Genomic DNA, 45,495 nt, shown 5'->3' with positions numbered 1-45,495 from the left:
TGTGGCTGATCCGCAACCGGTCAGCGATGGCCTGATCGAGTTTGGCGCCGAGTTCTTGAATGCTGGCCTGGCGGGCCAGGTGATTGATCAACGCATGCTCGGGCACGGGCAGCCGGCGGCGCACGCTTTCGCAGCGCTCCAACAGCGCCACACACTCCCGAGGGGCCAGCGCATCAAAACTCAGCCCTGCCACGCCCTCGAGGGCGGCGTCGAGCGCGTCGAAGGCCTCGACGATCTCCTCACGCGTACTCGAACCCATGCCGCAGACATTACGAAGACCCACCGACAGAAAACCCCGAATTGTGACCACAGAAAACACAGTGACACAAGGGAATTCAATATACGTTCCCGATATCCGAAACCGCACCCGCGTGCACGCAACGAGCGGCGACACAGGGCGAAACGACCGCCGCCACAACTACTCGGCGTCGCGCTTTGCCTGGACCTGCTTTTCGATTTCGCGCCAATACCCCGGCGTGGGACGCGGCTTGCCGAACCCGCCCTTCTCGGCCTTCTTCAGGACGGCGTCGGCCTCGTCGATGTCCTTCATGAGCTCCAGGGCGAACTCACGCTCGGCGGCGTAGTACTTCGCGGCCCAGCGCAACGCGATCACCGAATACGCCCACGCCGGTTCGCCTTCGGCGCCGTCGGCGTCTTCCACCGCCTTGCGATGACGGGCATCGGCGAACGCCACATGTTCTTGCAGCAGTTCCTTGAGCCGAGCCGGATTGGTGAGGTGACCGAACGTAACCCTAAGCAGCACACTGTGTTTGAGCACCGGCGGGTCCACCGGCGCGTCGTTGACCCACTCGATGGCAGCCGCCATGCCGGCTTCGGTGATCTTGTAGAGCCGGCGGGTGCGGGTGCCCTCGTCGCGCTCGACGCGCGACGTGACCAGCCCCATGCCCTCCAACTTCTTCAGCTCCGTATAGATCTGGCTGTAGGACGGGCTCCAGTAGTAGAGATCGACGCTCCAGTCGATCCACTTCTTGAGGTCGTAGCCGGAGATCTCCTCCTCATAGGACATCATGCACAGCAACGCCCGACTGGTGGCCGCCAAGGCGGCGTTCGTCGGCTTTTTGCTGGCAGGGTCCGTTTCGGAGTCCACGTGGCCAGGTTAACAACACGCACCCTAGATTGGGGGACATGGACCGCTGGCTGGGATGCCCGTGAAATTCGCCTTCCCCGTTCCGCACATGCTGCGCCTCAAGGCGATTTCGCAACCCTGGGAAGCGGCCGTCACCGGCCCCGAACAGCGGCGCATGATGCGGTGCGCCGACCAGTGGGGCTACGACATGATCGCGGTGCCCGAACATCTCGTCATCCCGACCGACCACGTCGACTTGTCCGGGGCGCACTACCTGCATTCGACGGTCGCCCAGGCCTTCATCGCCGGCGCCACCGAACGGGTCGTCGTCAATTCCTGCATCACCATCCTGCCGCTGCAACATCCGATCGTGCTGGCCAAAGCGTTGGCCACCGCCGACTGGATGAGTGGCGGCCGGATGATGGTCACGTTCGGCGTCGGGTGGCTGGCGCGGGAGTTCGAGCTCGTCGGCGTGCCGTTCGGGGAACGCGGGCGGATCGCCGACGAGTACCTGGCGGCCATCGTCGAACTGTGGACCAGTGACGCGCCGCGATTCGAGGGCCGCTACGTGTCGTTCGCCGACATCGCCTTCGAGCCGAAACCCGTTCAAAAGCCCCACCTCCCGATCTGGATCGGCGGCGACGCCGACGCCGCGTTGCGCAGGGCCGCCGCCTTCGGTTCGGGTTGGTGGCCGTTCCTTACCAAGCCCGAGCAGATCGCCGAAAAGCTGGACTACATCAAGGCCCAACCTTCCTACGACGGCCGCCCTTTCGAGGTGATGCACGGGTTGGGCACCAACCGAGTGGGCGAAGGGCACGTCGCCCGGCGCGACGCCAGCGATCGGCCGGGCATGAGCGCGGCGCAGATCGTCGACCGGCTGGGCTGGCTCGCCGAGCAGGGCGTGACGATGACCGCGGTTCCCGTTCCGGCCGTCGGTGGCGTGGACGAGTACCTCGACTACGCGCAGTGGGTCATCGAAGAGATCAAGCCGCAGCTCACCTGATCTGCAGCCCGCGCCGGCGCACCCATCCGACCGCTGCGACGCTGCACGCGATCCACACACTGACCGCGATGGCGACGTGGACAACGCTTTTGGTGTCCCGGCCGAACACCGGCCAGATGAGGGCGGGCAATCGCTGCCACAAGACACGGTGCTCCACACCGTTCATCGGATCGGCGACGTGGTACAACGCGTACGGCAGCGCCAGCGCCAAAAGCCAGCTGCGCATGCGGCGCAGATCGCCGCGCTGGCGCCACCGCCGGATCAACGGCTCGACACTGACCGGGTAGAGCACCGACATCAGGTTCCCCACGCCCAGCCACGACACGATCGGCACCGCGACGGTGGGGACCGTAATAGCCAGGCGCGCAGGCGATTCCAGCAACAACGTCAGCACCGTCGCGGCGGCCATGGTCGGCAGCCCGACGATCGCGAGCAGGGCGAGGTTCTTGATCAACAGGATGCGCCCGAACGGCACGCCCGCGGACAGCCCCCGAAGGATGCGGTAATGATCGGCGCCCAGGAAATTGGTGGTGGTGACGTCGGCGAGCACCCACGAAGAGAAGTAGGTGCCAACCAGGATCACCCAATCGTGGTGCCGGCCCACCGGGGTCAGCGGCTGCACCACCAGCCAGGCGGCGGCGATGACCACGTTGGCCACCACACCCATCAGCCAGGTGCGCGGCGGGGTGAACGCCCACCGGACCTCGGCGACGACCGCCGGGACGAGGTCCTTCGCGAAGTCCATGGCGGCGCGCTGTGCCGCGGCGGGACGGGGGGGCCGAGGCTCGCACGAGGGCGCGCAGAAGGGCGTCCAATGACGTGGCCTCCTCGCAATCGGATCGTCGACGTTCGTCCGCACCGTACGCACGGCAGGATAGCCCCATGAACCGAAAGCGCGTCGTCGTCGCGGGACTCGGGGACGCGGGCGTCCTCGCTGCGATCCGGCTGTCCCGGCACGCCGACGTCGTCGGGATCTCGGCCAAACCCGCGCTGGTGAGCGGCCAGGAACTCGGCGTCCGGCTCTCCCGCCCGCACGACTGGGCCCGCGATTACTGGATCCCGTTCGACCGGTTCCGTCGCCTGGACCGCGTCCGCACGGTGCAGGCGACGCTGACCGGAGTGGACCTGGAGGCCCAGACCGTGTTCGGCCGAGGCGACGACGGCGCGACCATCACCGAGGCCTACGACGCGCTGGTCATCTCGACCGGGGTCAGCAATGGGTTCTGGCGCCGGCCGACACTGCAGACCGCCGCCGAGATCGGCGCCGAGTTGCGCGCGGCGCACGACCGGCTCGCCGCCGCCGCGTCGGTGATCGTGGTGGGCGGCGGCGCGGCGGCGGTCAGCAGCGCCCTCAACATGGCGACCACCTGGCCGGACAAGCGGATCGACCTGTACTTCCCCGGCGCGTCCGCGCTTCAGGAGTATCACCCGCGGACGTGGCAGCGGATCCGCACCCGACTGGGCGAGCTGGGCGTCGGCGTGCATCCGGGCCACCGCGCGGTGCTCGGCGAAGGCTTCGTGGGCGACGAACTCACCGACGAACCGGTGCGCTGGAGCACCGGACAACCCCCGGCCAACGCGGACGCCGTGCTGTGGGCGATCGGGCGGGTGCGGCCCAACACCGATTGGCTGCCACCGGAGTTGCTCGACGAGTTCGGGTTCGTGCGCGTCACACCGGAGCTGCGGGTGCCCGGACAGCGGCGCGTCTTCGCGCTCGGCGACGTCGCGGCCACCGACCCCCTGCGCAGCTCCGCCCGCAACCGCGGCGACGCCCTGGTGGCGCGAAACCTCCTCGCGGAGTTCGCCGGCCGCCCGCTGCGCACCTACCGCGCGCCGACGCGGCGATGGGGTTCGTTGGTCGGCATCCAGCCCAACGGGCTGGAGGTCTTCCTGCCCACCGGCCACGCCTTCCGCTTCCCGTCCTGGTCCGTCGAACGCGTGGTGATGCCGTGGTTCGTCCGCTGGGGCATGTATCGCGGAGTGCGCCAGAACGACCCACTCGGGTGAGCGCTCCATCCGGCGACGACGAGCTTCGCCGAAGCCTCGGGGTCGTCGACGCGGTGGTGATCGGGCTGGGGTCGATGATGGGCGCCGGGATTTTCGCCGCGCTGGGTCCCGCGGCGCGCGCCGCCGGTTCGGGACTGCTGCTGGGCCTGGCGCTCGCGGCGGTGGTGGCCTACTGCAACGCCACTTCCTCCGCGCGGCTCGCGGCGCGCTATCCCGCGTCGGGCGGCACCTATGTCTACGGGCGACAGCGGCTGGGCGATTTCTGGGGATACCTGGCGGGTTGGGGCTTCGTCGTCGGCAAGACCGCCTCGTGCGCGGCGATGGCCCTGACCGTCGGCGCCTACGTCTGGCCCGCGCAGGCGCATGCGGTGGCCGTCGCGGTGGTGGTCGCGCTCACCGCGGTCAACTACGCCGGAGTGCGGAAGTCGGCCTGGCTGACCCGCTTCATCGTCGCTCTGGTGCTGGGCGTGCTGGCGGCGGTGATCGTCGCCGCGTTCAGCTCGGGAAGGGCCGACATCGATCCGTTCCGCCTGGCCGGCGCGACCGTCGGCGGTGTGGTGCAAGCCGCGGGGCTGCTGTTTTTCGCCTTTGCCGGGTATGCGCGCATCGCGACGCTGGGCGAGGAGGTGCGCGACCCGGCCCGCACCATTCCGCGAGCGATACCGCTGGCGCTGACCATCGCCCTGGCCGTCTACGCCCTGGTGGCGGTCGCGGCGCTGTCCGTGCTGGGGCCGGCCCGCCTGGCCCAGAGCGCCGCCCCGCTGGTCGAAACGGCCCGCGCGGCGGGCGCGGCCCGGCTGGTTCCCCTCGTCCAGGCGGGGGCCGCGGTCGCCGCGGTGGGTTCGCTGCTGGCGCTGATCCTCGGCGTCTCGCGCACCACCTTGGCCATGGCGCGAGATCGCCATCTCCCCCACGCGCTGGCCGCCGTGCACCCGCGGTTTCGCGTGCCCCACCGCGCGGAACTGCTGATCGGCGTCGTCGTCGCGGTCCTGGCGGCCACCACCGACCTTCGCGACGCCATCGGCTTCTCCTCGTTCGCCGTGCTGATCTACTACGCCATCGCCAACGCCTCCGCGCTCACCCTCGGGCGCGATGAGGGCCGCCCGCCCCGGGTCGTCCCGGTGGTCGGCCTGCTCGGATGCGTGGTGCTGGCTTTCGCAACGCCACGGTGGTCGGTGCTGTCCGGTGTGACGGTGTTGGGCATCGGTGTCGCCGCCTACGCGATCCGGCGGATCGTCTCCCCAATGATGTTGCGTCGCGGCGCAAATCGCGGGAACACGATTCCCCCGGGGTCTGACGGGGAAGACTGACCGGATGGCCGACCCCGAAACCGACCCGGAGACCGAGGCATTCGACAAGCTGGTGGCGGTGCTGAACTATCCGATGTTCGTCGTCACCACGCAGGCCAATGGCACCCCGGCCGGCTGCCTGGTGGGGTTCGCCAGCCAGGCCAGCATTCATCCGCCCCGATTTCTGGTCGGCCTGTCGCGGCGCAACCACACGTTCCGCACGGCCCGCGACGCCACCCACCTGGCCGTGCACGTCTTCGATCACGACCACCTCGACGTCGTCGAGCTCTTCGGCAGCCAGACCAGTGACAAGATCGACAAGTTCGACCGCTGCTCCTGGCACTCGGGCCCCGACGGGATGCCCATCCTCGATGACGCGGCCGCATGGTTCGTCGGCGAGATCCTGGAACGCTTCCCGCTGGGCGACCACGTCGGGCACCTGCTGGCACCGGTCGGCGGCAGCGCGCCACGGGAGCTGGAAAGCTGGGTGTCGTTCGGCGACGTCCGCCAACTCGAACCCGGCCACGAGGCGTGAGGGTGGACCAGACTCCCCGGGTCAGCATCGTCCCCAGCATCGTCGAACTCGCGCCCTTCTACGCCGATCCCCCGGATGGCCTGCGCGCCAACATGATCTTCAGCGCCGACGGAGCCGCCGCGTTCGGCGGGCGCGCCGGCCCGCTGTCGTGTCCCACCGATCAACGGCTGTTACGAATCCTGCGCGGGCTTACCGACGTCGTCCTGGTCGGAGCCGGCACCGCCCGCGCCGAAAACTATGGCCCGGTGAAGCTGACCGACGCGGCGCGGGCCAGGCGGCACCACGAGGGCCGGTTCGCGCCCCCGCCGATCGCGGTCGTCAGCCGCAGCGGCGAACTGCCCGCCCGGCTGTTCAGCAATCCGGAACAACCACCGATCCTGGTGACCTGCGCGCGAACCGCGGCGCGCCTCGACAATGACGACCGCCTGCGCCTGCTGGTCGCTGGTGAGGACACCGTGGACGTGGCCCGCGCCGTCGCGATGCTGCGTGAGCACGGCATGCACCGCATCCTGTGCGAGGGTGGGCCGACCCTGCTCGACGAGCTGGTGGAGGCCGACGTCGTGACCGAACTGTGCGTCACGCTCGCTCCCCGACTCGCCGCGAGCCAGCCGGTGGGTTACCGCGTGCACCCGGCGCGGTTGACCGCGCCGGTCACGATGCGCCTGGCGCACGCGTTGGTCTGCGAGGACTACCTGTTCCTGAAGTACAGCCGCTGACACCGGTGCGCAAAAGCGCTCGACATGCAGCGGGCGGCTTCCCTTCCTATGATGAGAATGCCCGGCTTGTCGCCTCCCGCGCGCTGCACACAGAAAAGGATCACCGGCCAGGTGAGCAGTTCCGACCACGAGCATGACTATCGAAATCTGGCGGTGAATCGATTGCGCCCCAGCGAAATTCAATGGGCGCTGAACCACGATGCCGTGCACGGGATTGCGTACGCGTTCAGGAATCCCGTCGCGGTCGCCGAGTCCCTCGAGGACCCGGACGACGACCGCAGGACATACCTGGTCCGGGTCAAGCGCGACGACCTGGCCAACGCGCTGGAAAAGATCAACGCGTGGATTTTCGACAATCCCGGCCCGGCCGGCATGCAGGCCTACGGATTCGTCCGGGCGCTGTCTCGCGAAGGGCTCACCGACCGCGCCGCCGGTGACGACGACGTCCGTTAGTCGCGTCCCACGCCCCCGCCCGCGCGGATGCTGTACTTTTCCTGCGGTGAGATCGACGGCCCACCCGCCGGTCTTGATTGGAGTCAGCGATGGGCGACGCGCAGGGCTCGCGGTCGGGGACGATGTTCGGGCCCTACCGCCTGAAGCGATTGCTCGGCCGCGGCGGGATGGGCGAGGTCTACGAGGCCGAGCACACCGTCAAACAGTGGACCGTGGCGCTGAAGCTGATGTCGCACACGTTCAGTCAGGATCCGGTGTTCCGCAAGCGCCTGGAGCGCGAGGCCCGCATCACCGGCAGGCTGCTGGAACCGCACGTGGTGCCCGTTCACGACTACGGCGAAATCGATGGGCAGCTGTACTTGGAGATGCGCCTCATCGAGGGCGTCGACCTCGACCGCCTGCTGGAACGGGAAGGACCGCTGGCCGCGCCGCGCGCGGTGGCCATCATCCACCAGGTCGCGTCGGCACTCGACGCCGCGCACACCGCCGGGGTCACACACCGCGACGTCAAACCGCAGAACATCCTGATCACCGGCGATGACTTCGCCTATCTCGTCGACTTCGGCATCGCCAGCGCCAAGACCGACGAGAAACTCACCCAGCTGGGCACCGCGGTGGGGACCTTGAAATACATGGCGCCCGAACGCTTTTCGAGCGACGCTGCAAGCGACCCTGCATCAAACGATGTGACCTCCCGCGCCGACGTGTACGCACTGGCCTGCGTGCTGTACGAAGCCCTGACGGGGACGCCGCCCTACGGCGCCGACAGCACCGGCGCGCTGGTCAACGCCCACCTGACGGCGCCCATCCCCCAACCCAGCGCGCACGGCGTGAGCCCGGCATTCGACACGGTGATCGCGGGTGGAATGGCCAAGGAACCGAGCGAGCGCTACCCCTCCGCCGGTGCCCTGGCGGCCGCCGCGCACACCGCGCTGAGCAGTCCCGAACGAGAGCGCGCCGAGACGATTCTGCAGCGCGGCGACGCCCCGGCGATCAGCCCGGCGGGCCCGCCGCGCACGCGCTCCCGGCGGCCGATCCTGGCCGCAGCGGCCGCCGCGGCCGTCGTCGCCGCCGCCATCTGCGCCGTCGGCGTCTGGCTCGTGCTGAAGCCGACCAGCGAGCCCTCGCACCGGGCCGGCATCGGGAAAACCGCGCCGCCGAGCACCGCCGCCGGAAGCGGTGACCAGGCCCGCCTGATCAGTCTGCTGCCGCCGGGCTACCTGCCCGGAACGTGCACGCCCGCCACCCCAGAGTCGGGCAGCGTCTGGACGCACGCGGTGGCCATGGTCACCTGCGGGCAGAACACCCAGCCCGGCGGCCCGAGCCGCGCCACCTACGGGCTGTTCGGGACGCCCGACCGGCTGAAGAAGGCGTTCGACGACGACATCGGCAACGTCAGCCTGGTGAACTGCCCGGGCGAGGGACGCTCACCGGTCGGCTGGCACTACGACGAAACCCCGAACGACATGGCCGGCCTGATCGCGTGCGGCAGCTACAACAACCACCCGAACGTGATCTGGTCCAACGACGCGAGGCTCATGCTCAGCGACGTGACCGGCGACCCGGCCACCGTCGAAGACCTGCACACGTGGTGGGACGCGTACGGCTGATCCATCCGGACCGTCAGTCCGGTAGCGCCGAATCCTCTTGGCTTTCGGCGTCTTCGGCGTCTTCCACAGTCAACGGCAACGCCAGCTCTTCCAGCGGGCGCCGCTCGGCGGCGACGCCGAGCCACAGTTCGACCACCCCGGCCGCCGCCATCACCAGCGCTCCGATCAAGAACGACCAGACGACCTCGTTGCGATGCCCCGAGTTGATGAGCTGACCGAACAGCAACGGGCCGGTGATGCCGCCGATCGCCGTCCCCATCGCGTAGAAGAACGCGATCGCCAGCGCCCGCGTCTCCATCGGGAAGATCTCGCTGACCGTCAGGTACGCCGCGCTGGCACCCGCCGAGGCCAGGAAGAACGCAACGATCAGCACCCCGATGAAGGCCCAGACGCCGCCGGCCTGGGTGACGAACACCAACGCCAGCACCACCACCGCGACACCGGAACCGATGTAGGTCAGCGTGATCATCGGTTTGCGGCCGACGGTGTCGAACAGGTGCCCGAGCACCAGCGGGCCGGCGAAATTGCTGAGGGCCCACAACACGAAGAACACCGGCACCATGCCCGACGGCACGGCGTAGAACTGGCTGAGCAGCGTGCCTAGGTTGAACGTGACGCCGTTGTAGAGGAACGCCTGCCCGATGAACAGCGCCAGCCCGAGCACCGCGCGCCGCGGGTAGAGCTTGAAGGCCACCCCGGCGATCTCCCGGAACGAAATCGCCTTGCGCTGACGTATCCGCAGCGGCTTGCCCTGCGGTTCGGGCAGCGCTTCGCCCGTCTCCCGCTGAACCTCGTCTTCGATCTCGCCGACGATGCGCTCGGCTTCCTCCTCGCGGCCGTGAATGAACAGCCAGCGCGGGCTTTCCGGGACGTTGCGCCGCACGAGCAGGACGAAGATACCGAGGATCGCGCCGATGCCGAAGGCGAGCCGCCACCCGAGGTTGGGCGGAAAGTTCGCGGTGTTCAACAGGATCAGCGCGCCGCCGGCGCCGGCGGCCGAACCCAGCCAATAGGTTCCGTTGATCACCAGGTCGACACGGCCGCGCACCCGCGCCGGGATCAACTCGTCGATGGCCGAGTTGATGGCGGCGTATTCGCCGCCGATGCCGGAGCCGGTGAAGAAGCGGGTCAAGAAGAAATACCAGGGGGCGAACGCGAACGCGGTCGCCACGGTGGCGACCAAATAGATCGCGAGGGTGAGGATGAACAGGTTTCGTCGCCCGAACCGGTCGGTGAGGTGACCGAAGAACAACGCCCCCGAACACGCCCCGGCGATGTAGATCGCGGCCGCCATGCCGATCTGCGCGGGGTTCAGCGCGATGCCGCTGTTGTGCTCCATCAGCCGCGCCGAGACGTTGCCGACCATGGTGACCTCGAGCCCGTCGAGCACCCACACCCCGCCCAGGCCGACCACGACGCGCCAATGAAACCGTGACCACGGCAGCCGGTCCAGCCGGGCGGGCACCTGCGTCGCGATGGACTTCGTTTGCGCGCTCGCACTCATGGGCGTCTCAGTCGTTTTCGTCGTCGGGGTACAGCAGGTCACCGAGCATGAGCCGGTCCTGCTCGCGGTCCAGGGGCATCTCATCGCCGCCACAAACGTAGCGCCCCATGATCTCGGCGATGGTGTGAACTTTGATGTTCGTACGTTGCGAAAGGTCCCGTAGGACGTTCCAGGCGGTGGCCGAATCGCAGTGTTGCGCGTGCATGATCATGCCGACGGCCCGGTCGGTGTCGGCTCGAGAACTCAGAACGGCTTGAACGCTGGCTTCCTGATTGCGCACCGTCTGCTGGGTTGCCAGCCACAACTCGAGTTGCTCCATCACCACCCCGGCCAGCAGTTGGAGGCCAGCAGTTTGCTTGGGGGTGACCTGGCCCGGGTGGGTGTCGAGCACGTTGACCGTGCCCAGGCGGTGCCCGTCCGGGGTGATGATCGGTGCGGCCGCATAAAATCGGATCCCCAACTCGCCGCGCACCAGCGGATTATCGAGAGCCTTGGGGTCGCGCAGGGTATCCGGAATCACATACGGCTCGTCCTGCAGGATCGCCGACGCGCACAGACCCGGATCTCGGCCGATCTGCGTGGTCTCCTCCGGCAAACCCTCAATGGCCTTGAACCAGATGCGGTCCTCATCCACGATCGTCACGGAGGCGAACGGTGCGTTGAACATGCGGGCCGCAATCGCCGCGACACGATCGAAGACTCCGTCTCGTGGAGTGTCGAGGATCGCGAAGCGGCGGACCGCGGCCAGGCGCTGCGATTCCACATCAGCGGCAGTGCCGTCGGGCCGAGTCTTTGCACCGGTCATGGTCGGTGGCTCCTCTCGCGGGTCGGCGTTTTCGGGTGGCAATGGGCCGACCGGATATCGGACCGGCACCGCAGGCGCGGCGTCAGCCACGATCGGAGCGGGACTCCTCGGGCGTCCAGGCCTGCGGCTGCCCGGGGTGGCCGGGGAAGAGGAAATCGATGAAAGCCGCTGCGGTGGGCTGAGGTTCGTGGTTGGCCAGCCCCGGTCGTTCGTTGGCTTCGATGAACGCGTAGTCGGCGCCGGTGACGTCGGGCACCAGCAGGTCGATGCCGGTCACCGGGATGCCGATCGCGTCGGCCGCGGTCACCGCGACCCGGCACAATTCGCTGTTCACCTGCGCGGTGACGTCGTGGATGGTGCCGCCCTGATGCAGGTTCGCGGTGCGACGCACCCGAAGGCGGGTGCCCTGGGGCAGCACATCGTCGAGCTCCCAACCGGCTTCGGCGACGGTCGATTCCGTGAGGTCATCGAGCGGGATGCGGGACTCGCCCCCGGTGGCCGCCGAACGGCGCCGGCTTTCGGCCGCGATCAAGTCCCGCACGCTGTGCTCCCCCGTGCCGATGATCTCCGGGGGCATGCGCAGCGCGGCGGCGACGACGCGGCCGTCGATCACCACGAGCCGAAGGTCGTCGCCGGCCACCCGCTGCTCGATGAGCACGTCCGGGTATTGCTTGCGGGCGCGCGCGAGCGCGGCGGACAGATCGTCGGGCCCGTTGTCGGCGACGACCCCGACCGTGATGCCCTTGCCCTGCTCACCCCGCGTCGGTTTGACGACGACCTCGCCGACCTCCTTGAGGAAGGCGAAGTCGCTCTCGTCGAAGGTGGCCAGGCGGGCGCGCGGCACGGTGATCCCGGCCTCGGAGACCAGGCGCCGGGTCAACCGCTTGTCGTCGCAGCGGCACATCGCCACCGCCGAGGTGTATTCGGACAGCGATTCGCGGGTGATGACGCTGCGGCCGCCGTGGGTGAGCCGCATCTCGCCGGTCTCGGCGTCGAGCACCTCGACCCAGATCCCGCGGCGCAGCGCCTCGTCGGCGATGATGCGGGCGTAGGGGTTGAGGTCGTCGACCGTCTCCGGCGGCGGGCTGAACAACGGCTCGTTGATCGCGTTCTTGCGCTTGATCGCCAGCACCGGGACGCGGCGGAAACCCAACTTCTCGTACAGGCCGATGGCGGCGGCGTTGTCGTGCGCCACCGACAGATCCATGTAGGCGCGGCCCGCGTCGCGGAAGTGCTCGGCCAGGGCCCGGGTGAGGGCCGCGCCGACGCCCGGGAGCCCCGCGGCCGGATCGACGGCCAGCGTCCACAGGCTCGACCCTTCCTCCGGGTCGTTGAACAGCAACTCGTGATCAACCCCGGTGACGGTGCCCACGACGGCGCCGTCCTCGTCGCGCACCGCCAGCAGGTACTTCACCGCCGGCACATGCTGATGGTTGTCCCAGATCACGTCGACCCCGGCCGGGACCATTCCGCAGCGCACGTACACGCGGTTCATAGCGTCGGCGTCGATCGGATCGTTGAGCGTGCGCACCGTCACGCCCAGCGGCGCCGGCGGCGAGGTCTTCTTCTTGCCGGTGAAGCGCAGCCGGTAGGTGTGGCTGGGATCGATGAACAGCTCGGTCGGCGCCTCGGCGACCACGACGTGGGATTCGCGGGCGTAGATGCAGATGTCGCGCCGCCCGGGCCCTTCGCGCCGCAGCGCCTCGACCAGGTGCTGGGAGTCGGCGAAGGTCTGGCCGAAAATGAGTCGGCCCCAACCTAATTCGAGCTCGACATCCTTGGCCATCGCATCGACCAGCTCCGGCGGCGAGGCGTCGTGCAGGCCGAGCGTGATCGCTTCGGTGTGGTCGCCGGATGGATCGACCACGGTCATGCAACCGGCCCCGTGACGCCGTGCCGCTGCAACCACAGCTCGAGAAGGGCGATCTGCCAGAGCTCGTTACCGCGCAGCGGGGTCAGCTTGCCATTGGGATTCTCCAGCAGGCTGTCGACCGCTTCCGCGCGAAACAGGCCGCGCTCCTTGGCAACCGGCGCGTAGAGGGCGTCGCGCACCATGTCGAGGTAGGGCCCTTCGAGATGGGTCAGCGCCGGAACCGGGAAATAGCCCTTCGGCCGGTCGATGACCTCTGACGGAACGACCCGCCGCGCAGCCTGTTTCAGGACGCCCTTGCCCTCGTGCGCGATCTTCAACTCCGGCGGGCAGGTGGCGGCCAGTTCCACCAACTCGTGGTCGAGGAACGGAACCCGGCCCTCCAGCCCCCACGCCATCGTCATGTTGTCGACCCGCTTGACCGGGTCGTCGATCAGCATGACGGTGGTGTCGAGCCGCAACGCGCGATCGACGCCCGTCTCGGCGCCGGCCTGAGCGAAGTGCTCGGTGACAAACCGGCCGCTGGGGTCGCCGGGCGCCATGATGCCTGGTCCCAGCAGGCCCGCCAGCTCGGCCGAATCACGGTCGAAGAAGGCGCCGCGGTACTCGGCGACCGCACCCTGCAGCGACGCGGCGGCCGGTGAGCCCATCGGCGGGTACCAGTGGTAGCCGGCGAACACCTCGTCGGCGCCCTGGCCGGACTGCACGACCTTCACGTGGCGCGCCACTTCCTGACTGAGCAGGTAGAAGGCGACGCAGTCGTGGCTGACCATCGGCTCGCTCATCGCGCCGATGGCCCCGTCGAGGGCGGGCAGCATCCGGTCGGTCTCGATGCGGATCTGGTGGTGGTCGGTCTCGAAGCGCTGGGCCACGATGTCGGAGTACTGGAACTCGTCGCCCTTGACGCCGCCGGCCGACTCGAAGCCGATCGAGAAGGTGGACAGCCCATGCTGGCCGGCTTCGGCGAGCAGGCCCACGATCAGGCTGGAGTCGACACCGCCGGACAGCAGGCAGCCGACCGGCACGTCGGCGACCAGGCGGCGCTTCACCGCCAGGCGCAGCGTGGACAGCACGGCGTCTTCCCAGTCGCGCTCCGACCAGTCCGCGCGGTCGGCGTGCCGGGTGAAATCGGGCGCCCAGTACGTGGTGACGGTGCGCCTGCCGTCGGGCTCAATCGCGACCAGCGAGGCGGGCGGCACCTTGCGCACCCCGCGCAGGATGGTCGCCGGGGCGGGCACCACCGAGTGGAAGCTCATGTAGTGGTGCAGGGCGACGGGGTCGATGCGGGTGTCCACGCCGCCGCCGGCCAGCAGGGCCGGCAGGGTCGACGCGAACCGGACCCGGTGGCTGTCCTCGGTCAGGTAGAGGGGTTTGATGCCGAGCCGGTCGCGCCCGAGCAGCACCCGCCCGCTGTCGCGCTCGACGATGGCGAAGGCAAACATGCCGAACAGGTGGCTGACGAAGTCGTCGCCCCACCGGTGGTAGGCCTTGATCAGAACTTCGGTGTCGCTGTGCGAGAAGAAGCGGTAGCCGTACCCGCTGAGTTCGCTGCGCAGTTCCTTGTAGTTGTAGATGCAGCCGTTCCAGGCGATGGACAGACCCAGCTCGGAGTCGACCATCGGCTGCGAGCCGGCCTCGGTCAGGTCGATGATCTTGAGGCGACGATGACCGAGCGCGACCCGGCCCTGTGACCAGGCGCCGCCACTATCCGGGCCCCTCGGCGTCAGCACGGCGGCCATCGCTGAGACCGCCGCTACCTCGGGCGCCCGCCCGTCGAGTCGTACCTCCCCGGTGACTCCGCACACCTCTTCGACCCTACCGGGGCCCGATTCGACGCGCGCGTGACGTCCGCCAAAAGCGCTGCAACGGCCCATCAACGCCCATGATCAACGCGTGGTGATCACCGCGATCGGCGCGAGTGTGAGGTGGCTCGCACCGCCGCGCGGAGAAGGTGGCGGAGTCGTTCGCCGTACATCGCGACCGATTCGGCGGTCAGCATCTCGTGGTGCGTGCAGTCGATCGGGTGCACCCGGATGTCGCCGGACGCGTAGGGCGCCCACGATCGCGACAGCTGCGCGCCGCGATCGCCGCCGTCGCGGGCCGCGGAAAACACGGTGACCTCCCCCTCGAAGCGCCCGGGCTCGTGGCGGCGATAGAGCTCGATGTTGTCGTTGAGGTTCCCCAGCAGCAGCTCGAAGAGCGGTTTGCTGCGCGGCCGGCCATCTGCGCCCTGTCCGTCTTCATTGCCGCGGTCAATGTTGTTGGCCCGCAACACTTCTTCGAGCACCCGCTGCTCGCCCAGGGCGTGCTCGCCCAGGGCGGCGCCGCCGTCGAGGTTGGGTTGGGCGTCGAGCAGGATCAGGCACCCGATCTCGCATCCGCGCCGCTGCAGCTCGATGGCGATCTCGTGCGCCACGACCCCACCGAACGACCAGCCCAGGATGTTGTAGGGCCCGCCGGGATAGGCGTCCTGGATCCGGTCGGCGTAGGTCTGCGCCATCGCCCGGATCGACCGCGGGCCGGCGTCGCCGTTGCGCGGGAGCTGCTGAATCCCGACGATCGGGCAGTCGAGGTGGTTTCCGAGAACCTGATACGGCCAGCTCACCCCGCCGGCGGGGTGCACGCAGAACAGCGGAACACCGCCGGCCCCCTGCTTCAGGGTCTGCACCGGGACCACCTCTTCGGCGTCCGTCGCGGGCGTGCGCAGTCGCTGACTCAACGCCCTCACCGTGGGCGCGTCGAACAGCGTCCGCACCCGCAGCTCGGCGCCCAGCCCGGTGTTGATCGCAGCGATCAGGCGCATCGCGGAGATGCTGTCGCCGCCCAGGTCGAAGAACGAGTCGTCGACCCCGACCCGCTCCACGCCGAGCACGTGGGCGTAGGCCGCGGCCAGCGCCTCCTCGAGGGCGCTCGACGGGGCCCGGTACCCGCTGCCGGTGTACTCCGGCGCGGGCAGGGCGCGGGCATCGAGTTTGCCGTTGGGTGTCAACGGCATCGCGTCGAGCCCGACCACGGCCGCGGGCACCATGTAGCCCGGCAGGCGTTGGGCCAGCGCGGTGCGCGCCTCGCCGGGGTCGGCGGTTCCGGTGATGTAACCCACCAGGCGTTTGTCGCCGGCGCGGTCCTCGCGGGCGATCACCACCGCCTGGTCGACGTCATCCAGCGCGGCCAGCGCGGTCTGGACTTCGCCGAGCTCGATGCGGTAGCCGCGGATCTTGACCTGCTCGTCGGCGCGGCCCAGGTATTGCAGCTGCCCGTCCGTTCCCCAGCACACCAGGTCCCCGGTGCGATACATGCGCGACCCGGGCGCCCCGAACGGGCAGGCCACGAACCGCGACGCGGTCAGCCCGGACCGGCCGACATATCCCGCGGCGACCCCGTCACCGGCGACGTACAGCTCCCCCACGACGCCCGCGGGCACCGGACGCAACCACGCGTCGAGCACGAACAGTGCCGCGCCGTCCACCGGCGAACCGATCGGTGGCGTCCCGGATCCCGCCGTCAGGGGCGCGCTGATCGCCACGCACATCGTCGTCTCGGTCGGGCCGTAGGCGTTGACCATCACCCGCCCCGGCGCCCAGCGGTCCACCACCTCGGGCGGGCAGGCCTCGCCGGCCATCACCAGCGACACCGAGTCGAGGCCCTCGTGGGACAGCATCGCCACCGCGGACGGGGTCTGGGTCAGCACGCTGACCCGTTCGGCGGCCAGCAGATCGTGGAAGTCGTGCGGGGAGCGCGCCACCGACTCGGGCACGACCACCACCCGCCCGCCGCGCAGCAGCGCGCCGAAGATCTCCCACACCGAGACGTCGAACGCGTACGAGTGGCTTTGCGTCCACACGCCGGCGCGCGGCAGGCCCGCGTCCAGCGTCTCCAGCAGCTGCGTCACGTTGCGATGAGTCACCGCAACGCCTTTGGGGACTCCGGTGGTGCCCGAGGTGTAGATGATGTAGGCGACGCCGTCGGGCGGGGGCGCCGGCAACGGCGTGCCCACTGCGGTGTCGGTCTGTGCGTCCTCGATGTCGATGACGGTGACGTCGCACCCGTCCAGCCGCGAGCGCAGGCCCGTGGTGGTGACGGCCGCGACCGGCGCGGAATCCTCGAGCATGAACCTGATCCGGGTGGCGGGTGCCGCCGGGTCGATCGGCAGGTACGCCGCTCCGGTCTTGAGCACCGCCAGGATCGCGACGATCGCCTGCGGCGAGCGTGAAAACAGCAGCGCCACAGCCTGTCCCGGGCCCGCGCCATGGCCGGTCAGCAGGTGCGCCAGCCGGGTGGCGGCGTCGTCGAGTTCGCGGTAGGTCATCGACAGGTCGCCCCAGCGGACCGCCACCGCGTCCGGCGTCCGGGCGACGTGCGCGTCGAACAACGCCGGAATCGACGGGAATTCGAGTGGCGCCCGGCCCAAGACCGCCCGGTTGCCGACCTCGTCGAGGCGCGCGTGTTCGGACGCGTCGAGCAGGTCCACCGACGAGAGCGGCCGGGCCGGATCGGCGGTCATCGCGACCAGCAGCCGCTCGAGCCGCTCGCTCACCGCCGCGATGGTCTGCGCGTCGAAGACGTCGGCGTCGTATTCGACCCGAAGGCCGAGTTCCTCGCCGGACAGCGCGGCCTGCATCGTCAACGGGTAGTGGTTGCGCTCGAACATGTTGACGTCGGTGATGCCCAGTTCGTGGTCGACGGCCATCGCCGAGGTGTCCAGCGGGTAGTTCTCGTAGGCGAACAGGGTGTCGAACAGCTTGTCCTGACCGGTGATTCGGTGGATCTCGCTCAGCGCGAGGTGCTGGTGATCGAGCGTCTCGGTGTGCGCGCTTTGCAGCTGGGCGAGCAGGTCGGCCGTCGTGGTCGCCGCCGTGATGCGCGCGCGCACCGGGACGGTGTTGATCATCAGGCCGACCATCGAGTCGGCGCCGGGCACCTCGGCGGGCCTGCCGGAGACGGTGGTGCCGAAGGCGACGTCGTGCTGGCCGGTCAGCCACGACAGCAGCTGCGCCCACGCGGCGTGGAGCACGGTGCTGACGGTGGTGCGGCTGGAGCGGGCCAGCTCGCTGAGCGCGGCGGTGATCTCGGCGGAGACCGCGAACGACTGGACGCCGCGGGCGCCGGGCACGAGCTGTTGCGGCGGCCCGACGAGCGTCGGGGTGTCGAAGCCGGCGAGCACCCCGGCCCAGGCCGCGCGCGCGGCGTCGAGGTCGCGCTCGGCCAGCCAGCTCACGAACCTGCGGTAGGGCGGGGCCGCGGGGAGGCGCTGCCCGGTGTAGCAGGCGAACGTCTCGTTCAGCAGGATCGGGACCGACCAGCCGTCGAGCACGATGTGATGGATGGTGAGCACCAGCCGGTGCCGGTTGTGCGCCGCGCGGATCAGCACCGCACGCACGGCGGGCTCGTCGGCCAGGTCGTAGACGGCTTCGCGTTCGGCCGCGCACAGGCGTTGGATCCGCTCCTCGGGCTCGGATCCGTTGGCCGCGACCTCGAGGTAGCGCCAGGCCATCGCCGGGTCGGCGGGGATGATCTGCACCGGCTCGTCGAACTGGTCGCAGAACCGGGCGACGAGGTGCGGGTGCCGGCCGATGACCGTGTGCATCGCGTCGCGCAGCCGGTCGCGCTCGATCGGACCGGCCAGGCTGAGGTCCAGCTGGACCACGTAGAGGTGGTCGTCACCGCGGGTGGTGTTGGCGTGGAAGAGCAGCCCCTCCTGCAACGGGGTCAGCGGCAGGATGTCGGCGATCCGGTGGCGCCGCTCGAGCTGGTCGATCTGCGGCTGGTCCAGCCGGGCCGGCAAGACGTCCGTCGGGGTCAATCCGCCGCCGCCGTCGCGCACGTGCGCGCAGATGCCGGCCAGCGCCTCGAACCACAGCGTGCTCAACCGGGCCACCTGCTCGCGGTCGAGCGCGGAGGGCGCCCACGTCCAGGTGGCGTGTAGCTGGGGGCCGTCCTCGGTGTCCATGGTGCCGGCGTTGAGGTCCACGGTGTGCATCAGCGGCATGGGCACCGCGGTGCTGGCGGCGGTGGCCGACGAACCGTCCCGGCTGACCCGCCACAGCTCGTCGGTGAGCTCGGCCGCTGCTCCGCCGAGCCGGCCGAGGTAGTTGAACCCGATCGTCGGGTCGGAGCCGTCCAGGTTGACGTCGTCGTTGAGGTAGCGCAGCAACCCGTAGGTCAGCGGGTCGGGCAGGGCGCGCAGCTGCTCCTTGGCGTCTTTGAGCAGCCCGCCCAGGATCGGCGCGCCGGCCACGACGTCCGCCCAGGACAGGCCGCCCACGTTGAGGGCCACCGGGTATTTGGTGGTGAACCAGCCCACGGTCCGCGACAGGTCCACGCCGGCGGCCAGGTCCTCGTGGCGGCCGTGGCCCTCGACGTCGATGCCGATCGGGGCCCCCGCGTTGCCGAGGAACTCGGCCCAGGCCAGGGCGAAGCCGACGAGCAGGATGTCGTTGACCCCGGCGTGGAAGGCGGCCGGCGCAGCGCCGAGCAGCGTGCGGGTGGTCTCGGCGTCCAGCGTCACGGACAGGTTCTCGGCGGTCTCGTAGGTGTCCAGGCCGGGGCGCACGGCCGGCAGCGCGGGCGGGGTCGCCGCCACCCGCCGCCAGGCGTCGGCCCGTCCGACGACCGCGGGCGCCTGCGCGTGTTCGGCCAGCAGCGCGGCCCAGCGGGCGAACGAGGTGCCGCCCGCGGGCAGCGCCACCGGCTGCCCGTGATGGTGCTGGCCCCAGGCGATGTTGAGGTCTTCCAGCAGGACGCGCCAGGAGACCCCGTCGACGGCCAGGTGGTGAACGATCAGCACCAGCCGGCGGGTGGGGGTGACCCAGAGCGCGCTGAGCATCACCCCGGCGGCCGGGTTCAGCCGCGATCGCGCCTCGATGACCGCCGCGTCGGACAGTTCGTCCACCGAGAGCACCCGCTGGGCGGCGTCCACCGAACCCGGCTCGGGCACCTGGAGCGACCACTCGCCGGCGTCCTCGTCGACGCGCAGCCGCAGCATGGCGTGCCGATCCAGCAGAGCCTGCAACACGGTCACCACGTCGGCCTCGGTGACCCCGGCGGGCGCCTGCAGCACCATCGTCTGGTTGAACTGGTCGACCGGGCCGCCTGCCCTTTCCAGGCTGCGCAGCCAGCGGATGATCGGGGTGGCGGTGATCGCTCCGGTGCCCTCGTCGACCACGCCGTCCCCGCCGTCGGCCGCGACGGCCACCCGCGCCAGCCGGGCCACGGTCTGCTCGGTGAAGATGTCGCGGGTCCGCACCGCCAGGCCGGCGGCCCGGGCCCGGGTCACCACCTGCATCGAGGAGATGCTGTCCCCGCCGAGGTCGAAGAAGGAGTCGTCGGCCCCGACCCGCTCGACGCCCAGGACCTGGGCGTAGATGCCGGCTAGGGTCTCCTCGACCGGGGTCTCGGGCGCGCGATAGCGATCGGCGTCGGTGTATTCGGGTGACGGCAGGGCCCGCGCGTCGAGCTTGCCGTTGGGGGTCAGCGGCAGCGCGTCGAGCGACACGACGGCCGCCGGGACCATGTACGCCGGCAGGTGATCGCTCAGCCGGGCGCGGAGCTCGGCCGGGTCGGCGCCCCCGGTGACGTAGCCGACCAGGCGCTTGTCGCCGGGACGGTCCTCGCGCGCAATGACGGCGGCCTGGTCCACCCCGTCGAGGGCGGCCAGGGCCGAACGCACCTCGCCGAGCTCGATGCGGTAGCCGCGGATCTTGACCTGCTCGTCGGCGCGGCCGAGGTACTGCAGCTGGCCGTCGCCCGATCCTGAAGTGCCCCAGCACACCAGGTCCCCGGTCCGATACATGCGCGATCCGCGCGCCCCGAAGGGGCAGGCCACAAACCGCGACGCCGTCAGGCCGGCCCGGCGCCAGTAGCCGCAGGCCACGCCGGCGCCGGCCACGTAGAGCTCCCCGACGACGCCTCGCGGCACCGGGCGCAGGGATTCGTCCAGCACGAACAGGCCCGCGCCGGGCACCGGGGATCCGATGGGAACGACGTTCGATCCGGACTTGAGCGGCGCGCTGACCGCCGCGTACACCGTCGCCTCCGTGGGGCCGTAGGCGTTGATCATCGCCCGGCCCGGCGCCCACCGGTCCACCAGCTCCGTCGGGCAGGCCTCCCCGGCGACCACCAGGGTCGCCGATTCGAGCCCCTCGGGCGACAGGACGCCCGCCGCCGACGGCGTCTGACTGATGACGTCGACCTGTTCGTCGACCAGCAGCGCGTGGAAGTCCTGCGGGGACCGCACCACCGAGTCGGGGATGACCACGAGCCGCCCGCCATGCAGCAGCGCGCCGAAGATCTCCCAGACCGAGACGTCGAAGGCCAGCGAGTGCCACTGCGACCACACGCCGCTGCGCGGCAGGCCCGAGTCCCCGGATGCCAGGAGCTGGGCGACGTTACGGTGGCTCACCGCAACGCCTTTGGGCACACCGGTGGTGCCCGACGTGTAGATCAGGTAGGCGATGTCGTCCGCGCTCGGCGCCGGCAGCGCGGTGGCGGGCTGGGCGTCGATCGCGGGGTCGTTCATGTCGAGGACGACGACGTGATGCCCGCGCAGCCGCGCGGCCAGATCGCCGGTGCTGATCGCGGCCATCGGCGCGGCGTCGGAGAGCATGAACCCGATCCGCTCGGCCGGCAGCCCGGGGTCGATCGGCAGGTACGCGGCGCCGGCCTTGAGCACCGCCAGGATCGCGATGATCGCGTCGGCCGAGCGGCCGAACAACAGGGCCACCCGCTCGCCGGGGCCCACGCCGAAGCCGGCCAGCCGGTGCGCCACGCGGTTGGCGGCCTCATCGAGCTCGCGGTAGGTCCACGAGCGGCCCTGGTCGCTCAGTGCCATCGCGTCGGGGGTGCGCGCCGCCTGCTCGGCGAACAGCGCCGGAACCGACGCGTCCGTGGTCGCGGGGGCGGTCAGGGCCGCGCGGTTGCCGAGGGCGTCGAGGCGGGCGTGCTCAGCCGCGTCGAGCAGGTCCACCGACGAAATCGGGCGGGTGGGATCGGCGGTCATCGCCGTCAGGACCCGCTCGAGCCGCCCGATCAACCCCCGGATGCTGTCGGCGTCGAACACGTCGGTGCGGAACTCGACCCGCCCGCCGATCCCGGCGGGCTCGTCGCCCTCGGCCCAGCGTTCGGCCAGCGAGAACACCAGGTCCATGCGGGCCACCTGGGTGTCCAGCGGGATCGAGCTGACCCGCACGTCGCCGAGGGCCAGGCCGGCCCCGGGGTCGCCGTCCTGGCCGGCGAAGTTCTGCCAGGCCAGCATCACCTGCACCAGCGGGTGATGGCTCAGGCTGCGCACCGGGTTGAGCCGTTCGACCAGCACCTCGAACGGCACGTCTTGGTGCTCGAAAGCCTCGAGGCTGCGGGTGCGCACCCGGGCCAGCAGGTCGGTGAAGCTGGGATCGCCGGCCAGGTCGACGCGGAGCACCAGGGTGTTGACGAAGAAGCCGACCAGCTCGTCGAGCGCGGGGTCGCGCCGCCCGGCGATCGGGAAGCCGACGGCCACGTCGGTGCTGGCGCTGATCTTGGACAGCAGCACCGCCAGGGCGGCCTGCACCACCATGAAGCTGGTGGAGTTGTACTCGCGGGCCAGCCCGGCGACCTGCTGCTGCAGGTCCGCCGGCCAGTCCACCTCGACGGCCGCCCCGCGCTGATCGGCGATCTGCGGGTAGGGCCGGTCGGTGGGCAACTGCAGCCGCTCGGGCATGCCGGCCAGCGCCTCCTGCCAGTAGGCGAGCTGCGCGGCGATGCGGCTGCCGCTGTCGGCGAGCTCGCCGAACTGGTCGCGCTGCCACAGGGTGTAGTCGACGTATTGCACCGGCAGCGGCTCCCAGTCGGGGGCCCGCCCGGCGCACCGGCTGGTGTACGCCACGCCCAGGTCACGCACCAGCGGGCGCAGCGACCAGCCGTCCGCGGCGATGTGGTGCACCACGGCCACCAGCACGTGTTCGTCCTCGGCGACGCGGAAAAGCGAAGCGCGCAACGGGATTTGGGTCGCCAGGTCGAACGTTTCGGCGGCGGCGACGTCGATGGCGTCGCGCAGCCGGCCGGCGGACCACCTGCGGGCGTCGACGGTCCGCCAGCTGAGATCGGCCCGCTCGGCCGGGATCACCACCTGCTGGGGTGATCCCTCGGGTGCGGCGAACACCGTCCGCAGGCTCTCGTGACGCGCCACGACGTCGGCCAGCGCCGCGCCGAGGGCCTGCGCGTCGAGCCGCCCGTGCATCCGCAGCGCCGCGGCCATGTTGTAGACCGGGGACGGTCCCTGCAGCTGGTCGAGGAACCACAGCCGGCTCTGGGCGAACGACAGCGGGATCACCGCCGGCCGGGCGCCCGCCACCAGCGGGTCCAGCCGGCCCGTGTCCTCACCGATGCGCGGCGCCAGCTGGGCGACGGTGGGCGCCTCGAAGATGACGCGCACCGGAACGCCGGTGTCCATGGCGCTGTTGATCGCCGCGATGACGCGCATCGCCGAGATGCTGTCGCCGCCGAGGTCGAAGAAGGAGTCGTCGACCCCGACCCGCTCGACTCCGAGCACGTGGGCGTAGATGCCGGCCAGGATCTCCTCGGTGGGGGTGGTCGGCGAGCGGTACCCGGCGGCGGAGTACTCCGGCGCCGGCAGGGCGCGGGTGTCGAGCTTGCCGTTGACGGTCATCGGCAGCGCCTCGAGCGCCACCACGGCCGCCGGGATCATGTAGGTCGGCAACCGCTCGGCCAGCTGGGTGCGCAGGACGGCCGGGTCGGCGGTGCCGGTGATGTAGCCGACGAGGCGCTTGTCGCCGGGCCGGTCCTCGCGGGCGACGACGACGGCCTCGTCCACCCCGTCGAGCGCGGCCAGCGCCGAGCGCACCTCGCCGACCTCGATGCGGTAGCCGCGGATCTTGACCTGCTCGTCGGCGCGGCCGACGTACTGCAGCTGGCCCTCACCGGATCCGGAGTCGCCCCAGCGCACCAGGTCGCCGGTGCGATACATGCGCGATCCCGGCTCGCCGAACGGGCAGGCCACGAACCGTGACGCGGTCAACCCGGCGCGGCGCACGTACCCGTATCCGACGCCGCGGCCGGCGACGTACAGCTCGCCGACCACGCCGGGCGGCACCGGGCGCAGCCACCCGTCGAGCACGAACAAGGCGGCCCCGGGGACGGGCGAGCCGATTGGGGGTGCACCCGACCCCGCACTCAACGGTGTGCTCGTCGACGAGAAGATCGTGGCTTCCGTCGGGCCGTAGACGTTGACCATCACCCGCCCGGGCGCCCAGCGGTCCACCAGTTCCGGTGGGCAGGGCTCCGCGCCGATCACCAGCGCCGCGGAGTCCAATCCCTGCGGCGACAGCATCCGCACCGCCGAGGGGGTTTGGCTCAAGACGGTGACCTTCTCGGCGACCAGCAGGGCGTGGAAATCCATCGGCGAGCGGGCCACCGAATCGGGCACCACGACGAGTCGCCCGCCGTGCAGCAGCGCACCCCAGATCTCCCACACCGAGAAGTCGAAGGCATACGAATGGAACTGCGTCCACACCTGGTCCGCCGACAACTCGACGCCGACGGCCTGCGCGTCGAACAGCCGGGTCACGTTGTGGTGGCTGACCGCAACGCCTTTGGGCACACCGGTGGTACCGGAGGTGTAGATGATGTGCGCGACGTGTTCGGGCGCCGGAGCCGGGAGCGCGGTGGCGGGCCGGCGGGCCAGGCCGCGGTCGTGGATGTCGATGACCATCAGGTCGTGGGCGTCGAGCTGGTCGGCCAGGGCGGCGACCGTGAGCGCGGCCATGGGTGCGGTATCGCCGAGCATGAAATCGATGCGCGCCGCCGGCAGGGCCGGGTCGATCGGCAGGTAGGCCGCGCCGGTCTTCAGCACCGCCAGGATGGCGACGATCGCGTCGGCCGAGCGGCCGAACAACAGCGCCACGGACTCGCCGGGGCCAACCCCACGGTCAACCAACAAGTGCGCCAACCGGTTCGAGCGCTCGTCGAGTTCGCGGTAGGTCATGGTCCGGCCCTCGAACGTCACCGCCGGCGCGCGCGGGGTGCGCGCCACCTGGGCGGCGAACAACTCCGGGATGGACGCCGCCGTGCCGTCCCGGGTCAGGACCGCCCGGTCGCCCCACGCGTCCAGCCGGTCGTGTTCGGCGGGCTCGAGCACGTCGATCGACGACAGCCGCCGCGCGGGGTCGGTGGTCACGACGGTCAGCACCCGCCGCAGCCGTTCGATCAGCGTTGCGATCCGTGCCGCGTCGAAAACGTCTGTGTCGTACTCGACTTGGAGGCGTATCTCGTGACCGGGCTGGGCCTGCACGGTCAGCGGGTAGTGGGTGGACTCCCGGCTGGTGATGTCGGTGGCGGCGAGTTCGTGGTTGCCCGACAGCGCGCTGGCGTCGATCGGATAGTTCTCGTAGGCGAACAGGGTGTCGAACAGGGTGTCCTGTCCGGTGATGCGGTGAATCTCGTTGAGCGCCAGGTGCTGGTGGTCGAGCGTGTGGTTGTACGCGCCCTGCAGTTGGTCCAGCAGATCGGCGGTGGTGGTGGCGGCGCCGATGTTCGCCCGCACTGGCACGGTGTTGATCAGCAGGCCCACCATCGTGTCCGCGGCGGCGATTTCGGCGGGGCGGCCCGACACCGTGGTGCCGAAGACGACATCGCGCTGGCCGGTCAGGCCGCACAGCAGTTGCGCGAATGCGGCCTGCAGCACCGTGTTGACGGTGGTGTGGCGCGACCGCGCCAGGTCGCCGACGGCTTGGGTGAGGTCGGCGGGCAGCGTGAACGTCTCGACGCTTTGCCGCCCGAGCTCCGCCCGGTCCTGGGGGCCGACCAGGGTGGGGGTGTCGAAGCCGGCGAACACCTCGCCCCAGGCCGCGCGGGCGGCGTCGAGGTCGCGTTCGGCCAGCCAGCTGACGAAGCTGCGGTAGGGCGCCGCGGGCGGAAGTCGCTGCCCGTAGTAGCCGGCGAAGATCTCGCCCAGCAGGATCGGCATCGACCAGCCGTCGAGCACGATGTGGTGATTGGTCAGCACCAGCCGATAGCGCTCGGATGCGGTGCGCACCAACGCCACCCGGAACGCGGGCTGCTCGGCGAGGTCGCCGCAGACGGCCGCGCGTTCGGCGGCGCAGAGGCGCTGAATCTGCTCGTCGGTGTCGGTGCCATCCAGCTCGAGGTACCGCCAGGCCGGCGCGGGGTCGGCCGGGATGATCTGGACCGGCTCGTCGTACCGGTCGCAGAAGCGGGCCACCAGGTTCGGATGCCGGGCGATCACGGTGTGCACCGCGTCGCGCAGGCGGTTCGGGTCGAGCGGGCCGGTGAGGCTGATGTTCAGCTGTCCCGCATACAGATCGTCGGTCGCGGGTGCGGTGTTGGCGTGGAACAGCAGCCCCTGCTGGACCGGGGTCAACGCCAGGACGTCGGCGATATGGTGTTGGCGCGCAAGCTGATCGAGCTGCTGTTGGCTCAGGCGCGCGGGCGCGATGTCCGACGGCGTCAATCCGCCGCCGCCGGAGCGCACGTGGGCGCAGATGCCGGCCAGGGCCTCGAACCACAGCCGGCTCAGCCGGGTGATCTGTTCGTCGTCGAGCGCCGACGGCGCCCAGGTCCAGTTGGCGTGCAGGCGCGGACCTTCCGCGGAGTCGACGGTGACCGCGTTGAGTTCGAGGGTGTGCATCAGCGGCATGGCTATCGTCGCGGCGGCGCGGGTGACCGACCCGCCGTCGGGCACGGGCCGCCACATGTCCGCGGTGAGCTCGCCCGTACCGCCCTGGCGTCCCAGGTAGTTGAACCCGATCGGTGGTTCGGCGCCGTCCAGGTCGACCTCGGGGTTGAGGTAGCGCAGCAGCCCATAGGTCAGCGGGTCCGGCAGCGCGCGGAGCTGTTCCTTGGCGTCTTTGAGTGCGGCGCCCAGCTCGGTCCCGCCGGCGACGACCTGCCCCCAGGAGACGCCGCCCACGTTCAGAGCCGTCGGGTATTTCGTGGTGAACCAGCCGACGGTGTGGGACAGGTCGATGTCGCGGCCCAGTTCCTCGTGCCGGCCGTGGCCCTCGACGTCGATGCCGATGGGCGCACGGCCGCCGCGGAATTCCGCGCACGCCAACGCGAACGCGATCAGGAGGATGTCTTGGACGCCGGCATGGAACGCTGCCGGCACCTCGCCGAGCAGCATGCCGGTGGTCTCGGCGTTCAGCTCCGTAACGAGGTGTTCGGCCGTGGCGAAGGTGTCCGCGTCGGGGCGGAGCGCCGGCAGCGCCGGCGGCGTCGCCGCCACCTTCGCCCAGGTGTCCGCCTGATCGACGACGTCGGGGTGGTGCGCATGCCGGGCCAGCTGCGACGACCACCGGGCAAACGAGGTGCCCGCGGCGGGCAGTTCGACCGGCTGCCCGCTGTGATGCTGGGCCCAGGCGATGTTCAAGTCCTGCAACAGGATCCGCCAGGAAACACCGTCGACGGCGAGGTGGTGGACGATGACCACGAGCTGCCCGGTGGCGCTGGCCCACAGCGCGCTGAGCATCACGCCGGCGGCCGGGTTCAGCCGCGACCGCGCTTGTATGACCGCCGCGTCGGTCAACTCGTCCACGACGTGCAGGCACTCGGCGGCGTCGACCGAGCCCGCCCCGGGCACCGTCAGCGCCCATTCGCCGGCGCCGTGGGCGCCCGAGCGGTCGACGCGCAGCCGCAGCATCGCGTGGCGATCCAGCAGGGCCTGCAGCACCGTGACCACGTCGGCCTCGGTGACCCCGGCGGGGGCCTGCACCAGCATGGCCTGGTTGAAATGATCGACTTGTGCGCCACCGCTTTCCACGCCGTGCAGCCAACGAATGATCGGGGTGGCCTGCACCGGCCCGACGCCCTCGTCGAGCACCGCGGCGTCGGCGTCGACCACCTCGGCCACCCGGGCCAGCCGGGCCACGGTCTGCTCGACGAAGATGTCGCGGGTCTTGCAAACCAGGCCGGCGGCGCGCGCCCGCGTCACCACCTGCATCGACGAAATGCTGTCCCCGCCAAGGTCGAAGAACGAGTCGTCGACGCCTACCCGCTCGAGCCCGAGCACCTGGGCGTAGATGCCGGCCAGGATTTCTTCGACGGCGTTGTCGGGGGCCCGATACTGGTCGGCGTCGGAGTATTCCGGCGCGGGCAGCGCGCGGGTGTCCAGCTTGCCGTTGGGGGTCAGCGGCAGGGCCCGCATGACGACGACGGCGGCGGGAATCATGTAGCCCGGCAGCCTTTCGGCCAGCGCGGCACGCACCGCGGCCGGGTCGGCGGTCCCGGTGACGTAACCGACGAGGCGCTTGTCCCCCGGCCGGTCCTCGCGGGCGACGACGACGGCCTGCTCGACGCCGCCGATCCAGGACAGCGCCGCCCGCACCTCGCCGAGCTCGATGCGGTAGCCGCGGATCTTGACCTGCTCGTCGGCGCGGCCGAGGTAGTCAAGCTGCCCGTCCCCGCGCCAGCGCACCAGGTCGCCGGTGCGGTACATGCGCGATCCGGGCGCCCCGAAGGGACACGCCACGAACCGCGACGCGGTCAGGCCGGCCCGCCTCCAGTAGCCGCAGGCCACGCCGGCACCCGCCACATACAGCTCGCCGATCACGCCGGGTGGCACCGGCCGCAGCCACTCGTCGAGCACGAACGCCGCGCCGCCGGGCACCGGGGACCCGATCGGCACTGGGCCCGGTGAGCCCGCCTGAAGCGGGGCACTGATCGCGGCGTAGACCGTGGCTTCGGTGGGGCCGTAGGCGTTGATCATCACCCGGCCGGGAGCCCAGCGGTCCACCAGATCGGCCGGGCAGGCCTCGCCGGCGACCACCAGCGCGACCGACTCCAGGCCCGCGGGTGAGAGGGCGCCGGCCGCCGACGGGGTTTGACTGAGGACGCTGACCTGTTCGGCCACCAGCAATGCGTGCAGGTCTTCCGGTGACCGCGCCACGGTTTCGGGCACCACGACCAGTCGGCCGCCGTGCAACAGGGCGCCAAAGATTTCCCAGACCGAGACGTCGAAGGCCAGCGAATGCCATTGCGACCACACGCCGTCGGCCGGCAGGCCCGAGTCCTCGGATGCCAGCAGCTGGGTCACGTTGCGGTGGGTGACCGCAACGCCTTTGGGGACACCGGTGGTGCCGGAGGTGTAGATCAGGTAGGCGAGGTTGTCCGGCCCCGGCGCCGGCAGTGCGGTCGCGGGCTGGGTGTCGACGGCGGGATCGTTGACCTCGATGACCGCGACCTCGTGGCCGTCGAGCCGCTCGACCAGATCGGCGGTGGTGAGCGTGGCGATCGGAGCGGCGTCGGAGAGCATGAACCCGATCCGCTCGGCCGGTAGCGCCGGGTCGATCGGCAGGTAGGCAGCCCCGGTCTTCAGCACGGCCAGGATCGAGACGATCGCCTCGGCGGAGCGTGAAAACAGCAGCGCCACAGCCTGTCCCGGGCCCGCCCCACGGCCGGCCAGCAGGTGCGCCAGCCGGTTCGACGCCTCGTCAAGCTCGCGGTAGGTCATCGCGTGTCCGTCGCACACTACCGCGACGCTGTCCGGGGTGCGGGCCGCCTGCGCGGCGAACAGCGCCGGGATCGAGTCGGTCCCGGTGGCCGGTCCGGTGAGCGCCGCGCGGTTGCCGACGTCGTCCAGTCGGGTGTGTTCGGCGTCGTCGAGCAGATCCACCGACGACAACGCCCGCGCGGGGTCGGCGGTCATCGCGAGCAGCACCCGCTGCAACCGGCCGATGAGGGCGGCGATGCTGTCCGCGTCGAATACGTCGGTGCGGAATTCCACGGTTCCGCCGATGCCGGCGGGCTCACCCGCGTCGCTCCAGCGTTCGCCCATCGAGAACGTCAAATCCATTCGGGCGGTGTGGGTGTCGACCGGTATGGGTGTGACGTCGACATCGCCGAGGGACAGCCCGGCGGCGGGGCCGCTTTCCTGCCCGGCGAAGTTCTGCCAGGCCAGCATCACCTGGATCAGCGGGTGATGCGTCAGGCTGCGGGCGGGGTTGAGCCGCTCCACCAGCACCTCGAAGGGCACGTCCTGGTGCTCGTAGGCGGCCAGGCTGCGGTGACGCACCTGGGACAGCAGCTCGGCGCAGGTGGGATCACCGGCCGCATCGACCCGCAACACCAGGGTGTTGACGAAGAACCCGACCAGTTCGTCGAGCGCGGGGTCGGGCCGACCGGCGATCGGAAATCCCACCGCGACATCGGAACTCGTGCTGATCTTCGACAGCAACGCCATCAGGGCGGTCTGGATCACCATGAAGCTGGTGGCATTGTGTCGGCGCGCCACGTCGGCCACCCGCTGTTGCAGCTCGGCGGGCCAGTCGATCTCCACCGTGGCGCCGCGCTGATCGGCCACCATCGGGTAGGGCCGGTCGGTGGGCAGCTGCAACCGCTCCGGCATGCCGGCCAGGGCGTCTTCCCAGTAGGCGAGTTGGGCGGCGATGCGGCTGTTGCCGTCGTCGAGGTCGCCGAATTGCGCACGCTGCCACAGGGTGTAGTCGACGTATTGCACCGACAGCGGCGCCCAGTCGGGCCCGTGCCCGTCGCACCGGCCGGCATATGCCATCCCCAGATCACGGACGAGCGGCGTGAGGGACATGCCGTCGGCGGCGATGTGGTGCACCACGGCCACCAGCACGTGCCGGTCGGGCCGGATGCGGAAAAGCCCTGCCCGCAACGGGATTTGGGCCGACAGGTCGAAGGTGTAGCGGGCGGTGGCACCGATCGCCTCGTCCAGCTGCTCGGGCGACCAGGCGCTGGCGTCGACGACCTCCCACCCGAAATCTGCCTTGTCGGCGGGGATCACCACCTGCTGCGGCAGCCCCTCGGGTGCGACGAACACCGTCCGCAGGCTCTCATGGCGGGCCACCACGTCGCCCAGCGCAGCGCCCAGGGCGTCGGCGTCGAGCGGCCCGTCCAACCGCAGCACGGCCGCCATGTTGTAAACCGGTGAGGGCCCTTGCAATTGGTCCAGGAACCACAGCCGGTTCTGCGCGAACGACAGCGGCACCACCGCGGGACGCTCGGCGGCCGTCAACGGCTCCAGCCCGCCGCCGCCCTCGCCGATCCGGGGCGCCAACTGCGCGATGGTGGGCGCCTCGAACACGGCCCGCACGGCAAGACCGCTGCCCAGGCTGGCGTTGATCGCGGCGATCAGGCGCATCGCGGAGATGCTGTCGCCACCCAGATCGAAGAAGGAGTCGTCGACCCCGACCCGCTCGACGCCGAGGACCCCGGCGTAGACGCCGGCCAGGATTTCCTCGGTGGGCGTTGCCGGGGCGCGGTACTGGCCGGCCGTGTATTCGGGTGCGGGCAGGGCGCGCGTGTCGAGTTTGCCGTTGGGCGTCAACGGAATGGCGTCGAGCGCCACCACCGCGGCGGGCACCATGTAGGCGGGCAGCCGATCGGCCAGCGCGGCGCGCAGCCGGGCAGGGTCGGCGGCGCCGGTGATGTAGCCGACGAGTCGCTTGTCCCCGGGGCGGTCTTCGCGCGCGACGACGACGGCCTGCGCGACGCCGTCGAATCCGGCCAGGGCGGACTGGATTTCGCCGAGCTCGATGCGATAGCCGCGGATCTTGACCTGCTCGTCGGCGCGGCCGAGGCACTGCAGTTGGCCCCCACCCGATCCCGAGTCGTCCCAGCGGACCAGGTCGCCGGTCCGATACATGCGGGTTCCGTCCCCGCCGAAGGGGCAGGCGACGAACCGCGACGCGGTCAGGCCCGGTCGGCCGACATACCCTGCGGCCACCCCGAATCCGGCGACGTACAGCTCACCGACGACGCCGGGCGGCACCGGCCGCAACGCGTCGTCGAGCACGAACAACGCCGCCCCCGGGACCGGGGCGCCGATGGGAACCGGTCCCATCCCGGCTGCGAGGGGCGCGCTGATCGTCACGCACATCGTGGTCTCGGTCGGGCCGTAGGCGTTGACCATCACCCGCCCGGGCGCCCACTGGTCGACAACCTCGGCCGGGCAGGCCTCGCCGGCCATCACCAGCGACACCGAGTCCAGCCCCTCCGGCGAGAGCATGGCCACCGCCGATGGGGTCTGGGTCAACACGCTGACTCCGGTGGCGACCAGGACGTCGTGCAGGTCGTGCGGGGAAGCCGCCACAGCCTCGGGGACGACCACCAGGCGCCCGCCGCGCAGCAGCGCGCCGAAGATCTCCCACACCGAGACGTCGAACGCCAGCGAGTGACATTGCGACCAGACCCCCGCGGCCGGCAGCCCGGCATCCAGCGATCCCAGCAGCTGGGTGACGTTGCGGTGAGTGATCGCAACGCCTTTGGGGACACCGGTGGTGCCCGAGGTGTAGATCAGGTAGGCGAGGTTGTCCGGCCCCGGCGCCGGCAGGACCGTCTCGGGCAGGGTGTCGATGCGGGAATCGTTGACGTCGATGACGGTCACGTCGCGACCGTCGAACCGCTCGGCCAGCTCGGCGGTGGTGACCGCGGCGACCGGTGTGGCGTCACCGAGCATGAATTCGACGCGCGCGTCCGGCGAAGACGGGTCGATCGGCAGGTAGGCCGCTCCCGTTTTGAGCACGGCCAGGATCGACGCGACGGCCTCGGCCGACCGCGAAAACAGCAGCGCCACAATATGTCCCGGTCCCGCTCCCGCGGAGGCCAGGCGGTGCGCCAACCGGTTGGAGGCCTCGTCGAGCTCCCGGTAGGTCACCGCCAGGCCCTCGCACACCAGCGCCACGGCCTCCGGGGCCCGGGCGACCTGCGCGGCAAACAATTCCGGCACCGACACCGACGCCGTCGCCGGCCGGGTCAAAACCGCGTTGTTGCCAAGCTCTTTCAGGCGGGCGTGCTCGGCCTCGTCGAGCAGATCCACCGACGACAGCGGATGGGTGGGGTCGGCGGTCATCGCGGTCAGCACTCGTTGCAGGCGGCCGATCAGCGTCTCGATGGTCGCCGCGTCGAACACGTCGGTGCGGAATTCCACCCGCCCGCCGATGCCGGCGGTGTCTCCGTTCTCGGTCCACCGTTCGGCCAGGGAGAACACCAGGTCCATGCGGGCCGACTGGTCCTCCACCGGGACTGAGGTCACCTCGAGGTCCCCCAGCGTCAGGCCGGCGGCGGGATCCTCGTGGCCGGCGAAGTTCTGCCAGGCCAGCATCACCTGAACCAGCGGGTGATGCGTCAGGCTTCGGGTCGGGTTGACCCGCTCGACCAGCACCTCGAACGGCACGTCCTGATGTTCGAAGGCCGCCAGGCTCTGCGCCTGGACCCGTTCCAGCAGTTCGGTGAAGCTGGGGTCGCCGGCCAGGTCGATCCGCAGCACCAGAGTGTTGACGAAGAAGCCCACCAGTTGGTCGAGCGCGGGGTCGCGCCGGCCGGCGATCGGGAAGCCCACCGCCACATCGGAACTCGCGCTCACCTTCGACAAGAGCACGGCCAGCGCGGCCTGCACCACCATGAAGCTGGTCGCGTTGTGCTCGCGGGCCACCCGCGCGACCTGCTGCTGCAGCTCCGCCGGCCAGTCGACCACCACGCTGTCGCCGCGCTGATCGGCCACCGGCGGGTACGGCCGATCGGTGGGCAGCTCGAGCCGCTCGGGCATGCCGGCCAGGGCATGCTCCCAGTACGCCAGTTGAGCGCCGATGCGGCTGTCGCCGTCGTCGAGGTCGCCGAATTGGGCGCGCTGCCAGAGCGTGTAATCGATGTACTGCACCGACAAGTCGGCCCATCCGGGGGGACGCCCGGCGCAGCGGCTGGTGTAGGCCACGCTCAGATCGGCACCCAACGGGGTCAGCGACAAGCCGTCCGCGGCGATGTGGTGCACGACGATCACCAGCAGGTGCTCATCGTCGGTGACCGTGAAAAGTCGCGCCCGGATCGGGATCTCGGCCGCCAGGTCAAAGGTGTGGCGTGTCGCCGCCTTGACGGCGTCGTCGACCTGGCCCGCCGGCCATGCCGTGGCATCGACGACGTCCCAGCCGAATTCGGCGCGCTCGGCGGGCACGACCACCTGCCGGGGGGTGCCTTCGTGCGACGGGAACAGGGTGCGCAGGCTCTCGTGGCGACTCACCACGTCGGCCAGCGCCGCCCCGAGCGCCTCGGCGTCGAGCCGCCCGCGCAGGCGCAAGGCCGCCGCCATGTTGTAATGCGGTGAGGGACCCTGGAATTGGTCGATGAACCACAACCGGTTCTGCGCGAACGACAGCGGGACCGCCGCCGGCCGCTCCCCCGCCTCCAGCGGTTCGAGCCCGCCCGAGCTCTCCGCGATGCGGGGCGCCAGCTGGGCGACCGTGGGCGCCTCGAAGACGACGCGCACCGCGAGATCGGTTTCCAGCGCGGAGTTGATCGCCGTGATCAGGCGCATGGTGGACAGCGAGTCGCCGCCGAGATCGAAGAACGAGTCGTCGACCCCGACCCGATCGACGCCGAGGACCTCGGCGAAGATGCCGGCCAGGATCTCCTCGACGGCGGTGCTCGGGGCGCGGTAGTGATCGGCGTTGCGATATTCGGGTGCGGGCAGGGCGCGGGCGTCGAGTTTGCCGTTCACCGTCACCGGCAGCGAATCCAGCACCACCACCGCCGCGGGGACCATGTACGCGGGCAGACGCTCGGCCAGGGCGGCGCGCGCCCGGGCGGGCTCCGCGGACCCGGTGACGTACCCCACGAGGCGTTTGTCACCGGGCCGGTCCTCGCGGGCGACGACGACCGCCTGCTCGACCCCGTCGAGCGCGGACAGCGCGGCCTGGATCTCGCCGAGTTCGATGCGGTAGCCGCGGACCTTGACCTGTTCGTCGGCGCGTCCCAGGTAGCGCAGTTGCCCCTCCCCGGATCCGGAGCGCCCCCAGCAGACCAGGTCGCCGGTGCGGTACATCCGGGTGCCGGGTTCGCCGAAGGGGCAGGCCACGAACCGCGACGCGGTCAGGCCGGGGCGCCGCCAATAGCCGACGCCGACGCCTTCGCCGGCCAGATACAGCTCCCCGACCACGCCGGCGGGCACCGGGCGCAGCCACTCGTCGAGCACGAAGAAGGCGGCGCGAGTCACCGGTGAGCCGATCGGCGGGAAGCCCGATCCCGCCTGCAACGGGGCGCTCTTGCAGGCCCACATCGTGGTCTCGGTGGGGCCGTACACGTTGACCATGACCCGATCCGGCGCCCAGCGGTCCACCAGCTCGGGCGGGCAGGGCTCGGCCCCGATCACCAACGCGGTGGAGTCCAGGCCGTCGGTGGGCAGCAGCCCCACCGCCGACGGGGTCTGGGTCAGCACCGTGACTCCCTCGCGCACCAGCAGCGCGTGGAACTCCTCGGGTGAGCGGGCCACGGCGCCCGGTACGACGACGAGGCGCCCGCCGTGCAGCAGGGCGCCCCAGATCTCCCACACCGAGAAGTCGAACGCATAGGAGTGGAATTGGGTCCACACCTGCTCGGCCGACAAGGCGAAACCGAGCCGCAGGTCATCGAACAGCTGCGCGACGTTGTGTTGGGTGACCGCAACGCCTTTGGGCACACCGGTGGTGCCGGAGGTGTAGATGACGTGTGCCAGATCGGTGGGCGCCGGCGCGGGCGGCGGGGTAATCGGCTGGGCCGCCACCGCGGGGTCGGCCACATCGACGACGGTCAGGTCGAAGCCGTCGAACCTGTCGGCCAGGTCGGAGGTGGTGACCGCGGCCATTGGGGCGGCGTCGGTCAGCATGAACTCCACCCGCGCGGACGGCAGCGCGGGGTCGATCGGCAGATACGCCGCCCCGGACTTGAGCACCGCCAAGATCGCCACGATCGCCTCGGCAGAGCGCGAAAACAGCAGCGCGACAAACTCCCCCGGGCCCGCGCCGTGTTCGACCAGCAGGTGTGCCAACCGGTTGGCGGCCTCGTCGAGCTCGCGGTACGTCATGGACCGGTCCTCGAACGTCAGCGCCACCGCGTCCGGCGTGCGTGCCGCCTGCGCGGCGAACAGTCCCGCGACCGTTACCGGTTCCATGCGCTCGGCCAGCACCGCCTGGTTGCCCCACCGCGCCAGCCGGGCGTGCTCGGCGGTGTCCAGCAGATCCACCGACGACAAGCGCCGCTCCGGCTCGGCGGTGACCGCGGCCAGCAGCCGCTGCAGCCGGTCGATCATCGCCTCGACGGTGTCCGCGTTGTAGACGTCGGTGCGGTATTCCGCCGTCACGGCGATCCCGGCGCGCTGGCCGGATTCGGTGAAGCGCTCGGCCAGCGAGAACGTCAAATCCATGCGAGCGGTGTTGGTGTGCAACGGCATTGGGGTGACTCGCAGATCACCCAGCGTCAGCCCCGCGGCGGGGGCGGTGACCTCTCCCGGGAAGTTCTCCCAACCCAGCAGCACCTGAATGAGCGGGTGATGGGCCATGCTGCGGGTGGGGTTGAGCCGCTCCACGAGCAGTTCGAATGGCACGTCTTGGTGTTCGAATGCGGCCAGGCTGCGCCGGCGCACCTCGGCCAGCAGCTCGGCGAAAGTCGGATCCCCGCCTAGAGCTCCTAGGTCGACCCGCAGCACCAGGGTGTTGACGAAGAAGCCGATGAGTTCGTCGAGGGCGGGTTCGGGACGCCCGGCGATCGGGAAGCCCACGGCCACATCGGTACTGGCGCTGATCTTGGCGAGCAGCGCGGCGAAGGCGGCCTGGATCACCATGAAGCTGGTGGCGTTGTGCTCGCGCGCTACCCGGCGGACCTGTTGCTGTAGCTCGGCCGGCCAGTCCACCGCCAGCCGGGCGCCGCGATGGTCGGCGACCTGCGGGTAGGGCCGATCGGTGGGCAGTTGCAGGCGTTCGGGGAGACCGGCCAGGGTGTCTGCCCAGTAGTCCAGCTGGGCGGCGATGCGGCTGTCGCCGTCGTCCACGTCACCGAGATGCGCGCGCTGCCAGAGCGTGTAGTCGACGTACTGCACCGCCAGCGGCGCCCAGTCGGGCGCCCGCCCCGCGCACCGGCTCGCGTAGGCGATCCCGAGGTCACGGGCGAAGGGGGTGATCGACCACCCGTCGGCGGCGATGTGGTGTACGGCGACCACCAGCATGTGCTCGTCGTCGCTCACGGTGAAAAGCTCGGTGTGTAGGGGGCTTTCGTTCTCCAGGTCGAAGGTGTACCGGGCGGCGGCCGCCATGGCCTCCCGCAGCCGGTCTTCCGGCCACCGGCGCGCGTCGATGACGTCGCAGGCGAACCCGATCCGCTCGGCGGGCACCACCACCTGCTGTGGAATTCCGTCGGCCGAAGCGAACACCGTGCGCAAGCTTTCGTGGCGGTCCACGACGTCGGCCAGCGCCGCGGCCAGCGCATCGGCGTCGAGGTGCCCGCGCAGCCGCAGCGCCACGGTGATGTTGTAGATCGCTGAGGGGCCCTGGAATTGGTCGATGAACCACAGCCGGGTCTGCGCGAAGGACAGTGGGATCGCCGCCGGTCGCTCCCCGGCCACCAGCGGTTCCGGACGGTCGGCGTCTCCCCTGCTGAGCAGGGCCAACTCGGCGACCGTGGGGGCCTCGAACACGGCCCGCACCCCGAGGTCGGAGTTCAGGCTGGTGTTGACCGCGGCGATCAGGCGCATCGCCGACAGCGAGTCGCCACCCAGGTCGAAGAAGGAGTCGTCGACACCCACCCGTTCCAGGCCGAGCACCTGGGCGTAGATGCCGACCAGGATCTCCTCGACGGCGGTGGACGGGGCGCGGTAACGATCGGCGTCCTGGTAATCGGGGGCCGGCAGCGCCTTGCGGTCGAGCTTGCCCGAGGACGTCATCGGGAATTCTTCAAGCGCCACAATGTGTGTCGGCACCATGTACTCGGGCAGCCAGGCGCTCAACCGTTCGCGCACCTCGCCGATCTTGGTGTTGGTGCGGGGGTCGTTGGCATGGCTGGTGCGTCGGCGGGCCCCGTCGGGTGCCAGGTAGAGATCGGTCAGCGGCGGGACGGCCTGGTCGCCGGAGGCGATGAAAACCGCGCTGAGAGTTCCGGCTTGGGCGCCCCAGGTGACGGCGACGTAATATCCGGCGCTCTCGCCGAGGCGGTGCAATTCTTCGGCGACGGTGGCGTCGGGGCCCGCGCCGGCCCGGGCCGCCGCGTCCGACAGCGCGTCCGTCAGGGGCAGCCCCTCGGCCAGCGCTGCCTCGACGGCGACGTCGGTGATCAGTCCGGCTCGCGGGATGTCGGTGATGCGGACGGCGGCGGGACGCCGCGATGTCAGGGTGTCGCGCAGCCCGCGCAGGCCGTCGCACTGCGCCCACGTCAGGGCGGGTTCGTCGGCCACCGAACGCACCGCCGCGGGTGCCTTGTGGATGGCGACGTCGTAGCGGTGCTGGTTCAGTTCGTTGTCGGCCATTCCCCGTTTGACGCGGATGTCGATCCCGACGGCCTCCGGCCGGGAGTCGGCCCAGGAGGTGAAAAACTCCGGCGCCAAGAGCAATTCGGTCTCGCCGAGCATGGCGTGGCGCACGCGCTGGCGGATTTCGGCCGCGTCGGTGGCGTCGCCGCGCGCCAGCGCGATCGCGGTCTGGAACGCGCCCTGCAGGGTGTGGTTACGGATGTCACCGATGAAGATCGCACCGCCGGGGGCCAACAGCGCCATGGCCTTGTCGATGACCTGGGCCAGGTATCCCGCGTTCGGGAAGTACTGGACGACCGAGTTGAGAATGATGGTGTCGAAGTGGCCGCGCGGCAGGCCGTCGGTGACGTGCGCGGGCTGGGTGCGCAGCTCGACGCGGTCGCGCCACGGCAGCCGCAGCTGCTCCATCGACCGGGCCAGGTTGTCGATCGCGACGGCCGAGAAGTCGGTGGCGACATAGCGATCGCAGCGCGGGGCGATCTGGGAGAGCAGCAATCCCGAGCCCGCGCCGATCTCGAGGACCCGGCGCGGCTGCAGGGACATGATGCGATCGACTGTGGCGGAACGCCATTCGGCCATCTCTTCGAGCGGAATCGGATCGCCGGTGTAGCTGCTGTTCCAGCCGCGGAAATCCTCGCCGAAGTTGGCCGCGAGGTCGGCGCCATACAGGTCGTCGTAGAGGTGCTGCCACTCCTGGACATCGTCGGCGTCCTGCTGGGCGTCCCGGTCGGTGGTGGCGGTGTGATCGAGCGTCACGTAGGCGACCAGCTGCGAGCCGGTTGCGGTGTCCGCAACGGTGACGGCGGCCTGGGTCACTTGGGGGCAGGCCAGCAGGGTGTTCTCGATTTCGCCCAATTCGATGCGCTGTCCGCGCAGTTTGATCTGGCTGTCGGCGCGGCCCAGATAGTCCAGGGTCCCGTCGGGCATCCAGCGCACCAGGTCGCCGGTGCGATACATGCGCTCCCCCACACCCCCAAAGGGGTTCGCGACGAACCGTTCCGCGGTCAACTCCACCCGGCCCAGATAGCCGTGCCCCAGGGCCGGCCCACTCAGGTACAGCTCGCCCACCACGCCGACCGGGACGGGGTTCAGCCACGCGTCGAGCACACGCGCGCACACGCCGGAAATGGGGGCGCCGATGCGCACCGGCTCGCCCGCCGACAGCCGCGCACAGGTGACCCAGATGGTGGTCTCGCTCGGGCCGTAGCCGTTGAACATCTGGCGGCCCGGCGCCCAGGCGTCCACCAGCTCGGGCAGGCAGGCCTCCCCGACGGCGACCAGCGTGTCCAGGCGAGAAAGCCGGGCGCGGTCCAGCGTCGAGATGACGGTGGGCGTCAGGATGGCCGCGCTGACCCGCTGGTGGTCCAGCAGCGCGGTCAGCGCCTCACCCGCATATACCTGCGGCGGCGCCACCACCAGCGCAGCGCCGGATCCCGCGGCCAGCAACAGTTCTCCGACCGAGGCGTCGAAGGTCGGCGAGGCGACCATCAGCACCCGCGCGTCCGAACCCAGGCCGAACCGCTCGCGTTGGGCGGCGGCCCAGCCCAGCAGGCCGCTGTGCCCGACGGCGACGCCCTTGGGGACGCCGGTCGAACCCGACGTGAAAATCAGGTATGCGGTGTCGCCGGCGCGCAGCGGCGAGACCCGGTCGGCGTCGGTGATCTCCTGCGCCGAGCGACCGGACAGGTCGAGGCCGTCGAGACGCACGATCGGGCGCGTCCCGGCGCCGGCGACGTCGTCGGTGCCGCACGTCAACACGCACACCGCGTCGACGGCGTCGAGCACCGAAGCGATCCGCTCGACCGGATGGTCCAGATCCACCGGCGCGTAGATGCCGCCGGCCTTGACGACGGCCCACCAGGCGACCACCAGCTCCGCGCAGCGGTCGATCGCCACACCGACGGCGCGCTCCGGGCCCACGCCGGCGTCGATCAGCATGCGCGCCAACCGCGTTGACCACTCGTCGAGTTCGCGATACGACAGCTCCCGCGCGCCGTCGACCACCGCGGGCGCGTCGGGGGCCGCCGCCACCGCCGCGGCCAACAGCTGTGGCGCCACCCCCACCGGCGCGCCGACACCGGCGCCGGACATCGTCGACAGCACCAGTTCACGCTCGTCGCCGTCCAGCAGGTCGACCGACGACAGCCGCCGGGTGGGGTCGGCGGTCATCGCGACCAGCACCCGCTGCAGGCGCTCGACGAGCGACGCGATGCCGGCCGCGTCGAACACGTCGGCGTCGAATTCGATGTGCAGGCCGAGCTCGCGGCCGGGCAAGGCTTCCACCGTCAGCGGGTAGTGGTTGTACTCGCGGTTGGTGAATTCTGCGATGGCGAGCCCGTCATCACCCAGCGTCATCCCGCTGTCCATCGGGTAGTTCTCGTAGACGAACAGCGTGTCGAAGAGTTGGTCGTGACCGGTGACGCGGTGGATCTCGCTGAGCGCCAGGTGCTGATGCTCGAGCGCGTCGTTGTGGCTGTTCTGCAGCTGCGCCAGCAGATCCGCGGTGGTGGTCGTCGCGGTGATGTTCGCGCGCACCGGCACGGTGTTGATCAGCAGCCCGACCATCGACTCCGCGTCGTCGACCTCCAGCTGGCCGACCCGCGATCGCGGGGTGCCGAAGACGACGTCGTGCTGACCGGTCAGCGAGGTCAGCACCAACGCCCACGCGGCCTGCAGCACGGTGCTCAGCGTGGTGTGGTGCGAGCGCGCCAACTCGGCGAGGGCCCGGGTGGTCTGCGCGGGCACGCGAGACTTCTCGAAGCCGCGGCGGCCCTGACCCAACCGGTCCTCGGGCGCGACCAGGGTGGGAGTTTCGAAGCCGGACAACAACTCTCCCCACGCCGCGCGGGAGGCGTCGAGGTCCCGATCGGCCAGCCAGGTGAGGAAGGCGCGGTAGGAGCCGGCCGCCGGCAGGCGGTGCCCGTAGTAGCCGGCGAAGATTTCGCGCAGCAGGATGGGCAGCGACCAGCCGTCAAGCAGGATGTGGTGATTGGTCAGCACGAACCGGAAGCGGCGGTCCGCGGTGCGGATCAGCGCGGCCCGGAACGCCGGCTGCCCGGCGAGGTCGCACACCGCCGCCCGTTCGGCAGCGCAGAGCTGCTCGATCCGCTCGTCGGTGTCACCGGTGCCGTCGAGTTCGAGGTACCGCCACTCGATCACGGGATCGGCCGGGATGACCTGCACCGGCTCGTCGAACTGTTCGCAGAACAGGGCCGCCAGGTGGGGGTGCCGGTTGACGACGGCGTGCACCGCGTCGCGCAGGCGATCGGCGTCGAGCGGTCCGGTGAGGGTGAAATCCAGTTGGACCGCATACATGTCGTCGCCGCCCCGCGCGGTGCTGGAGTGGAACAGCAGCCCCTGCTGCAGCGGGGTCAACGGCAAGATGTCGGCGATGTGGTGCTGCCGCTCCAGCTCGTCGATCTGCTGCTGGCTCAGCCGGGCCGGGGCGATGTCCGACGGGGTCAGCCCGCCGCCACCGGAGCGGACGTGCGCGCAGACTCCGGACAGCGCCTCGAACCACAGCCGGCTCAACCGGGTGATCTGCGTGGCGTCGAGAACCGATGGCGCCCAAGTCCATTCGGCGTGCAGGTGCGGGCCGGCCCCGGTGTCGATGGTGCCGGCGTTGAGTTCGACGGTGTGCATCAGCGGCATGGGCACCGCGGCGGCGGCGCCGATCAACGACAGGCCGTCCTGGCTGATGCGCCAGCCCTCGCCCGCCGAATCGGGCGCTGCGCCTTGACGTCCCAGGTAGTTGAACGCGATCGACGGGTCGGGCCCGGCGAGGTCGACGTCGGTGTTGAGGTACCGCAGCAGCCCAAAGGTCAGCGGCTCCGGCAGCGCGCGCAGCTGCTCCTTGGCGTGTTTGATGACCGGGCCCAGCGCCGTGTCGCCGGAAACCACCTGCGCCCAGCGCAACCCGGCCACCGGCCCCGCCACTTCCAGAGACACCGGATACTTGGTGGTGAACCACCCGACGGTGCGGGACAGATCGGTGTCGGCGCCGAGTTCCTCGTGGCGCCCGTGAGCCTCGACGTCGATGCCGATCGGGGCGCCGGTGTCACCCAGGAATTCCGCCCACGCCAGCCCGAAGGCGATCAACAGGATGTCCTGGATCCCGGCGTGGAAAGCCGTCGGCACCTCGCCGAGCAGCATCCCGGTCGTCTCGGCGTCCAACTCGACCGACAAACGCCCGGCGCTGGCGTACGTGTCCACGTCGGGGCGGGCCGCGGGCAGCGCGGCGGGCGTCTCCGTCACCTTCTTCCAGGCGTTGAGCTGGCTGACCACGTCGGGGTGGCGCGCGTGCTCGTTCAGCAGTGTGGCCCAGCGGGCGAACGACGTCCCGGCCGGCGGCAGCTCCACCGGCTGGCCGGCGCGGTGCAGCGCCCACGCAATGTTGAGGTCTTCCAACAGGATCCACCACGACACCGCGTCGACGGCCAGGTGGTGGATGATCACCGTCAACTGGCCGGTGGCCTCGACCCACAACGCGCTGAGCATCGCGCCGGTGGACGGGTTCAACCGCGAACGGGCCTGCAGCAACGCCTCATCGGACACCGCGTCGACCGACCGCAGGCAGTCCTCGGCCCGCACGGCCCCCGGTTCGGGGATGTGGAACGACCAGCCGCCGGCGTCGTCGCGATCGACGCGCAGCCGCAGCATGGCGTGCCGATCCACCAAGGCCTGCAACACGATTGAGACGTCGGCCGCGGTCACCCCCGCGGGGGCCTGCACCATCACGGTCTGGTTGAACTCGTCGACCGGGCCGGCCTTCTCCGCGCCCTGCAGCCACCGCATGATCGGGGTGGCCAGCACCGGCCCGACGCCCTCGTCGAGCACCTCCGCCGCCCCGTCGCTCACCCCGGCCACCCGGGCCAGCCGGGCCACGGTCTGTTCGACGAACACGTCTCGGGGTCGGCACGTCAGGCCCGCCGCGCGCGCCCGCGCCACCACCTGCAGCGACAAGATGCTGTCGCCGCCCAGCTCGAAGAAGGACTCGTCGACGCCGACGCGCTGCACCCCGAGCACCTCGGCGTAGATGCCGGCCAGGATCTCCTCGACCGCGGTGGCCGGGGCGCGGTACTCGCCCGTCGTGTATGCGGGCATCGGCAGCGCGCGGGTGTCGAGTTTGCCGTTGGGCGTCAGCGGGAGCGCGTCGAGCACGACCACGGCCGCGGGCACCATGTAGCCGGGGAGCCGTTCGGCCAGCGCGGTGCGCGCCTCGGCCGGGTCGGCGATCCCGGTGACGTAACCGACCAGGCGTTTGTCGCCCGGGCGGTCCTCGCGGGCGATCACCACGGCCTGGTCGACGCCGTCGAGCGCGGCGAGAGCGGCCTGGATTTCGCCGAGCTCGATGCGATATCCGCGGATCTTGACCTGTTCGTCGGCGCGGCCGAAGTACTGCAGTTGGCCTGCACCGGATCCCGAGACGCCCCAGCACGCCAGGTCGCCGGTGCGGTACATGCGCGCACCCGCCTCACCGAAGGGGCACGCCACGAACCGTGACGCCGTCAGCCCGGTCCGGCCGACATATCCTCCGGTCACCCCGTCGCCCGCGACATACAACTCACCGACGACGCCGGGCGGCACCGGGCGCAGCCAGCCGTCGAGGACGAACAACGCCGCCCCGGGCACCGGGGAACCGATCGGCGGGGTCCCGGATCCCTTCGTCAGGGGGGCGCTGATCGCCACGCACATCGTCGTCTCGGTCGGGCCGTAGGCGTTGACCATCACCCGCCCCGGCGCCCAGCGGTCCACCACCTCGGGCGGGCAGGCCTCCCCCACCACCACCAGCGACGCCCCCGAAAGCCCCTCCGGCGAGAGCATCGCCACGGCCGACGGGGTCTGGGTCAACACGCTGACGTCTTCGTCGGCCAGCACGTCGTGCAACTCTTCGGGCGAACGCGCGACGTCTTCGGGGACCACGACCAGCCGCCCGCCGCGCAGCAGCGCGCCGAAGATCTCCCACACCGAGACGTCGAACGCGTACGAGTGGCACTGCGACCACACCCCCGACGGCGGCAGGCCGGCGTCCAGGGAACCCAGCAGCTGTGTCACGTTGCGATGAGTCACCGCAACGCCTTTGGGGACCCCGGTGGTGCCCGAGGTGTAGATCAGGTAGGCGACATGGTCCGGCCCGGGTGCCGGCAACGCCTCGACGGGCTGGGCGTCGATGCGGGAATCGTTGACGTCGATGACCGTCACGTCGTGACCGTCGAGGCGGTCGGCCAGATCGACGGTGCTCAGCGCGGCAACCGGTTTGGCGTCGCCGAGCATGAACCCGATCCGCGACTCGGGCGACGAAGGATCGATCGGCAGATAGGCCGCCCCGGTTTTGAGCACCGCCAGGATCGACGCGACGGCCTCGGGAGAGCGCGAAAACATCAGCGCCACAGTCTGCCCCGGGCCCGCGCCCAGGCCGGTCAACAAATGCGCCAGCCGGTTGGACGCCTCGTCGAGTTTCCGGTAGGTCACCGGCCGGCCCTCGCACACCACCGCCACGGCCTCGGGCGCCCGGGTTACCTGGACGGCGAACAGCTCCGGCACCGATCCCGGCGCGGTTGGTGGCCGGCTCAAAACCCCGTTGTTACCAAGCTCTTCCAGGCGGGCGCGCTCCGCGGCCCGGAGCACATCCAACGACGACAGGCGCCGGTCCGGGTCGGCGACCATGGTCGCCAGCACACGCTGCAGCCGCTCGGTCAGATCCGCGACGTCGAAATTCGAGAACGGTTGCCCGATACCGACCGTGCTCAGGAACTGCTGGTCGCCGAATCCGAGGAAGAACAGGCCGAAGTGACCTACCGGCCCGAAGCTGGTGTAGGTCGCGGTCGCCGGGACGCCGTTGAGGCTGAGAGTGAGGCGGGCCGGGACGAAGTTGACGACCACCCGGTTGGGGGCCTGCCTCGGGCCGTTGAAGTCGCCTTCGCCGTCCAGAGTGCGTGTCGGGAATTGCTGATGCCGCAACGCCTCTCGAGACCGCTGGTCAACGTGCCGGCAAAAGTCGGCGAATGTGGTGGCCGGCGACGCCTTGAGCACCAGGGGCACCACGCCGGCGAGCATGCCGGGATGCGTCTTCGATTCCGGGTCCACTCGCCGGCTGACCGGGAAGTCGAGCACGACTTCGTCGGAACCGTCGGCGCACCAGCCGCGCACCAGAAGCGCGCAGGCCGCGGTGAGTACCGACGATCGACGGATGCCCAGCGTTTTGGACAACTCTTTGACCCTGCCTACCACGGACTGATCCAATTGCACTGGCGGAGAGGGTGAATACGGGTCACGCCCGTCATCGACCGGGGGCGCCGGATAAACGGCCCCGTTGCCCGCGGGGCGGTGTGCGGCCCAATAGTCCTGATCTTCACGGAATTTGGCGGACGCCTCGT

14 protein-coding genes and 1 pseudogene (1 of these 15 running past the window's edge) are annotated in these 45,495 nt (G+C 70.6%); 7 read left to right on the top strand and 8 right to left on the bottom strand.

Annotated features, from left to right (window positions below):
• Both JF781_RS04485 and JF781_RS04480 read right to left on the bottom strand, forming a co-directional pair.
• On the bottom strand, positions 1–259 hold a 259-nt coding region (locus JF781_RS04485), incomplete at its 3' end, for a DUF222 domain-containing protein (protein ID WP_225341147.1).
• Positions 260–418: 159 nt separating this feature from the next.
• Complete coding sequence (locus JF781_RS04480; protein ID WP_225328721.1) at positions 419–1,108, bottom strand: PadR family transcriptional regulator; 690 nt, start codon at positions 1,106–1,108, stop codon at positions 419–421.
• 61 nt (positions 1,109–1,169) lie between these two features.
• Between JF781_RS04480 and JF781_RS04475 the strand changes: the two genes are divergently transcribed.
• Positions 1,170–2,090, top strand: a complete 921-nt coding sequence (locus tag JF781_RS04475) for a TIGR03619 family F420-dependent LLM class oxidoreductase (RefSeq protein WP_225328772.1) — start codon at positions 1,170–1,172, stop codon at positions 2,088–2,090.
• On the opposite strand, the pseudogene JF781_RS04470 reads toward JF781_RS04475, so the two are convergent.
• A pseudogene (locus tag JF781_RS04470) lies at positions 2,083–2,905 on the bottom strand (hypothetical protein). The gene JF781_RS04475 and the pseudogene JF781_RS04470 sit on opposite strands and share 8 nt — an antisense overlap.
• Positions 2,906–2,972: 67 nt before the next feature.
• Between JF781_RS04470 and JF781_RS04465 the strand changes: the two are divergent.
• The 6 genes from JF781_RS04465 to JF781_RS04440 all read left to right on the top strand — a co-directional run bounded on the left by JF781_RS04465 (position 2,973) and on the right by JF781_RS04440 (position 8,700).
• Positions 2,973–4,097 (top strand): FAD-dependent oxidoreductase, encoded by a 1,125-nt coding sequence (locus JF781_RS04465; RefSeq protein ID WP_225328720.1) that lies wholly within the window; start codon positions 2,973–2,975, stop codon positions 4,095–4,097.
• Positions 4,094–5,407: an APC family permease gene (locus tag JF781_RS04460; RefSeq protein WP_225328719.1), complete on the top strand. Its 1,314-nt coding sequence runs from the start codon at positions 4,094–4,096 to the stop codon at positions 5,405–5,407. The genes JF781_RS04465 and JF781_RS04460 overlap by 4 nt, the downstream gene beginning before the upstream one ends.
• 4 nt (positions 5,408–5,411) lie before the next feature.
• A complete protein-coding gene (locus JF781_RS04455) occupies positions 5,412–5,921 on the top strand; it encodes a flavin reductase family protein (protein WP_225328718.1) in 510 nt (169 codons plus the stop codon).
• A gap of 2 nt (positions 5,922–5,923) precedes the next feature.
• Positions 5,924–6,637 carry a pyrimidine reductase family protein gene (locus JF781_RS04450; protein WP_225328717.1) on the top strand — a complete coding sequence of 238 codons (714 nt, stop codon included), beginning with the start codon at positions 5,924–5,926 and terminating at the stop codon, positions 6,635–6,637.
• Positions 6,638–6,748: 111 nt separating this feature from the next.
• The gene (locus JF781_RS04445) at positions 6,749–7,090 is read left to right on the top strand and encodes a hypothetical protein (RefSeq protein ID WP_225328716.1); all 342 of its coding nucleotides are present in this window, start codon (positions 6,749–6,751) and stop codon (positions 7,088–7,090) included.
• Positions 7,091–7,179: 89 nt separating this feature from the next.
• A complete protein-coding gene (locus JF781_RS04440) occupies positions 7,180–8,700 on the top strand; it encodes a serine/threonine-protein kinase (protein ID WP_225341146.1) in 1,521 nt (506 codons plus the stop codon).
• A 13-nt stretch (positions 8,701–8,713) separates the two neighbouring features.
• Here the strand turns inward: JF781_RS04440 and JF781_RS04435 are convergent, their stop codons facing one another.
• From JF781_RS04435 to JF781_RS04415, 5 genes are all read right to left on the bottom strand, one after another.
• Complete coding sequence (locus JF781_RS04435) at positions 8,714–10,204, bottom strand: MFS transporter (RefSeq protein WP_225328537.1); 1,491 nt, start codon at positions 10,202–10,204, stop codon at positions 8,714–8,716.
• Between the two features lie 7 nt (positions 10,205–10,211).
• Entirely contained in the window at positions 10,212–11,009 is a 798-nt protein-coding gene (locus JF781_RS04430) for a GAF domain-containing protein (protein ID WP_225328536.1), read from the bottom strand.
• A gap of 82 nt (positions 11,010–11,091) precedes the next feature.
• On the bottom strand, positions 11,092–12,882 hold the full coding sequence (gene ngg, locus JF781_RS04425) for an N-acetylglutaminylglutamine synthetase (protein WP_225328535.1): 1,791 nt from the start codon (positions 12,880–12,882) through the stop codon (positions 11,092–11,094).
• Positions 12,879–14,684 (bottom strand): N-acetylglutaminylglutamine amidotransferase, encoded by a 1,806-nt coding sequence (locus tag JF781_RS04420; RefSeq protein WP_225328534.1) that lies wholly within the window; start codon positions 14,682–14,684, stop codon positions 12,879–12,881. Before JF781_RS04420 ends, ngg begins: the two co-directional genes overlap by 4 nt.
• A 95-nt stretch (positions 14,685–14,779) precedes the next feature.
• A protein-coding gene (locus JF781_RS04415; protein ID WP_225341145.1) for a non-ribosomal peptide synthase/polyketide synthase crosses the window boundary here: on the bottom strand, positions 14,780–45,495 show its 3' portion. The gene runs 586 nt beyond the window's last position; the window shows 30,716 of its 31,302 coding nt (coding positions 587–31,302); its start codon lies beyond the right edge, outside the window — the gene reads right to left on this strand; its stop codon occupies positions 14,780–14,782.

It is taken from the genome of Mycobacterium sp. WUMAC-067, assembly GCF_020217485.1.
Classification (GTDB): domain Bacteria; phylum Actinomycetota; class Actinomycetes; order Mycobacteriales; family Mycobacteriaceae; genus Mycobacterium.
This window is presented reverse-complemented; position numbering and strand designations above follow the sequence as displayed.

What these genes read in the sequence shown, in the direction of transcription:
- JF781_RS04465 (WP_225328720.1), top strand. Translation starts at nt 2,973, where the DNA reads ATGAACCGAAAGCGCGTCGTCGTCGCGGGACTCGGGGACGCGGGCGTC.
- JF781_RS04455 (WP_225328718.1), top strand. Translation starts at nt 5,412, where the DNA reads ATGGCCGACCCCGAAACCGACCCGGAGACCGAGGCATTCGACAAGCTG.
- JF781_RS04440 (WP_225341146.1), top strand. Translation starts at nt 7,180, where the DNA reads ATGGGCGACGCGCAGGGCTCGCGGTCGGGGACGATGTTCGGGCCCTAC.
- JF781_RS04435 (WP_225328537.1), bottom strand. Translation starts at nt 10,204, where the DNA reads ATGAGTGCGAGCGCGCAAACGAAGTCCATCGCGACGCAGGTGCCCGCC.
- JF781_RS04430 (WP_225328536.1), bottom strand. Translation starts at nt 11,009, where the DNA reads ATGACCGGTGCAAAGACTCGGCCCGACGGCACTGCCGCTGATGTGGAA.
- ngg (WP_225328535.1), bottom strand. Translation starts at nt 12,882, where the DNA reads ATGACCGTGGTCGATCCATCCGGCGACCACACCGAAGCGATCACGCTC.